The organism is Pseudomonas sp. NPDC077451 (assembly GCF_044543345.1).
Taxonomy (GTDB): Bacteria; Pseudomonadota; Gammaproteobacteria; order Pseudomonadales; family Pseudomonadaceae; genus Stutzerimonas.
This window is the reverse complement of record NZ_JBITVX010000011.1, coordinates 1-56825: the sequence shown is the minus strand read 5'-3', so window position 1 is coordinate 56825 and position 56825 is coordinate 1. Positions and strand designations below refer to the sequence as shown.

At 61.1% G+C, this 56825-nt stretch carries 49 protein-coding genes and 2 riboswitches; of the genes, 28 read left to right on the top strand and 21 right to left on the bottom strand.

Going from position 1 to position 56825, the window contains the following annotated elements:
* The first annotated feature begins 75 nt into the window (after positions 1-75).
* Positions 76-900 carry an alpha/beta fold hydrolase gene (locus tag ACIGHL_RS16960; RefSeq protein ID WP_128120828.1) on the top strand — a complete coding sequence of 275 codons (825 nt, stop codon included), beginning with the start codon at positions 76-78 and terminating at the stop codon, positions 898-900.
* Here ACIGHL_RS16960 and ACIGHL_RS16955 read toward each other — a convergent pair.
* A complete protein-coding gene (locus tag ACIGHL_RS16955; protein WP_446697666.1) occupies positions 886-1764 on the bottom strand; it encodes a DMT family transporter in 879 nt (292 codons plus the stop codon). The two genes, ACIGHL_RS16960 and ACIGHL_RS16955, sit on opposite strands and share 15 nt — an antisense overlap.
* 312 nt (positions 1765-2076) lie before the next feature.
* Between ACIGHL_RS16955 and ACIGHL_RS16950 the strand changes: the two genes are divergently transcribed.
* A complete protein-coding gene (locus tag ACIGHL_RS16950) occupies positions 2077-2481 on the top strand; it encodes a GFA family protein (RefSeq protein WP_446697665.1) in 405 nt (134 codons plus the stop codon).
* A 104-nt stretch (positions 2482-2585) separates the two neighbouring features.
* Here ACIGHL_RS16950 and ACIGHL_RS16945 read toward each other — a convergent pair whose 3' ends face one another.
* From ACIGHL_RS16945 to hppD, 6 genes are all read right to left on the bottom strand, one after another.
* Positions 2586-2942, bottom strand: coding sequence for a copper-binding protein (locus ACIGHL_RS16945; RefSeq protein ID WP_045426752.1), 357 nt, complete (start codon positions 2940-2942; stop codon positions 2586-2588).
* A complete protein-coding gene (locus ACIGHL_RS16940) occupies positions 2939-6103 on the bottom strand; it encodes an efflux RND transporter permease subunit (RefSeq protein WP_446697664.1) in 3165 nt (1054 codons plus the stop codon). The genes ACIGHL_RS16945 and ACIGHL_RS16940 overlap by 4 nt, the downstream gene beginning before the upstream one ends.
* Positions 6100-7545 carry an efflux RND transporter periplasmic adaptor subunit gene (locus ACIGHL_RS16935; RefSeq protein WP_446697663.1) on the bottom strand — a complete coding sequence of 482 codons (1446 nt, stop codon included), beginning with the start codon at positions 7543-7545 and terminating at the stop codon, positions 6100-6102. Before ACIGHL_RS16935 ends, ACIGHL_RS16940 begins: the two co-directional genes overlap by 4 nt.
* Positions 7542-8795, bottom strand: a complete 1254-nt coding sequence (locus ACIGHL_RS16930; RefSeq protein ID WP_446697662.1) for a TolC family protein — start codon at positions 8793-8795, stop codon at positions 7542-7544. Before ACIGHL_RS16930 ends, ACIGHL_RS16935 begins: the two co-directional genes overlap by 4 nt.
* Before the next feature lie 94 nt (positions 8796-8889).
* Entirely contained in the window at positions 8890-9237 is a 348-nt protein-coding gene (locus tag ACIGHL_RS16925; protein WP_446697661.1) for a hypothetical protein, read from the bottom strand.
* 341 nt (positions 9238-9578) lie between these two features.
* Entirely contained in the window at positions 9579-10658 is a 1080-nt protein-coding gene (hppD, locus tag ACIGHL_RS16920; protein ID WP_446697660.1) for a 4-hydroxyphenylpyruvate dioxygenase, read from the bottom strand.
* A gap of 638 nt (positions 10659-11296) precedes the next feature.
* Between hppD and ACIGHL_RS16915 the strand changes: the two genes are divergently transcribed.
* On the top strand, positions 11297-11662 hold the full coding sequence (locus ACIGHL_RS16915; protein ID WP_446697659.1) for a hypothetical protein: 366 nt from the start codon (positions 11297-11299) through the stop codon (positions 11660-11662).
* A gap of 211 nt (positions 11663-11873) precedes the next feature.
* On the top strand, positions 11874-12089 hold the full coding sequence (locus tag ACIGHL_RS16910; RefSeq protein WP_128120836.1) for a hypothetical protein: 216 nt from the start codon (positions 11874-11876) through the stop codon (positions 12087-12089).
* Positions 12090-12297: 208 nt separating this feature from the next.
* Here the strand turns inward: ACIGHL_RS16910 and ACIGHL_RS16905 are convergent, their stop codons facing one another.
* Both ACIGHL_RS16905 and rfbD read right to left on the bottom strand, forming a co-directional pair.
* Positions 12298-13461: an NAD(P)-dependent oxidoreductase gene (locus tag ACIGHL_RS16905; RefSeq protein WP_446697681.1), complete on the bottom strand. Its 1164-nt coding sequence runs from the start codon at positions 13459-13461 to the stop codon at positions 12298-12300.
* A 119-nt stretch (positions 13462-13580) separates the two neighbouring features.
* A complete protein-coding gene (gene rfbD, locus ACIGHL_RS16900) occupies positions 13581-15644 on the bottom strand; it encodes a dTDP-4-dehydrorhamnose reductase (protein WP_446697658.1) in 2064 nt (687 codons plus the stop codon).
* A 392-nt stretch (positions 15645-16036) separates the two neighbouring features.
* On the opposite strand from rfbD, the gene ACIGHL_RS16895 reads away from it, so the two are divergent.
* The 5 genes from ACIGHL_RS16895 to curA all read left to right on the top strand — a co-directional run bounded on the left by ACIGHL_RS16895 (position 16037) and on the right by curA (position 19858).
* A complete protein-coding gene (locus ACIGHL_RS16895) occupies positions 16037-16390 on the top strand; it encodes a hypothetical protein (RefSeq protein WP_045426724.1) in 354 nt (117 codons plus the stop codon).
* Between the two features lie 78 nt (positions 16391-16468).
* Complete coding sequence (locus ACIGHL_RS16890; RefSeq protein WP_446697657.1) at positions 16469-16789, top strand: hypothetical protein; 321 nt, start codon at positions 16469-16471, stop codon at positions 16787-16789.
* A gap of 211 nt (positions 16790-17000) precedes the next feature.
* Positions 17001-18185 carry a hypothetical protein gene (locus ACIGHL_RS16885; protein WP_446697656.1) on the top strand — a complete coding sequence of 395 codons (1185 nt, stop codon included), beginning with the start codon at positions 17001-17003 and terminating at the stop codon, positions 18183-18185.
* Between the two features lie 132 nt (positions 18186-18317).
* On the top strand, positions 18318-18650 hold the full coding sequence (locus ACIGHL_RS16880; protein ID WP_446697655.1) for a penta-EF hand family protein: 333 nt from the start codon (positions 18318-18320) through the stop codon (positions 18648-18650).
* A 173-nt stretch (positions 18651-18823) separates the two neighbouring features.
* A complete protein-coding gene (curA, locus tag ACIGHL_RS16875; RefSeq protein ID WP_446697654.1) occupies positions 18824-19858 on the top strand; it encodes an NADPH-dependent curcumin/dihydrocurcumin reductase in 1035 nt (344 codons plus the stop codon).
* A gap of 279 nt (positions 19859-20137) precedes the next feature.
* On the opposite strand, the gene ACIGHL_RS16870 is transcribed toward curA, so the two are convergent.
* Both ACIGHL_RS16870 and ACIGHL_RS16865 read right to left on the bottom strand, forming a co-directional pair.
* On the bottom strand, positions 20138-21484 hold the full coding sequence (locus ACIGHL_RS16870) for an esterase-like activity of phytase family protein (protein ID WP_446697653.1): 1347 nt from the start codon (positions 21482-21484) through the stop codon (positions 20138-20140).
* A 172-nt stretch (positions 21485-21656) separates the two neighbouring features.
* A complete protein-coding gene (locus tag ACIGHL_RS16865) occupies positions 21657-22481 on the bottom strand; it encodes an aldo/keto reductase (RefSeq protein ID WP_446697680.1) in 825 nt (274 codons plus the stop codon).
* A gap of 607 nt (positions 22482-23088) precedes the next feature.
* On the opposite strand from ACIGHL_RS16865, the gene nirB reads away from it, so the two are divergent.
* From nirB to ACIGHL_RS16845, 4 genes are all read left to right on the top strand, one after another.
* Positions 23089-25647, top strand: coding sequence for a nitrite reductase large subunit NirB (gene nirB / locus ACIGHL_RS16860; protein WP_446697652.1), 2559 nt, complete (start codon positions 23089-23091; stop codon positions 25645-25647).
* Complete coding sequence (nirD, locus tag ACIGHL_RS16855) at positions 25647-26024, top strand: nitrite reductase small subunit NirD (protein WP_446697651.1); 378 nt, start codon at positions 25647-25649, stop codon at positions 26022-26024. The genes nirB and nirD overlap by 1 nt, the downstream gene beginning before the upstream one ends.
* An 80-nt stretch (positions 26025-26104) precedes the next feature.
* Complete coding sequence (locus ACIGHL_RS16850; RefSeq protein ID WP_128120846.1) at positions 26105-26920, top strand: formate/nitrite transporter family protein; 816 nt, start codon at positions 26105-26107, stop codon at positions 26918-26920.
* 297 nt (positions 26921-27217) lie between these two features.
* Complete coding sequence (locus ACIGHL_RS16845; RefSeq protein WP_446697650.1) at positions 27218-28939, top strand: bifunctional protein-serine/threonine kinase/phosphatase; 1722 nt, start codon at positions 27218-27220, stop codon at positions 28937-28939.
* 9 nt (positions 28940-28948) lie between these two features.
* Here the strand turns inward: ACIGHL_RS16845 and ACIGHL_RS16840 are convergent, their stop codons facing one another.
* Complete coding sequence (locus tag ACIGHL_RS16840; protein ID WP_128120848.1) at positions 28949-29275, bottom strand: hypothetical protein; 327 nt, start codon at positions 29273-29275, stop codon at positions 28949-28951.
* Between the two features lie 313 nt (positions 29276-29588).
* On the opposite strand from ACIGHL_RS16840, the gene ACIGHL_RS16835 reads away from it, so the two are divergent.
* Both ACIGHL_RS16835 and ACIGHL_RS16830 read left to right on the top strand, forming a co-directional pair.
* Positions 29589-29897 (top strand): hypothetical protein, encoded by a 309-nt coding sequence (locus ACIGHL_RS16835; RefSeq protein ID WP_446697649.1) that lies wholly within the window; start codon positions 29589-29591, stop codon positions 29895-29897.
* Positions 29898-30250: 353 nt separating this feature from the next.
* Positions 30251-30928, top strand: a complete 678-nt coding sequence (locus ACIGHL_RS16830; protein ID WP_446697648.1) for a TIGR04211 family SH3 domain-containing protein — start codon at positions 30251-30253, stop codon at positions 30926-30928.
* Positions 30929-30946: 18 nt separating this feature from the next.
* On the opposite strand, the gene ACIGHL_RS16825 is transcribed toward ACIGHL_RS16830, so the two are convergent.
* Positions 30947-33061, bottom strand: a complete 2115-nt coding sequence (locus tag ACIGHL_RS16825) for a putative bifunctional diguanylate cyclase/phosphodiesterase (protein WP_446697679.1) — start codon at positions 33059-33061, stop codon at positions 30947-30949.
* A 503-nt stretch (positions 33062-33564) separates the two neighbouring features.
* Here ACIGHL_RS16825 and ACIGHL_RS16820 point away from each other — a divergent pair.
* Genes ACIGHL_RS16820 through ACIGHL_RS16795 form a run of 6 tightly spaced genes read left to right on the top strand, consistent with a single transcriptional unit; the run spans position 33565 to position 38984 of the window.
* On the top strand, positions 33565-34416 hold the full coding sequence (locus tag ACIGHL_RS16820; RefSeq protein WP_128120851.1) for an STAS domain-containing protein: 852 nt from the start codon (positions 33565-33567) through the stop codon (positions 34414-34416).
* Positions 34416-34778 (top strand): STAS domain-containing protein, encoded by a 363-nt coding sequence (locus ACIGHL_RS16815; protein ID WP_128120852.1) that lies wholly within the window; start codon positions 34416-34418, stop codon positions 34776-34778. Before ACIGHL_RS16820 ends, ACIGHL_RS16815 begins: the two co-directional genes overlap by 1 nt.
* The gene (locus tag ACIGHL_RS16810; RefSeq protein ID WP_128120853.1) at positions 34775-35179 is read left to right on the top strand and encodes an anti-sigma regulatory factor; all 405 of its coding nucleotides are present in this window, start codon (positions 34775-34777) and stop codon (positions 35177-35179) included. Before ACIGHL_RS16815 ends, ACIGHL_RS16810 begins: the two co-directional genes overlap by 4 nt.
* On the top strand, positions 35176-36186 hold the full coding sequence (locus ACIGHL_RS16805) for an ATP-binding protein (RefSeq protein WP_446697647.1): 1011 nt from the start codon (positions 35176-35178) through the stop codon (positions 36184-36186). The genes ACIGHL_RS16810 and ACIGHL_RS16805 overlap by 4 nt, the downstream gene beginning before the upstream one ends.
* Positions 36179-37036 (top strand): sensor histidine kinase, encoded by an 858-nt coding sequence (locus ACIGHL_RS16800; RefSeq protein ID WP_446697646.1) that lies wholly within the window; start codon positions 36179-36181, stop codon positions 37034-37036. Before ACIGHL_RS16805 ends, ACIGHL_RS16800 begins: the two co-directional genes overlap by 8 nt.
* Positions 37026-38984 (top strand): PAS domain-containing hybrid sensor histidine kinase/response regulator, encoded by a 1959-nt coding sequence (locus ACIGHL_RS16795; RefSeq protein ID WP_446697645.1) that lies wholly within the window; start codon positions 37026-37028, stop codon positions 38982-38984. The genes ACIGHL_RS16800 and ACIGHL_RS16795 overlap by 11 nt, the downstream gene beginning before the upstream one ends.
* Before the next feature lie 22 nt (positions 38985-39006).
* On the opposite strand, the gene ACIGHL_RS16790 is transcribed toward ACIGHL_RS16795, so the two are convergent.
* Positions 39007-39213: a DUF3079 domain-containing protein gene (locus ACIGHL_RS16790; RefSeq protein WP_045426672.1), complete on the bottom strand. Its 207-nt coding sequence runs from the start codon at positions 39211-39213 to the stop codon at positions 39007-39009.
* A 271-nt stretch (positions 39214-39484) separates the two neighbouring features.
* Here ACIGHL_RS16790 and ACIGHL_RS16785 point away from each other — a divergent pair, with 271 nt between their 5' ends.
* A complete protein-coding gene (locus ACIGHL_RS16785) occupies positions 39485-40498 on the top strand; it encodes a sodium:calcium antiporter (RefSeq protein ID WP_206606868.1) in 1014 nt (337 codons plus the stop codon).
* Between the two features lie 6 nt (positions 40499-40504).
* Here ACIGHL_RS16785 and ACIGHL_RS16780 read toward each other — a convergent pair whose 3' ends face one another.
* Positions 40505-42868, bottom strand: coding sequence for a DNA polymerase II (locus tag ACIGHL_RS16780; RefSeq protein ID WP_128120857.1), 2364 nt, complete (start codon positions 42866-42868; stop codon positions 40505-40507).
* Between the two features lie 384 nt (positions 42869-43252).
* On the opposite strand from ACIGHL_RS16780, the gene ACIGHL_RS16775 reads away from it, so the two are divergent.
* Positions 43253-44362, top strand: coding sequence for an SMP-30/gluconolactonase/LRE family protein (locus ACIGHL_RS16775; protein WP_128120858.1), 1110 nt, complete (start codon positions 43253-43255; stop codon positions 44360-44362).
* 139 nt (positions 44363-44501) lie between these two features.
* On the opposite strand, the gene ACIGHL_RS16770 is transcribed toward ACIGHL_RS16775, so the two are convergent.
* The 3 genes from ACIGHL_RS16770 to ACIGHL_RS16760 form a co-directional block, all read right to left on the bottom strand.
* Positions 44502-45410: a chemotaxis protein CheV gene (locus tag ACIGHL_RS16770; RefSeq protein WP_045426663.1), complete on the bottom strand. Its 909-nt coding sequence runs from the start codon at positions 45408-45410 to the stop codon at positions 44502-44504.
* A 125-nt stretch (positions 45411-45535) separates the two neighbouring features.
* Positions 45536-46723, bottom strand: coding sequence for an acetyl-CoA C-acyltransferase family protein (locus tag ACIGHL_RS16765; RefSeq protein WP_128120859.1), 1188 nt, complete (start codon positions 46721-46723; stop codon positions 45536-45538).
* A 162-nt stretch (positions 46724-46885) separates the two neighbouring features.
* Complete coding sequence (locus ACIGHL_RS16760; RefSeq protein WP_128120860.1) at positions 46886-49024, bottom strand: NosR/NirI family protein; 2139 nt, start codon at positions 49022-49024, stop codon at positions 46886-46888.
* Positions 49025-49251: 227 nt separating this feature from the next.
* On the opposite strand from ACIGHL_RS16760, the gene ACIGHL_RS16755 reads away from it, so the two are divergent.
* The 4 genes from ACIGHL_RS16755 to ACIGHL_RS16740 all read left to right on the top strand — a co-directional run bounded on the left by ACIGHL_RS16755 (position 49252) and on the right by ACIGHL_RS16740 (position 50729).
* Complete coding sequence (locus ACIGHL_RS16755; protein WP_128120861.1) at positions 49252-49563, top strand: hypothetical protein; 312 nt, start codon at positions 49252-49254, stop codon at positions 49561-49563.
* 71 nt (positions 49564-49634) lie between these two features.
* Entirely contained in the window at positions 49635-49928 is a 294-nt protein-coding gene (locus tag ACIGHL_RS16750) for a GNAT family N-acetyltransferase (protein WP_128120862.1), read from the top strand.
* Positions 49929-49999: 71 nt separating this feature from the next.
* Positions 50000-50353, top strand: a complete 354-nt coding sequence (locus ACIGHL_RS16745) for a YkgJ family cysteine cluster protein (RefSeq protein WP_128120863.1) — start codon at positions 50000-50002, stop codon at positions 50351-50353.
* A 34-nt stretch (positions 50354-50387) separates the two neighbouring features.
* Positions 50388-50729 (top strand): FKBP-type peptidyl-prolyl cis-trans isomerase, encoded by a 342-nt coding sequence (locus ACIGHL_RS16740; protein WP_128120864.1) that lies wholly within the window; start codon positions 50388-50390, stop codon positions 50727-50729.
* A gap of 152 nt (positions 50730-50881) precedes the next feature.
* Here the strand turns inward: ACIGHL_RS16740 and ACIGHL_RS16735 are convergent, their stop codons facing one another.
* Together ACIGHL_RS16735 and ACIGHL_RS16730 are read right to left on the bottom strand one after the other, a co-directional pair.
* Positions 50882-52150: a D-amino acid dehydrogenase gene (locus ACIGHL_RS16735; RefSeq protein ID WP_446697644.1), complete on the bottom strand. Its 1269-nt coding sequence runs from the start codon at positions 52148-52150 to the stop codon at positions 50882-50884.
* Between the two features lie 61 nt (positions 52151-52211).
* Positions 52212-52299, bottom strand: a riboswitch (glycine riboswitch).
* 4 nt (positions 52300-52303) lie between these two features.
* Positions 52304-52401: riboswitch (glycine riboswitch) on the bottom strand.
* A 206-nt stretch (positions 52402-52607) separates the two neighbouring features.
* Positions 52608-55727 (bottom strand): hybrid sensor histidine kinase/response regulator, encoded by a 3120-nt coding sequence (locus ACIGHL_RS16730; RefSeq protein ID WP_446697643.1) that lies wholly within the window; start codon positions 55725-55727, stop codon positions 52608-52610.
* A 176-nt stretch (positions 55728-55903) separates the two neighbouring features.
* On the opposite strand from ACIGHL_RS16730, the gene ACIGHL_RS16725 reads away from it, so the two are divergent.
* Positions 55904-56050 carry a DUF1272 domain-containing protein gene (locus tag ACIGHL_RS16725; RefSeq protein ID WP_413818127.1) on the top strand — a complete coding sequence of 49 codons (147 nt, stop codon included), beginning with the start codon at positions 55904-55906 and terminating at the stop codon, positions 56048-56050.
* A gap of 171 nt (positions 56051-56221) precedes the next feature.
* Here ACIGHL_RS16725 and ACIGHL_RS16720 read toward each other — a convergent pair whose 3' ends face one another.
* Entirely contained in the window at positions 56222-56572 is a 351-nt protein-coding gene (locus ACIGHL_RS16720; RefSeq protein WP_128120869.1) for a hypothetical protein, read from the bottom strand.
* Positions 56573-56825: the final 253 nt, after the last annotated feature.

The window sequence follows — 56825 nt, the reverse complement described above, 5'->3', positions numbered from 1 at the left end:
AACTCGCGCCGATACCGGGCCATACAGCTGTCGCGCCGAGGGATACAAACCTGAGCCGGCGATACAAGGATTCTCATGACCATTTCGACCGAAGACCGCGTTCTGCCCACCGAGCACGGCGACGTATTCACGCGGCGCTGGCGCATCCGTCATTCGCGTAGAACGCCCATCGTTCTGATGCACGATTCCCTCGGCTGCGTCGAGCTGTGGCGCGACTTTCCCGAGCGCCTTGCTGTGGCCACCGAGCGCGACGTCATTGCCTACGACCGGCTCGGCTTTGGTCGCTCCGCAGCGCATCCGGGTGGCTGGTCGAACAGCTTCATTCGCGACGAAGCCGAGCGGTACTTTCCGCCAGTGCGGCACGCGCTGGATATCGAGCATTTCATCGCGCTCGGCCACAGCGTAGGCGGCATCATGGCCGCGAGCCTCGCTGCCCATCACCCTGGCAATTGCCGCGCGCTAATCACCATCGCCGCCCTGGCCTTTGTCGAAGATCGAACCTTGCAAGGCATCCGCGCCACTCAAGCAGCATTTGCCGAACCGGGCCAGGTCGAACGCCTACGCAAATACCACGGCGCAAAGGCCGAGTGGATTCTCTGGGCCTGGATCGACACCTGGCTTTCGGACAGTTATGCCAACTGGACAATCGAAGAAAGCGCCCCGGGCTTCGCCTGCCCACTACTGGCCATTCATGGGCGGGACGACGAATACGGCTCGCTGGATCATCTTCACCGTGTCGCTGCGCTGGGGAGCGGCGGCGTGCAAAAACTTCCGCTCGACGGCTGCCAGCACGTTCCCCATCGTGAGCGGCCCGAGACAGTGCTCGACACGGTTGCCTGCTTTCTCCAAGAGCAAGGGGAAGGACGGATGCAATCAATCAACCGTTTATCGCGCGCTTGAATAGAAGGCCAGTGCGGTAGCCGTGATCAGGATCAGCGCCATACCCACGATTTGAAGGCCGGCCAGGCTTTCGTTGAGAACTGCGACGCCGAACAGCGTCGCACTCACCGGCTCAACCATTGCCACCACCGAAGCGACAGATGGCGCGGTATGGTTCAGGCCGATGATATACAGCGTGAAGGACAACCCCGCGCCAAGCACGCCCAGTAGCATGAACAGCGGCCAGCTCGGCGAACGGAAAACAGCCATGACCTGGTTGGCCTCGACAAGCCAGATAAACACCGTGACAAGCGCGGCGAAAGCGATGACAAGAATCGCCTGTGGGGTGCCGTGCGGCGCCGCATATTTGAAGCCGAAAATGAATACCGCGTAGGACAGCCCTGCAAGCAGTCCGGCGCCCGCGCCGATCAACGTGACGCCACCCGCGCCATTCTCGTAGACGCCGGTCAGCAGCACGATGCCAAGCATCACCATCCCGATCGCGACCCACTTCAGTGGAGTCGATCGTTCCAGTTTGCGAACGAATGACACCAGGTAAACGAACACTGGCGCGCAATACATCAGCGTCGCTGCAACGGCTACGCTGCTTTGCCTGATGCTTAGGAAATAGAAAGCGAAGTTGCCGGCTACACCGAGCCCTGCGATCACCGACCAGAACCAGAGCTTGCGGTTTGCCAATCCGCTGGCACTTGGTCGCAACGCCAGCCAGAGGAGAACAAACAACAACCCGATGGCGCCTCGAAAGAACGAAACGACGAACGCATCCCAGCCATCGCTCAAGAGAACACCGGCGATCCCGCCCGATATTCCCCAGCAAAGCGCCGCCATCGCCACAAGCACCGTGCCCTTACGCGCCATTGCCATAGCCTCGTCCGGAGTGGCGACTGCCCTGTCACTTCGATTAACCCTGTCCTCTGTTCGATACTCGCAAGCCAAGGCCGTTCGTATGCCCAACGCAGCCAGACCGTCCGGTAATGCATCGAAGTCGCCTGATCAGTACGGCTTTCGGCAACCAGCAGAAGCAGGTCGTCTGCCTGCGGCAGCCGACGGAGACCTGCGTCCGTAAGGGAAAACACGGTCCCAACCGATTAAGCGACCTTTAGTACGTCGGTCATCTTTTTTTCAGCTATGACTGACGGGACAGGTTCGATCCGACCATTGACCAGAGGAAGCCAGATGGAGCGATTCACCGGTGGTTGCCTGTGCGGCAACTTGCGGATTGTGGCGACGGGCCGCCCGAAGCGCGTTGGCCTATGCCATTGCCTCGACTGCCGAAAGCATCACGGTGCCCTCTTCTACGCCGCCGCGGTGTTTGCGCAGGATGCCGTGACAATCACTGGCGAAGCGCAGGACTATGCCGGGCGACATTTCTGCCCCCGCTGTGGCTCGTCCGTTTTCGCACGCACAGCAGACGAAATCGAAGTGCATCTGGGTTCCCTCGACGCGCCTGATCAACTGATGCCCAGTTACGAAAGTTGGACGGTACGCCGCGAGGCCTGGTTGCCGTTGTTTCCGCTCACGCGGCACGAACGGGACCGTGATACCAGCGCTGACGACCCGCCCCCCGAGTTGCAGACCTAAAGAGACCCTTCGGCCATCCGGATCGCTCGCCGCAGCGCGGGGGATCTTCGAAGCCAAGGCACCGCGCGGTGCAACCACGGTGCCGAGGGGTGTGACCCAGCCTGTTACTGTTTGTCGATTCGCGTGACGACGGCGTTCATCCCTTTCGAAACAAAGTCGAACTCAACCTGGTCACCCTGCTGCAAGGTCCGGAGTTGATCCGGCGTTGCCTTGAAGCCCATGGTCATGGATGGCCAGCCGAGAGCTTCCACCGGGCCGTGAGCGATGATGACCGAGCCCTTTTCCAGGTTCACTTTCTTGACCGTGCCGGTGGCTGTAGCGGCCTGTCCGGCCGCCTGCTGGTCCGTTTGCATGTTCATGCCTTTGTGATCCATCGGCATGCCGTCCATGGGTTGCTTGTCGGCGGCATAGGCAGCAGGTATCAGGAAGAATGTCGCAAGGCAGATGTGCTTGATGTTCATGAGTGTGCTCCTGCGGAGTTGATAGAGTGGTGTGGGATGGTCGGCAATTGACGGCGGCGCATCAGCAAGTACGCCGCCGGCAGCACGAACAGGGAAAGCAAGGGCGCGGTAATCATCCCGCCGACCATGGGCGCGGCGATGCGGCTCATGATTTCGCTGCCGGTTCCGCCCCCCAAAAGGATGGGCAACAGACCGGCGATGATGACCGCCACTGTCATGGCCTTGGGGCGCACGCGCTGTACGGCGCCCTCGCGGATCGCGTCGAGCAGGTCGGCTTCATCTCGCGCACCGGCGTTGAGGCGGTCTCGCCAGGCGTTCGTCAGGTAAAGCAACATGATGACGCCGAACTCAGCGGAAACCCCGGCGAGCGCGATGAAGCCAATACCGGTCGCGACGGACAGGTTGTAGCCCAGTAGATACAGAAACCAGACACCTCCGGTCAGGGCGAATGGCAGCGTGGCCATGATCAACAGCGCCTCGCCGAAGCGGGAAAACGTGAGGTAGAGCAGAACAAAGATGATCAGCAAGGTGGCCGGCACCACCAGTTTCAACTTGGCGTTGGCGCGCTCCATGAACTCGAATTGACCGGAATAGCTGATGCTCATGCCGGACTCGAGCTGAACACTTTCGCTGACCCTTTGCCTCAGATCGCTCACCACAGCAGCCATGTCACGGCCACGAACATCGACGTAAACCCAACCCGACAGCCTGGCGTTCTCGCTTTTAAGCATCGGTGGGCCGTCGGTCACCTTGACCTCGGCAACCGTGCCCAGGGTGATCTGGCTGCCCTGCGGCGTGTAGATAGGCAGGTCGCGCAGATCCGTCAGCGAGTCGCGCCACTCTCGACCGTAGCGAAGGTTGATCGGATACCGCGCAAGCCCTTCGACAGTCTCTCCGATGGTCTGGCCTCCGACGGCACCGGCCACGATCGATTGCACATCCGCTATGTTCAAACCGTAACGTGCCGCCGCGACACGATCGATGTCCACATCGATATAGCGCCCGCCGGTCAGTCGCTCGGCCAACGCCGAGCTGACACCGGGCACGGTTTTGGCGATTTTCTCGATGGCCAAGGTGGCGTTATCGATCTGAGCCAACTCGGTGCCATACACCTTCACCCCGATCGGGCTCTTGATACCGGTCGCCAGCATGTCGATGCGGTTTCGAATGGGCGGGATCCAGAGGTTGGCCAACCCCGGCACTTGCACCGTGCGGTCCAGCTCCTCCACCAGTTTTTCGGACGTCATTCCTTCGCGCCACTGATCCTTCGGCTTGAACTGAATGGTCGTTTCGAACATTTCCAGCGGCGCAGGATCGGTTGCGGTGTCGGCTCGCCCCGCCTTGCCGAACACGCGGGCAACCTCTGGAACCGTTTTGATCAGCCGGTCGGTCTGCTGTAACAGCTCGGACGCCTTTTGCGCCGAGAGGCCCGGGAGTGCAGTGGGCATATAGAGCAGGTCACCTTCGTCCAACGGTGGCAAGAACTCACCACCGAGTCGAGTGGCAGGCCACAAGCCCGTTAAAAAGACCAGAACCGCCACCAGCAACGTTGTCTTGGGCCAACGCAGCACCGCGTCCAAGGCAGGCTTGTAGATCCAGATGAGGCCTCGGTTGAGGGGGTTGCGGTGTTCATCCGGGATTCTGCCCCGTATCCAGTACCCCATGAGCACCGGAACCAGCGTGACGGACAACCCGGCAGCGGCCGCCATTGCGTAGGTTTTGGTGAAGGCCAGCGGACCGAACAGCCGACCCTCCTGCGCCTCAAGGGTGAACACTGGAATGAACGACAGGGTGATGATCAGGAGGCTGAAGAACAGGGCCGGTCCGACCTCGACGGCCGCCTCGGTGATGACCTTCCAGTGCTCCTGGCCTTTAAGGGTGGAATCTGGGTAGCGCTTGTGCCACGCCTCGATGTGCTTGTGAGCGTTTTCGATCATGACGATGGCTGCGTCGACCATCGCTCCGATGGCAATGGCGATGCCGCCCAGGGACATGATGTTGGCGTTGATACCCTGCCGCTGCATGATCACGAACGCGATCAGGATGCCGATTGGCAACGAAACGATTGCCACCAAAGACGAGCGCAAATGCCAGAGAAACAGCGCGCAAACCAATGCAACAACGATGAACTCCTCGATGAGCTTGTGGGTGAGGTTTTCAACAGCGCTGTCGATCAGTTTGCTGCGGTCGTAGGTCGTGACGATTTCAACACCCGGAGGCAAGCTCGCTTTGAGTTCGTCGAGCTTGGTCTGGACCGCGGCGATGGTTTCCCGCGCGTTTTTGCCGCTGCGCAGAATGACCACTCCACCGACCACTTCCCCCTCGCCATCAAGCTCGGCAATGCCGCGGCGCATCTCTGGGCCGAGCTGAACGTGCGCAACGTCTCCGAGGGTTACCGGCACGCCACCATCGAGACGCAGCGGAATGGCTCGAAAATCTCTCAATGTCTGCAAATAGCCGGTCGCACGAACCATGAACTCGGTTTCTGCCAGTTCCAGAACACTCCCGCCGGTTTCACGGTTCGCCTCGTCGATGGCCGTTGCGATCTGCTGCTGTGTCACGCCCCGGCTGGCCATGCGTACCGGGTCGAGTACCACCTGGTACTGCTTGACCATCCCGCCGATGGGTGCGACTTCCGCCACGTTGGGCAGTGTCTTGAGTTCATAGCGCAGGAACCAGTCCTGCAGAGAGCGCAGCTGCGAGAGGTCATGCCTGCCCGTGCGGTCCACCAGCACATATTGGTAGATCCAGCCGACACCCGTGGCATCTGGGCCTAAGGCGGGCTTGGCCGCGGCGGGCAGCCGGCTTTGTACCTGACTCAGGTATTCCAGTACCCGCGAGCGGGCCCAGTAGAGGTCCGTGCCGTCCTCGAACAGGACGTACACGTAGCTGTCTCCGAAAAACGAGTAGCCGCGCACCGTCTTCGCGCCTGGCACCGACAACATCGTTGTGGTCAGTGGATAGGTGACCTGGTTTTCGACGATCTGAGGCGCCTGGCCCGGGTATGGGGTGCGGATGATGACCTGGACATCGGAAAGGTCAGGCAAGGCATCGACCGCTGTGTTCTTGACCGACCAGACGCCCCAGGCCACCGCGAAAACAGTGGCCAGCAGAACCAGAAATCGGTTGGCGACTGACCAGCGAATCATGGCTGCGATCATGGCTGGCCCCCGAGCTTCACGATGCGCTCGATGATCAGGCCCTCGTCAGTTTCACGCACGCCAACGCGGACACGGTCACCCGACTGCAAGCCTGAGGTAAGCGATGGATCGGCAACCGGAAAGGCCATGGTCATCCCAGGCATGTTCAAGGTCTTGAACGGCCCATGCGACAGGCCAACCATGCCGTCTTCCAGCCCCACAATCGTGCCCTCAGCCTCATGCAAAGCGGATTCGAAGGAAGACCTCGGCTGTTCCAGGCTTTGCGCGGTCAGTCCGCGCAGACTCGCCTCGGAATCAAGCAGGAACTGGCCGGATGCGACTACCTTCTGACCTGCTTCGAGCCCTTCAAGTATTTCGGTTCTGTCATCGAATTCCCGACCGATACGCACCTCGACGGGACGGTAACGGCCTTCATCCTCCGCCAGCATGACCAATGCCCGGCGACCGGTCCGAATGACCGCCTCGGAAGGAATGACCAAAGCCTGCTCGACGTCGCGATTCAAGGTCACCTGCGCCGTCATGCCGGGGCGTAGTCGCTGTTGTGGGTTAGGTAGCTCGACCCGGACACGCACCGTACGGCTATCCAGGTTGGCTTGAGGCAGCACGGCCTGAATCGTCCCTTCCAAGGATTCACCGGCAAAGGCCGGCAAGCGCGCGGTTACCTTTTGCCCTTGTGCCAGATGACCGACCTGGGCCTCAGGCACCGCCACCTCCAGCCAAACGGTGTTCAGTCCATTGATGCGTGCAAGTGATGCGCCGGCAGGTACTGTCATGCCCTCGCGAACATCGAGACTGCTCAACACGCCAGCAATCGGGCTGGTTACGGTCCAGACCGCACGTGTCTTGCCGCTCCGTTGCAGTTGCGCAATGACGTCTGCCGGCATACCGGCGAGGCGTAACCGTTGCCGCGCCGCGGCCAACAGCTGGGGTTCACCAACGTCTCGGAGCGCCAGATACTCTTCCTGTGCCGCGGCCCATTCCGGTATGAGCAGATCGGCCAGCGGCGCCCCCTTGTCGATCACATCCTCAGGTGCCCGATCGTAAACGCGCTCGACGAAGCCTCCAGCGCGCGCCTGCACCACCGCCACGTCGCGCTCGTCAAACAACAATGCTCCGGTGGCTTCAAGCGACTGACTGATCGACTCACGCACAGCCGTCGCCAGACGGATGCCGAGGTTCTGCGTGACGCTCGGGTCGATCTTCATCGATGCCCCGTCGCTGCCTTCATCGGCATAACGCGGGACGAGCTCCATATCCATGAAGGGTGACTTGCCCGGTTTGTCGAATTTCTGCTGCGGGACCATCGGGTCGTACCAATAGAGCACTGCCCTGCCCTCATCATCACCTGCTTGTGCCAAGGCTGCGGTGGGCATCACGGCTGCTGCGGTCGCACCAATCATTACGCTGAGTACGAGCGCCAGCTGTTGTGTGTGGAAACTCATGGTTGGGTATCTCCAAAGGCGAAATGCAGGCGGGCGTTGCTCAGCGAAAGGTCACGAGACGTGTCGATGCGACGCAGACGGGTTTCGACGAGCTGGCGGCGCGCATCGATCACAGCGATCAATTCGCCTTTCCCAGCGCGGTAATCGGCCATGGCCAGGTCAACCTTCTGTTCTGCGAGCGGCAGTAGGGTTTGTTCGAGGCGCGTCAGTACCCGAGACAAGCGTTGATACTCAGCCAGGTTGGCGGTCAGCTCCTGGTCATGCATACGTAACGTGGCCTGGCGCTGAGCCTCGATCTGCGCGAGCCGTGCCCGCTCGGCAGCGATCTTCGGGTCCTGTCGCGAGCCGGTGAACATCGGCAGGTCGAAGCTGACGCTGAGGTTCACCATGTCGCCGTACTCCCGCCCCCGACGCAGGTAGTCGACGCCCCAACTCCAGTCCGGTGTTTTTTCGGCGATGGCCTGGCTGACGTTTGCCTCGGCCTCGCGTGTCATCGGACCGAATGCCAGCAGTGCCGGGTGGCGGTCGAGGTTGTGCTGGTAGTGAACAGCGTCGGCGGGCCATTGCGGCCAGACGCCTGTCAGCGGCTGGTCAGCCGGCTCGCCTATCCAGCGGCGTAACTCGGCCCGTGCAACCGCCTGGTTGCGTACCAGCTCATCTTCCTGTTCTGCCAGCAAGGCGGCTTCCTGCTTGGGAAGCACGCTGTCGGCGGTCTGGCCGCGCCCGCCAGCAATACGCGCCTGAACAGCCTGGGAAAACAGCTTGTTTTCGCCGTAAAACTGTTGGAAAAGACTCAGCTTCTGCTCGACCGCGAAGCTAGCGACCCAGGCCTCGGCGGTCGCTTGACGAACACTGAGGCGTTCGATGGACTGCTGCACGCCTGCAAGCGCGACACCTGCCTGCGCAGCCTCGATCCGAGCGCGCCGTTTCGCCCGATTCGGTACCTCTTGCATGACGCCGACCATTTGCATGGTCATGGCCTCTTCATCGAGCCGCCAGCGTGTGTCGCCTTCGATGGGTACGTTTTGCAGCCCAAGCCTGAGCTTCGGATCGGGGAGCTCGCCTGCCGGAATCGCAGCGCTACGAGCAGCGTGGAGGTTGGCAGTTTGCGCGGCTAACGAAGGTGCCTGCTGCTCGGCCAGGCTCAAGGCCTGTTCCAACGTGAGAGCTGACACGAGCCCGGGAAACGAGAGCGCGCCCATGATCAAGGCGGCCACCTGATGGGGCGCCCAGCGAATAAGGGGTTTCATTTAAAGGATTCCTGATCTTCCATGCGGGCCAAAGGGCGCGCGGTAACCGACCCGAATGCTCACATTCGGGCGGGTTTCTAGAATTCGATTGGAATCAGACGCGGGGTGGGTGCCAGACGGCATCCAGAAGACGCGAAGGGATCTGGTCGTTATAGGGTGTAGTCACGGGATTGGCTGCAGGAATCACGTCCGCCTTGGCCGCCGCAATCTGAACGAGGCTGGAGGTTTTGCATTCTTGCCCGTTCTTGCAGACGGTCGTTGGGCCTTGATCCTTTCCTTCACGACAATCTTGATCAGCGCCGTCCATGCCGTTCATGCCTTCCATATCAGCCATCTGGTGATGTACCGACGATGTTGCCGGCATGAGTAGTTGCGCCATCCCATTGATCGGAAGCGTAAGTACCAACAGCAGGATAAGGAAGGAACGCATGTTGACGATCATGGGCTAAGCCTATGCGGCAACGCAGAAGCAATCAATAAGACATTTGGTCGCTCTGCAAGCTGCGTAGTCACTTGCGCCCTGTTCTTGTAAACGCATGCATTGATCGCGGCAGCTATTCATCACAGCCCCGTTCGGAGGTTACGTGGCAGCCTTGGCGTCTCCGCTCGCTTCGGCCGGACCAAGGACGGGATCATCTGGCCTGATCGTTTCGCTAATCACACACATGGCGAAGCCGCACCGGCACCGGCAGCGCCCTTGTGCCGCCGCCGGTGCGCTTGAAAGCGCGGTGAAACAACTGGATCGATTGGAACGGCAACCGGAGTCGGTTGCCGTCTCGGTGGTTACTCAGTGGTGCTGAGCACGCCGCGCTTAATCTGATCACGCTCGATGGATTCGAACAGCGCCTTGAAGTTACCTTCACCGAAGCCGCTGTCGCCCTTGCGCTGGATGAACTCGAAGAACACCGGGCCGAGCACGGTACCGGAGAAGATCTGCAGCAGCAGGCGCTGCTCGCCATCTTCCAGCGCCCCGTCAAGCAGGATGCCGCGGGACTTCAATTCCTCCACCGGCTCGCCGTGGTTGGGCAACCGGCCTTCGAGCATTTCGTAGTAGGTTTCCGGCGGAGCGGTCATGAAGACGGTGCCGCTGGCCTTCAGCTTGTCCCAGGTCTCGATCAGGTTGTCGGTGAGAAAGGCGACGTGCTGGATACCCTCACCGTTGAACTGCATGAGGAATTCCTCGATCTGCCCAGCGCCCTTCGACGACTCCTCGTTGAGCGGGATGCGGATCATGCCGTCCGGTGCGGTCATGGCCTTGGATGTCAGGCCGGTGTACTCACCCTTGATGTCGAAGTAACGGATCTCACGGAAGTTGAACAGCTTCTCGTAGAAGTCCGCCCAGTAAGCCATGCGACCGCGGTAAACGTTGTGGGTCAGATGGTCGATGAGCTTCAGGCCAGCGCCGACCGGATGACGCTCGACGCCCTCCAGGAACACGAAATCGATGTCATAAATCGAGCTGCCCTCACCGAAACGGTCGATCAGATACAGCGGCGCTCCGCCGATCCCCTTGATCGCTGGCAGGCGCAGTTCCATCGGACCGGTAGGCAGTTCGATGGCCTGTGCACCCAGCTCCAGCGCGCGGGTATAGGCTTTTTGCGCGTCCTTCACACGGAACGCCATGCCGCACACTGAAGGCCCATGCTCAGCGGCGAAATAAGCTGGCAGGCCTTTCGCCTCGCGATTGACGATGGCGTTGATCTCACCCTGGCGGTACAGCGCCACATCTTTGGAACGGTGGTTGGCGACATGGGTAAAGCCCATGCTTTCCAGTACCGGCTCGATGACGTTCGGGGTGGGCGAGGCAAATTCGATGAATTCGAAGCCCATAAGGCCCATGGGATTTTCAAACAGGTCGGCCATGATTGGCTCCTTGGAATAACGGTACGTTAGCGAAATTGACGTTATGCGAAGGTCAACTCGGCGGCGCACAGGAAATCCCACGGACGCTGCGACCCAGATGGTCGCCCAGGGTCAATCGAAAGCCCAAGATCTTCATTTCAGCAGCTCATCCGAACGTCAGGCGCGGCCATCGACCTGGCTTCCGGGCTGCGCTTCAGCCTGCTGGACAGACTAGCCGCGCCAGCCCGCAACGACTTCACCGGGCCGGCCACGCTCAACGACCTTGCGGCCACCTGGACGCTCCGAAGTCGAGCGGACGCGGTGAACTGAAAAAAAACGGATGAATCCATATTCGTTGCCATGGCTGCACTGAAGGCGCGCCGTGTCTACGCGGCGCTCTATTATTCTTTTGCGTAATCGAATTACGTTTAGCGAAATCTGCGGGACGCATGTCCAACTGTCAAGCCATGTCGCGTGCCGCTTATCTCCCGCCTCGAACGAATACCGCTGCGACGCTGCCGAATCTATGGCTAACGAAACGAGGCAAACAGGCTCTGCTGTGGCCAGAACATCGCATTTATTCGACGAGCATCACCTGTCCTGCCCGCTACGCCCTCGAGCGGGCGTCATATTCAACGGCTGAACAAAAAGGAACGACCATGAATCGACTTTTCGACAAGAGCGCCCCGCAAAACGTGCACGGCTGGGAACGCAGCGCCTCCGTTGCGGGCGGGCTGGTTATGCTGGGCAGAGGGTTGCGTCGCGGCGGACTGAGCGGCCTGTTGCAGTTGGCGATGGGTGGCATGGCGTTAGCGCGCGGCATCAGTGGACGTTGCGAGGCCAAACGTATCCTGACCGCTACCGAGCCGCAGCCACGCCACGTATCCGTCGACAAGCAGCGCTACAGTCACATGCCAATGGACTCTGAAGTACACAGCCCAGACTTCGCCGAGCCGGATGTGAACCTACCTGATGCCACGCCCATGGGACATGAAACGCATCCGGGGGAGCGCCGTGGCACGTAGTCAAATGCTGCGACGACCGAACGCCCCCAATCAACTGCGCTGTTCCAGTGCACCTAGGCGGTGGGGCTGTGCCGGGACAGAAAAACGGCACGGATGGCCCCTCAACCGGGGCTGATTGGAGTCCCGCCGAACGGCAGTTGTCGGCTTTATGACGCCGTGGTATTTATGCGCCGTATTTTTGTCACACCTCGTGACATTTTGGGAGACGGTCGTGGATATCATCAAGGCAGATAGCGGAAACCCGGATCGGTGGGGAGTCGTTTATTCCTACGGTAGCGTGTTAGCGGTTTTTGACAACGAGCTGGATGCTCAAACAGAAGCCAGCGGCTTCGGCGGCGCCGTGGTGCGCCTTGCCTGCAGCCTCTGGAACACGCTTAATATGGCCGCTGAAGGCAGCATGACCGGGGACCAGTCTCAGCTCGCGTGAGCAGGCAAGTCGGTCGATCATGCCAGCAGGGTGAAGGCAGTGCCGTCACCCGCTGAATCTTCTTCAGTCAACTGTATTGGCGCTGCGATTGGCAGCGTCTCTTGCACAGTGCGAGATTCGTGGTGATACGGGACGAGGCCGATTCCGGTCCGCTGAAACTCCACGAAACCGTATCCGTCGGCCCAGACCTCCGCCTCGTCCTGGGCTCTCACTGCAGAGCCTGGCGCAACAGCGTTGGCTGAACGTCTGTTTCGATCCGCTGCAGCACTTTTTGTTGTTGCTGGAAGATGATGTCCAGCACGCGGCTGGGCTGAACTTCGATGTCGTCGAACGTGATCAGCTGCCCCGGCTCGACAGCTCTCTTGAGAACCGTGTTGCGCAGCAGCCCGATGGGTACGTGATCGAGCTCGTCGGCAAGTTTGACTGCTTCGCCGCGAACGTCGAACCCACCTATTCCACGGCCGATCATCTCTCCAGCCTTCATCTCACGTTTGGCGATTGCCGCAACACCCAAGGTGGGCGAAACAGAATTGTTCAGCAGCACACCGCCACCGGCAAGCACCCGCCGTACGGTCTTGCCGACTTCGAGCGAGCAGAGGTGAAAGGGTCGTGTCAGCACGTAATACGGCCCAGGCCCGAGCTTGAAGTATTCGATTGCCCGCGCCTGCATTTCATCGTGCCGGCACACCAGAAACACGCCGCCCGCCGAATAGCCATTGGGCAATACGTAGTCGACAATTGGTTGTCCGACGCCTTCTGCAATCAGCCCGAGAACGTTGCCGCTGACGTTTAGATCGGTCGACGTCAGTCCTTCCAGACCACGTCTGGTGATAGTCGCGCCAAACCCGTTGCCTACCACGACCTGCTCGATCTGCACCTTGGTGCCATCGGTAAAGGATGTGGTCTGTTCAATGCTGATGCCCTGGCGCTTGGACCAGTAGGCCATGTCTTCAAGGCTGGGGTTGTGGTTCAGGTAGCCCTTCATGTTGCCGTAGACCAGCGGCTGAAAGCCCATCTGCAAGGCTTCTTCGCGCAGCGCGGCGAGCGATCCAGGCTGATCCCCTTCGGCTTCGGTCAGGAATCCCTTGCCGGAAAGGTAAGACCCCGTCGTGACCTGAAGCTCGGCGTTGATGGTAACCACCGGCACCCCGGCTTCGAAGGCGCGCTCGATCACTTCGGTACCGAAAAAGACGTCACCCGTGCACTCGACGATCACATCTGAGTTGGCAATAAGATCGTCAATGGAGTTGGTCAGCGCGTCGGCCAGCGGAAAGCTACTCAGCGTCGCGACGCTTCTACGGGTCAAGACCCGGCTGATTTTAAGATCCTTGTAGTGCTGCATGATCAGACGAACGAAACAGTGCGAGATCATCCCTGTACCCGAAACACCTACTCTCTTGATCGTTGCATCTGTCATGGTGAAATCCCTTCGGAAAAGTCCTGAGCCTCGGACCGTAATATTTAGAAAAGGTTTTTGATCCGCCCGAGTATTTATTCGCCTGTGGCGGACCGCCTGGACGCCGATAGCTGCGCGGGCTGCTCTTGGATACAAAACGGATACGCCTTGAACGGAACGCGGCTGGGCGAAGGCCCGAACGGCACGACCGGCATATCGCTGATTCGCCGAATCACATGCCGCAATTCATCTCGCCAGTGCTTGGGCCGGATACCGAATGTCTCCTCGATGAGCGAACAATCGAGCACAGACCAGGCTGGCCGCAACGCAGCCCGAGGCAGGCTTGAGCTAGGCACCGGCAGCACACGGGGGGCTGTATCAATCAACCCCGCCGATTCGGCTTCCTGGAACACCTCGGTGGCAAACTCGGCCCAGCTGCACGGAGACGCACCGCTGTAGTGATACAGCCCCCACTGCAGATCGCCGTCACGGCAATAGCGCAGAGCCAGTTCGATCAGTACGCGTGCAACGCTGCGGGCTCGGGTCGGGCAACCAATCTGATCGCTGACGACGGAGATTTCCTCCGTCTTGTTGCCCAAATTGAGCATCGTTTTGACGAAGTTGTTTCCGCGCTCACCGTAGATCCAGCTGGTCCGCAGAATGAGGTAGCGGTCAAGCGTCTGGCTGATGACCTGCTCGCCTGCAAGACGTGTGGAGCCGTACACGCTGTTCGGCATCGCCTGGTCGGTTTCACGATAGGGTTTGTCAGCGTCACCGGAAAATACGTATTCACTCGACAGATGGAACAAGGGAATACCGAACTGTCGGGCGGCTGCAGCCAGGTTGGCAGCGCCGTCGCGGTTGACCGCCTGAGCCTGCGCCACTTCCGCTTCGGCGTGATCCAGGTTGGTGTACGCCGCTGCGTTGATGATAAGGGCAGGCTTATGACGCTCGATGGCCTCTCGAATGTGCTCCGCGCGGGTAATGTCCAATGCCTGGCGAGACAAGCCGATGGCATCCAACCCGAAGCTGGCAGCCTGATTGGTCAGGCAATAGCCGACCTGCCCTTCCGCGCCACAGACGAGAACCCGCATGTTGGTGTGCCCCGTAAGGATAGGCGTATCGGACAACGTATCGGTGCGGGTAACCGTAACTGGGGCGGTATCTGGCTGCTGTTGGATGGTTTGCTCAGCTGTCTCGCCTGACCGCTTTGGGACTAGCTCACGCACGCTCACACCCAGCGCCTCAACAGGCGCATCGGCGGCCTCCGGAACCGGTGCGAAGCTGAAGCTCTCCATCAGCCCGGTAAGGATGATGCGTGCCTTGGCAAACTGACCTCGCGCCAGCATCGCAGCAACCAGGCCCAGCCGTGATGTGAACAGGCCTAACACCCGTCGCTTGCGGAAATACCGGCGCGCCACGAACAGTTCGTTGCGTACCAGGTGCCGATGCAGCGCAATCCGACTGGGGTCCGGCTCGCGCAGAATGTCGATGGCACCGCTGACACGCCGCAGGTGCAGGACCTTGCTAGCAACCACGAGGTAACCCGGCGTGTCCTGGCTGATACGCAACGTGAACTCGGTGTCGTCTCCCCACATGAACATCGGGGCCAACGGCACGCCGTGCCGGGCCAATGTTTCTCGCGGTACCAGGATCGATACATAGGTGGCTGGTCGCACCGGCACTACACCGAGGTGCAGCAACGCGGGCCAGTTTTCGTAATCAATGGCGTTGGTCCGCTCATCGATTCGCGGCACGTTGGTGAGCAAACCCGCCTCGGTAAACGCCCTCGACAGCAAGAAGGAGCGTGGCTGTTTGTGCTCGGCGAGTCGCTGATCAGCCTCGAGCAGTTTTTCCAAGGCATCCGGTTCAGGGATGACATCGTCATCCATCATCCAGACAAAATCAGCGCCCTGCTGATAGGCCATACGAAACCCGGCACTGAAACCACCCGAGGCGCCGGTATTGCGGGACAGCACGTACACCTTGAGATTGGCAACTTCTGAATCGAGCAACACCTCTTCGGTCCCATCGTTGCTGGCGTTATCGACCACGATGATGGCGTCACACGGACGGCTCTGGGCACTGATCCCTTCCAGACAACGCTTAAGCAAATCCTTGCGTTTGTACGACAGCACGACAGCGTATATCTGATCCATTAGAGCGCTCGGCATCTGAATAAAGAGATTGGGTCCAAACCCGGCAGGCGACCCGACTGGTTAGCGGTGGGGCGCTGCGGTGCGTGATGGGCTTGAGCCATTACGCTCAGCTCTGACCGAGGAAGATGAACGGGGTTCAGTGAATTGCAACCAAATGTGGCGGACTAGATCGCACCGACGCCGATCCTGGTGAGAAAGCCGAATGGCCACTGGCGCACCGGTTTCCTATCGCCTGGAGCATCCAACTGAACCCACGCCCTGGTTAATCGAGGGCTGAGAGATGCAACCAGCGACGGCCTGCCTCGCCCGTTTGATAGCAGCGTCGAGTCAATCTTCGAACTCAGCGCGCCAGCCCTGTTCAGATGAATAAGCCACCAAAACGGAGAAGCAGAATGAAGAGACCTTTAATAGCGCTTATTAGCTTGGCGTTCGCTCTGCCTGCCCTCGCTCAGGAGCCTCTGGTCGTCAAACGTTTGAACGGTATGAACCTGGAAGTGGAAGAACTGGGAGTACCGCAAGCGTCCTCGGACAAAGTCGACTTGCGCGGCGTCCCCGCCGTCAAGATTACCAACCACAGCCAGGAAATTGCGTCGTGCCAGTTCCACGCCTTACCCGAGGAAACCGTGATGACCGCTGCGCCCGCAATGTCGATCAGCCCAAACGAGCAAGCCGTAGCCAGGGTGCCCGGCAAGTATTCGAGTGGTGGTCCGATTGCCTTGTTGGTGTGCCAGCCGGAGGGCGTATAGCTTCGGTTGGCAATGATCGGAATCAGGTACGGCAACCCGACACGCCGCTTGGTCGGCACACTTCATCAGGAGACCGTCATGAACAGATCCTTTTTTACGTCACTGGCAGTGACCACGCTGCTGGCCGCCGCCGCCCAACCGGCATTGGCCCAGTGGCCAGCCGGCACCCCGCGAGAAGACACCGGTTCGCGCCCAAGCCCTATGGGTGTTCCTACGCCCATGGAAAAGCTTGAAACCCACCGCAATGAAAAAGGTCAGATCGTCACCGAGGACGGCCGGATAGTTCAAGGCATGCCGGAGCGCGACAGCGTCCCGAACCGCAACCTGCACAAGACCGAGCAGGAAACAGTGACAGAGGACGAATCGCACTACTCCGCCACGCCTGGCGAGCTGGAGTAGCCCAACGGCAAATGATGAGAAGCGTTTGCTTAGCCAGTGAGCCCCACGTGTCGACGATACTGAAACGGCGCATGGGGCCGCTCACCGCCCACCACTAGAGCCAGACGCAGCGCCAGCACTGGTCGACCGTATGTCGTTCGGCGATGGCGCGGCCAACTGGCCAATTCCGCTCAACAACCATGGCTCAATGGCCGATTCAGGAAAGCATTCAATGAGCCGCTCGATGCTGGTTGGACGACTGATCACCGCTTTGTCGATCAGCCTTCTCTTGGCTGGCTGCGCCGGGACCGAACGTCTCGACACAGCAATGGCAACGATCAACCGGGACTACAGCCGTCTACAGGACGAAGCCTTGCTGCTCAACATCGTGCGCCGCAGCGTTTCGCTACCCGCCCACTTCACGACCGTGACGACCATCCGTGGCCGCAGCCGCCTTTCGGCTGGCGCCAACCTGACGCTGCCGTTCGGGGGCGACGCGCCATCAGACTTCAGTTTCAACCCCCACATGGCGATTGAACAAGGGCCAGGGTTCGACGTGTCGACCCAGGACAACCAGGAGTTTTACCGCGGCTATGTAGCGCCGATCAGCACCACCTCTCTAGCTTTCATGCTGCGCCAGGACTACGCACCGGAGCTGATTCTGTCCCTGTTCCTTGAAAGCGTGCACTTCCAAGGTCCGAACGGAACGGAGCGCTTCTATAACAATCCTTCGAAGATCGCTGATTTCAAACGATTCCAGCAGGTGGTGAGCCGCCTTGTCGACCAAGGCATCACCATGGAAAGCGCCTTTCTCGTCAGCCGCTACGGGCCGGAACTTGAGCTCAAGCAAGCGCCTTCCATCGACCAGTTGATTTCCGCACGCAAGGAGAACCTGGCCGTCAGTACGCGAGGCAATAATCGCTACCAGCTCACCGAATCGGTTGAAAGCGCCCGGTTCTGCTTCGTCCGTCCTCAGGAGAACCTGTTCAAGCTTGCCCGGTGCAAGCTGGAAAGCCGAAAGGAGTTCCAGCTGGGCGACCCGGACTTCTTCGGCAGCGTCGGTGGCGGTCGTGTGTATTTCGAAGCCGAGGGCATCGGCAAGGTCGAGTTGCACACCCGCTCGCTCGCCGAAGTGTTCGACTACCTGGGCGAGTGCGTGCGGGTGCAGGAAGCCAACGGCACCTTGCTAACCGTCAGAACCCACGCCGGGCAGCAGCCGATCATCCGCGTGGAGCAAGGAATGACGATGAACGCGATGGTCCGCGCCGAATTTGCTGGCGACGAATATTGGATTCCCAAGGGGCCAGACGGCGGACAATCCGGGGCCGTCCTTTCGATGGTTTCGCAATTGCTGGCACAGGCCCAATCGGTCGACGACATGCCAATCAACAACACCATCAATCTGATCGGCCAGTAGCCGTTGCGGCTGTATGACCTCATGTCGGTAACCGAATGTTTTTTAGAACTCTCAAAGCTGACGGGTTACGAAAACTATGTCAGCGCCATCCTCTGGTGATGACTACCCAGTAATTTGCAGAGGAGAAGCAGCATGAACATGAAATGGCAAAAAGCAGTTGGTGGTATCGCCCTGGCAGCGGCCCTTGCAGGCGGCTCGGCCATGACTTACGCGGCGGATATGGACTACAACACTTGGGATGCCGATAAGTCCGGCTCCGTGGACTACAACGAGTGGGACACCGGGTTCGACAATCAAGGCATGTTTTCCCGTTGGGATGCTGATCGAAACGGCACACTCTCCGATGAGGAATATGGCCAAGGCGTCTACAACAGCTATGACCGCGACAAGAGCGGCGACTGGAACGAGGAAGAGTACAACCGCTTCCGTGATGACGCCGACGATGAAGGCTGGCTCGACGTCTGACGTTGCCGCGTTAGCTTCAATCGCAATGTAGCAGCCGCCCCCTCATGGGGGCGGTCGTGTTTTCGGGCTTCGAATTTCTGCAGGGCGAAGCCAGTCACCGCGCCAACGGATGGAACGTCCCGCGCAAGACAGGCTCCCATTTTGGTCTGCTGACCGATCACTGGAGCACCTCGATGACTCAACAATCGCAACACAACCGCAGCATCCACCTCGCCTCGCGTCCGCACGGTGCCCCCACCGCCGATAACTTTCGGTTGGAAACCGGTCCGGTGCCGAGCCCCAGCGACGGACAGCTGTTGCTGCGTACCGTTTACCTCTCGCTGGACCCCTACATGCGTGGCCGCATGAGTGCCGGGCCGTCCTACGCGCCACCCATGGAAGTAGGCGATGTGATGGTCGGCGGTACGGTTTGCCGGGTCGTAGAGTCCCGCCATGCCGACTACAAGGAAGGCGACTGGGTGCTCAGTGGCAACGGCTGGCAGGACTATGCTGTTTCCGATGGGACCGGCCTGCTCAAACTTAGCCAAGACATGCAGCACCCTTCCCATGCCCTGGGTGTGCTGGGCATGCCCGGTTTCACCGCCTACATGGGTTTGCTCGATATCGGCCAACCCAAGGCCGGCGAAACGCTGGTGGTGGCCGCAGCCACCGGCCCCGTTGGTGCGACTGTCGGGCAGATCGGTAAGCTGAAAGGCTGCCGGGTTGTCGGCATCGCCGGTGGTGCTGAAAAATGCAAGCATGCGGTCGAAACGCTTGGTTTCGACGCCTGTATCGACCATCGCGCCGAACATTTTGCGCAGCAATTGGCAGACAACTGCCCAGACGGGATCGATGTGTATTTCGAGAACGTCGGCGGCAAAGTATTCGATGCCGTGCTGCCACTCCTCAACACCAGCGCACGGGTGCCGGTCTGTGGCGTCGTTGCGCAGTACAACAGCACCGACCTGCCAGACGGTCCGGACCGTTTGCCATTGCTGCTCGATACCATCCTTAAGAAGCGCATGCGTATGCAGGGCTTCATCATCTTCAACGACTACGGGCACCGCTACGACGAATTCGCCCGTGACATGAGCGCGTGGTACGCCGAGGGCAAGATCAAGTATCGCGAGCAAGTCGTCCAGGGACTGGAAAATGCGCCCGAGGCGTTTATCGGCCTGCTCGAAGGCAAGAATTTCGGGAAACTGGTCGTGCAGGTCGGCGAGGCCTAACGCCTTCTAGCCGTTCGGCACGTGTAAGCACGGCTCGTTTGGTGGATTGAAGCGGAACGTCGCTCGACCCGCTCAACGGCCGAAGCAGGGGTCGGCGGCGCCCAACTGTCCGTGGGCAGCCGCCGCCTCATTATTTTCGCGAGCAAGGACTCGACGTTCCCCTCGCGCCTAAAGCTGCACCAGCGAAACCGCATGATTTCGTAGGAGCCAGCTTGCTCGCGATCCGTACTCAACTATCAAGCGAACAAGGGAACAAGGGAACAAGCGAATCGGGCCTGCTCAGCCTTGACCCAGCCCAGCCGACAGTTCGCAGCGGCGCGCATCCCTGGCCTGTTGCAGGTGCGGCGGCCGCACGCCAGGGATCGGCTTGGCCAAGCGAATCTTCAGGAACTCGGTAACGTCCGCATTGAGGCCCCGCCCTCCTCCATAAGGAAAGTTGTTGTCGTTGGTGACGAGCAAGGTGCGTGCATCCAGCGGCAGCACGCTTTCGATGGTCACGTAGGGAAAGGTGAACGACCGCTGGCCGTCGCCGTTCAGGTCGTCGGGGTCGGCCAGTTGCATGAGGTCGACCACTTCGGTTTTATGCACGGCACCACCACTGGCGACACCACGGATGTCGATCAGGTAGATCTTCTTGAACGGGGTGCCGTTGGTAGCGGTAGCGCCATTGCGCTCGATGACCAGAAAGCGTGTCTCGTCGATGGCGGTCATGTCACCGATGGCGTGCTCCGGCGCCTGCAGCCGATAGAAGAACACCTTGCCGCTATAGCGCTCCTGATCGATGTCGAACTCGTTGATTCGCAGTGTGCCGGCCGGATCGCCGTTGACGGACTTTTCCAACAGCGCGTACAGCCGATCGCCGCGCGGGTTGATCGCCATGCCTTCGAAGCCACCTGACCCACCCAGATTGGCGGTTGCGCGCCCAGCCACTACGTCCGCATGCTGCGGCGCGTAAACGCCCGGTAGCGAGATGGCGCTACGGGTAACGGTGCCGGAGGCATCGGTCTTCACCAGGTACGGACCGAACTCATCACCAAACCACATGGCGCAGTTCTTATCGCGGCGCACCGACTCGACGTCCAGGTCGGCGCCCGTCAGCAGGCGGCCGAAATCGATGGCACTGTCTACGCGCGGCTTGGAGCCGTCGTTGTAATAGAAGCGGTAGTCGGCCTGGATCGGCAGTTCCAGCTTTTGATTGATGTCGTTGAGCGTCAGGCGCGACGGATGAGTGAAGCGAGCCAGCGGCGCACCGCTGAGATAGTCGCTGGCGCTGACCTTGCCGCTGCCGCCGCTGGCGGTGCGGAAATCCGGCCGCACGCTGTAGAGCCGCAACAGCGTATCGGCAGAGTTCGTTTGCCCACCGAAGCCGTTGTCGGTCATGAATATGAAGCTGTTTTCATCTGCACCCGGCAGCACGGCGGAAAAGCCCTGTACCGGCTGGCGGTTTTCATAGGGTGGCGCGAAGGTGCCGTAGGGGTTCGCGTTGGCCATCTGACCCGACATCGGGCCGTCGGAGAACGTATCGGCAGGCATCATCGCCCAACCCACCAGGGTATTGGTGGCAGCCATGGCGGGGGCAGAGATCGCAGCGGCAAGCGCCACGACCAGCGGCTTCGGGATTCGCATGTTGGGTGTCTCCATCCGTTTGGAGCCTGCGCCGTGCGACATGCGCGGCGCTCTGGCACCGGAGAACCACCTTAGAAAATCACTGTGTCAGGAATATGGCTATAGCTGAATAAGCGTCATTACGCCGGCACCGTTCGGCGAAAAGCACCGTACGGCTTGGCCACAAAGCGCGTCAGTCAACCTCATGCCCTCGCGCCGCCTGAGCGAGATAGAACCAGGTCTGAGTATCAAGTTGCAGCTCGGCGCCCAGTAGCGCTTCCTCGATTCGCTCCCAGCGCAGGCTACCGAGGATCGGGACCGGCTTGCCGGGCAGCTTGCGCAGCCAGGCCAAGGCGACCTGATTGGCTGTGGCATTCAACGCCGCGCCAACTTCGTCGAGCGCACGCAGCAATTCAGGACCGAAACGTCCACCGCCCATCGGCGACCACGCCAGCACATGCACTCCTTCGCTCTCCATGGCGTGCAACCGACCGTCCCACGCGGCGTCCTGCGCCTGCAGTGAAAGCTCGATCTGGTTGCAACGCAGCGGCAGCTCCCGCGCCAGCGTCTGGCATTGCAGCAACTCCGCATTGGAGACCCCGAGCCAGCCGATCTTGCCGCTGCCGACCAGATCATCCAGCGCCCGCGCGACTTCATCGACCCGCAGCAAGGGATCGGGGCGGTGCAGCAGAAAGCCATCGAGGCGCTCCACGCCCAACCGCTTCAACGAGCCCTCCACCGCCTGGGTGAGGTAGTCCGCCCGGGTGTTGTAGTGCTTGACCTGCCAGCGCGAGCTGTCCTGCGCAGCGGGCACGATGTCGGCCTTGCCGATCAGCTGGACCTGCTCTCGCAACGCCGGGCGCAGTTGCAATGCCGCGCCAAAATGCGCCTCGCACTCACCAGCACCATAGATATCGGCGTGATCGAAACCGCTCAGGCCGCGCTCCACACAGCGCTCGATGAAGCCCAGCAGCGCCTGCGGCTGCGCCAGTTCGGGGTATTGCATCAGGCGCATCATGCCCAGCAAAAGAGGTTGTTCGACGACCTTGTTCAAGTGATCTCCAGATTCGTCAGAGGATGAGGCCAGCCGCAAGGATAACGATGCCGCGACCGGAAGGTCGTGTACTGACCGATCCCAGGACGCAATGTTCGGCTTCAGGCCAAAACGTTTGCCATATCGCCCCAAATAGGGGAGCCGGTCTCTTGCACCGCACTCTTCTGGGTCGGTGCCGCGCCTCTCCAAGCGAAACTGGACGCGATGTCTGTGAGCGCCATGGTGGGCTGAAGCCCACCCTACGCAAGCCTCCGTCTACCGAAGGGTGGGCTTCAGCCCACCAGTTCCCCGTAGCGGTTCTCTGGAACCCTGCCATCTGCACCCGACACTGGCATGCAACATGCTAAGTCACCTCAACAGCTGCCGACCGATTCGGCAGCGTCTCCCGCGGTCAACGAAGACCATCAGCCACGAGTGGCACGGGACGGGTGCACCGAGCAACGTCGCTCGCACATCACCCCCACATCCCATGAATACCAGGCAAAGGCGCCTGGAGCTGCCAGACAGCTCCAGGCGCCTTTTTTGTTTTTGTACGACGACGCCGCAATCGGCTTCGACGGAGGAACCGGTCATGAACGCAATCGTCACCCCGATCAAGAGCGAAACGCTGATCGTCATTGGCAACGGGATGGTGGGGCATCACTGCGTCGAGCAGCTGATCGAGCGCGGCGCACTGAGCCAGTACCAAGTGCATGTATACGGTGAAGAGCGTCAGCGCGCCTACGACCGGGTGCACCTGTCCGAATACTTCGGCGGCCGTGATGCCGACTCACTGGCCATGTGCGATGCCGACTACTACGCCGCCCACGGCGTGCATATGCACCTTGGCGTGCAGGTGTTGGAAATCGACCGTGAGCGCAAGGAAGTGGTCACTGCCGAAGGCCGCCAGCCCTACGACAAGCTGATTCTGGCGACCGGTTCCTACCCGTTCGTGCCGCCGATCCCGGGTGCCGAGGGCAATTCGCGACTGGTCTACCGCACCCTGGATGATCTGGACGCCATCCGCGCCGCCGCCAGCAACGCCAAGCGCGGCGTGGTCGTCGGTGGCGGACTGCTCGGGCTGGAAGCGGCCAACGCGCTCAAATCGCTCGGCCTCGAAGCCCATGTGGTCGAGTTCGCCCCACGTCTGATGCCAGTACAACTCGACGAGGAAGGCGGCGCCGCACTCAAGTCTCGCATCGAGGCACTGGGCGTCGGCGTGCACCTGTCCCGCGCCACGCAGGAAATCGTCATCGGTGAGGAATACGCCTACCGGATGAACTTCAATGACGGCGAGTATCTTGAAACTGACCTGATCGTCTTCTCTGCCGGTATCCGCCCGCAGGATGCGCTGGCCCGCAGCGCCGAGCTTGAAATTGCTCCACGCGGTGGCGTCGTGATCGACGCTGACTACCGCACCAACGACCCGTCAATCTTCGCCATCGGCGAGTGCGCCTCCTGGAATGCCATGGTCTATGGGCTGGTCGCGCCGGGGTACACCATGGCTCGCAACCTGGCCGCCCTGCTCTGCGGCGAGCCGCACCAGCCCTTCAGCGGTGCGGACATGTCGACCAAGCTCAAGCTGCTCGGCGTTGACGTCGGCTCCATCGGCGATGCCCATGCCGCCACACCCGGCGCCAAGAGCTATCGCTTCATCGATGAAGCCAACGCCAGCTACCGCCGTCTGGTGCTGTCCGAAGACGGCAAGCGCGTCATCGGTGCGGTGCTCATCGGCGACAACAGTTACTACGACACCCTGCTGCAGTACGCGCAGAACGGCATCAAGCTGCCGGCTGATCCGTCCAGCCTGATCCTGCCGCTGTCCGATGGCGCACCGACCCTGGGCGCCGATGCCCTGCCGGACACCGCAACCCTCTGTTCCTGCCACAACGTCACCAAGGGCGCGGTGTGCTGCCAGGTCGATGCCGGCATCACCGATCTCGGCGAGCTGAAAGCCGCAACCAAGGCCGGCACCGGCTGCGGTGGGTGCAGCGCGCTGCTCAAGCAGGTCTTCGAGCATGAACTGACAGCCCGTGGCGTCGAAGTCGACAAGAGCCTCTGCGAGCACTTTGCTCTCACTCGCCAGGAGCTCTACGGCATCGTGCGCGTCGAAGGCATCATCAGTTTCGCTGAGCTGTTGGCCAAGCATGGTCGAGGTCATACCGGCTGCGACATCTGCAAGCCGGCAGTGGGCTCTATCCTCGCGTCTTGCTGGAACCAGCCGATCACCGATCCGGGGCTGATCCCGCTGCAGGACACCAACGACACCTTCATGGCGAACATGCAGAAGAACGGCACCTATTCGGTGGTGCCGCGCATCGCCGGCGGTGAGATCACCCCGGACAAGCTGATCGCCCTCGGTGCCGTCGCGAAGAAATATGACCTCTACACCAAGATCACCGGTGGCCAGCGCATCGACCTGTTCGGTGCCCAGCTGCATGAGCTGCCGGAGATCTGGAGCGAGCTGATCGAGGCCGGTTTCGAGACCGGACATGCTTACGGCAAATCCCTGCGCACGGTGAAATCCTGTGTCGGCAGCACCTGGTGCCGCTACGGTGTGCAAGACAGCGTCGGCATGGCGCTGCGCCTGGAGGATCGCTACAAGGGCCTGCGCTCGCCACACAAGATCAAGTTCGGCGTCTCCGGCTGCACCCGCGAATGCGCCGAGGCACAGAGCAAGGACATCGGCGTCATCGCCACCGAGAACGGCTGGAACCTCTACGTCGCAGGCAATGGCGGCATGCGTCCGCGTCACGCCGAGCTGTTCGCCACTGATCTCGATGACGAGACGCTGATCCGCTACATCGACCGCTTCCTGATGTTCTACATCCGTACCGCGGACAAGCTGCAACGCACCTCCGTGTGGCGTGAATCCCTCGAAGGCGGCCTCGACTATCTCAAGGAAGTCGTCATCGACGACAGCCTGAATCTCGCCGCTGAGCTGGAAGCGCAGATGCAGCTGGTCGTCGACCGCTACGAATGCGAATGGGCCAACGCCATCAAGGACCCAGAAAAACTCAAGCGCTTCCGCACCTTCGTCAACGACCAGCGCGGCGACCCGGACGTTCACTTCGTCAGGGAACGCGGCCAGCGCCGTCCAGCACATGCACACGAACTTCACCTGATCCCCGTCACCGAGGAGGTGCTCTGATGAGCCAGTCCAACGCCGTACGCCTGCAACCGAGTGAAAACGTCAGCTGGCGGGCGCTCTGCAGCCGTCGCGATCTGGTCGCCAATTCAGGCGTGGTCGCCTGGCTCGATGACGAGCAGGTCGCACTGTTTCACCTGCCCGAAACCGAGACGGGTGAGCAGGTCTTCGCCATCGCCAACAAGGACCCGAAATCGGGCGCCAATGTCATCGGCCGCGGCATTCTGGGACAGCTCAAGGGCGACCTGGTGATCGCCTCGCCGCTCTACAAACAGCACTTTCGCTTGGCTGACGGCTGCTGTCTGGAATATCCGGAACAGCAATTGCAGGTCTGGCCAGTACGCCTCAATGGCGATGCGGTGGAGATCGCCGCGGCCTGACCGCGGCCCGGCACAACGAGTAGCGATACGCCAACGGCAGGGATGCCCCTGCTTTGCCAACACAACCAGAGAACCGAAAAATGTCCTACATCGCTCCTTCGGAATTCGTCACCAAAATGGTCGACGCCGGTGAATCAAAGGTTTTCATGTCCACGCGGGACACGCTGATCCGTGCCTTCATGGCGGGCGCCATCCTGGCACTGGCTGCGGTGTTCGCCGTGACCATCACCGTGCAGACCGGGTCGCCGCTGGTGGGCGCAATGTTGTTCCCGGTCGGTTTCGTCATGCTTTACCTGATGGGGTTCGACCTGCTCACCGGCGTGTTCGTCCTCACGCCGCTGGCCTTGCTGGACAAGCGACCGGGCGTAACCGTCAACGGCGTGCTGCGCAACTGGGGGCTGGTGTTTCTGGGTAACTTCGGCGGAGCGCTCACCGTCGCCTTCATGATGGCCTTCGTCTTCACCATGGGCTTCTCCACCGATCCGGGCCCGGTGGGCGAAAAGATCTCGCACGTCGGTGAAGCGCGGACGCTGGGCTATGCCGAGTTCGGCGCCGCTGGCTGGTTCACCATCTTCCTGCGCGGCATGCTGTGCAACTGGATGGTCTCGATGGGCGTGGTCGGCGCGATGATTTCTACCTCGGTCAGCGGCAAGGTGATCGCCATGTGGATGCCGATCATGCTGTTCTTCTTCATGGGCTTCGAGCATTCGGTGGTGAACATGTTCCTGTTCCCCTCGGCGATGATCATGGGCGGCAACTTCTCGATCATGGATTACATGGTCTGGAACGAAATCCCCACGGCGCTGGGCAACCTGGTCGGCGGCCTGGCCTTCACCGGCCTGACGCTCTACACCACTCACGTACGGACCGCACCGAAGCGCGCGTTGGTGCGTTGAAGCGGCAATCGAGCGACTGCTAGCTTCGCCAGCAAGCTGGCTCCTACAAAAGCGAGCCTGCGGCGAGGCCAGTCTGGAACAGGTGCAGGTGCTGTAGGAGCGAGCTCGCTGGCGAATAGCTGGGCCGATACCATAGGGCAAGCACGACGCTGAAACAGCTTCGCCAGCAAGCTGGCTCCCACAAAAGGCAGCGGTGACCTAACTCGGGATCAGACATACGCATTGTAGGAGCGAGCTTGCTCGCGATCAGGTTGTCAGGCCGTTACGCAAGGATGGGTTGGGTTAGATGTCGAGCAAATGAGCAGTCAACTCAAGGTCTCGGTGGGCCAACACACCGACAAGGGCGCCAAGGAAACCAACCAGGATTTCCACGGCATCTACATTCCGAAAGAGCCACAACTGAGCAGCAAGGGCATCGCCATTGCCTTGGCGGATGGCATCAGCAGCAGCGCCGTCAGTCACATTGCCAGCGAGTCAGCCGTCAGCGGCTTTTTCGCTGACTACTACTGCACGTCCGACGCCTGGTCAGTGAAAACCTCGGCGCAACGGGTGCTGATGGCGACCAATTCCTGGCTGCATGCCCAGGGCCAGCAAAGCCCCTATCGCTTCGATCCGGATCGTGGCTACGTTTGCACCTTCAGCGCGATGGTCATCAAGTCGACCACGGCACACCTCTTTCATGCGGGCGACTCGCGTATCTACCGCGTCCAGGGCGCTGCGCTGGAGCAACTGACCAATGACCACCGCATGTGGGTCTCGGAAGACAAGAGTTACCTGAGCCGCGCATTGGGCATCCACCCGCAGCTGGACCTGGATTACCGCGCCGAACCTGTAGAAGTGGGCGACACCTTCATCCTGGCCACCGATGGCGTCTATGAGTACATCAGCGCGTCGTCGATGCTCGGCGCCATCGCCCACAACATGGATGATCTCGATGCAGCCGCTCGGGCGATCGTCGCGCAGGCACTGGAACAGGGCAGCGACGACAACCTCACCGTGCAGATTCTGCGTATCGACACGCTTCCCTTGCAGCAGCCAGACGAGCTGCTGCAGCAACTGACCGAACGGCCCTTCCCGCCCATTCTCGAAGCGCGCGCGGCATTCGACGGCTACACCATCGTGCGCGAGGTGCACGCCAGCAGCCGCAGCCATGTGTATCTCGCCACTGATGATGACACCCAAGCGCCGGTGATCATCAAGACGCCCTCGATGGAGCTGCAACGAGACGTGCAGTACCTGGAGCGGTTTCTCACGGAAGACTGGGTGGCGCGACGCATCAACAGCGCGCATGTAGCCAAGCCATGCTTGCAGACCCGCAAACGCAACTACCTGTACAGCGTCAGCGAATACATTGAAGGCCAAACGCTGGCGCAGTGGATGATCGACAATCCCCGCCCGGATCTGGAAACCGTGCGCGGCATCGTCGAGCAAATCGCCAAGGGCGTTCGCGCCTTCCACCGGCTGGAAATGCTGCATCAGGATCTGCGCCCGGCCAACATCATGATCGACGCCACCGGCACGGTGAAAATCATCGACTTCGGCTCCACTCGCGTTGCCGGCATTATGGAAGTGGCTTCGCCCATCGAGCGCAACGAGCTGTTGGGCACTGCCCAGTACACGGCGCCGGAATACTTTTTGGGTGAAGGTGGCAGCACCCGATCCGACCTGTTTTCGCTGGCGGTGATCACTTACCAGATGCTGACCGGTGCACTGCCCTACGGTACTCAAGTTGCCAGCTGCCGCACCCGTGCGGCGCAGAACAAGCTGCGCTATCAACCGATCCGCGAACGCGATCGCGGCGTACCGGCCTGGATCGATGACGTACTGCGCAAGGCGCTGCATCCGGACCCTTACAAACGCTATGAAGACCTGTCGGAGTTCGTCTTCGAGCTGCGCCAGCCGAACCAGGCTTTTCTGAACAAGGCGCGTCCGCCACTTCTGGAGCGCAACCCGGTGCTGTTCTGGAAAGGCGTGTCTCTGGTGTTGGCACTCACCGTGATCGTGCTGCTGGTTCGTTAAGCAACCGCCTCACTCGGAGCGATGTGGCGCGTACACGTTAAGCGCGGGATCGGTGACGCCGTCCTTCGACGGATCGAGAATCCAGCGCAGCTGGGTCACCAGCTCCTCGCAATTCTCGCCACGCTGTTGCCAATCCTGAAAGGCGATACGCGCCGCCGCCAGCGATGATTCGGCGACCTGCTCGGCCTCGGTCGTGGCATCAGCGGGCTGCCAGTGATCGAAGACCGATTTGAGCGCATGTTGTGCCTCTTCGGCGCCCAGCTCGCCGTCGGCCCAGCGTGACGTGATGTCCTGAGCTTTTTGCAGCGCGGTCACCGAGGGGTTGGACGATTCCATTTTCGGGTTACCTCTAGCCAATGCTTGTGTTGCTTGGAGTCCGGCCGCGTTTGCAAATTCGCCCCGCCGATCAGCCGACGCGCGATCCTGCAGCGTTGCCCACGGAAAAACCTCGCGAACAGCAGTGATTGTGCCGCCGCCGCCCAGCGCGTTGCATGCTCGGAAATCATCTCGTCCACCGTTGCCCTGACTCACGGCCTTGCATTGGTTGGTCCTCAGTCGACAGCGCTGAGATGCCGTCGATCTGCGCCATCGCATCGCGCGCGCGCCCAGTGGTCATATCAGAACGAACACTTTTGCTTGGGCCCTAAGCATGCACCTGATCCAACTCTTTCTGCCGCTGTACGACAACGACCAGCAGCCATTACCGAAGTCGTTGTTTTCCGAGGTCCGGGACGGCCTCATTCATAAGTTTGGTGGCCTGACCGCCCACAGCCGCGCCCCTGTCGACGGGCTATGGCAAGAAGACGGCAGCCATGCCGTGCGCGACGATCTGGTTATTTATGAGGTGATAACGCCAGAGCTGGACCGTGCCTGGTGGACGGAATATCGCGCGTCACTGGAGACCCGCTTTCGCCAGGAACATATCTTGATCCGCGCCCAGCAGGTCGAACTGCTGTAAAGCGGCGCTCGTCCTTTACTGACCCGCTCAGTGAGAAGCACGGCGGCCTGTCCGCAGCTGCCTTCGCAGCAGGAGGTCGGATCCGAGCCTCAATCCACACAACCCAGGCCCGCACAAAATCATGAACTTTTAATGAACCCTGACTGCTGCGCGCTGTCAGTCCAGTCTGCAGGACTACAGGGGTCATTGGCCCAACCCTGGGAGAAAGCATCCTCCCGCTTACGATCGGCACATCCGGCGCCTACTGTTCGACTTGTCGAAACGCTCTGCTGGCGTACCTCGCCAGCCCGGAACTCCGCTTATGTCCGGCCCGTTCATCAGGGCCTCCATTTTTGCCAGCGCGAACACTATTCATGTCCCTATCACGTCATCTCGTTGCACTTTTATCCCGTATATCCTGGTCCGCTACTCAACGCCGCGCCTTTAGCGTCGGCCTGGTGGGTACGCTGCTGGCGGTCATCACGCCAGCCCACGCTCAAGAGTCAGGCAACGACCGCTGGGTCAGCGACACCTTGAGCACCTATGTTCGCAGCGGGCCCACCGACGGCTATCGCATCGTTGGCAGCCTCACCTCCGGTCAAAAGGTCGAGCTGCTGGGTACCAGCGGAGACTACAGCCAGGTTCGCGGTGAGAACGGCGACCGCGTCTGGATCCGCAGCAGCGACCTGCAGGAAGTCCCTGGCCAGGCCGAGCGCCTGCCGCAACTCGAACAACAGGTTGCCGAGCTAAGCGAAGAACTGAAAACCATCGATGATTCCTGGAAGACGCGTGTGCAGGGCATGCAGGAGACGCTGGATTCGCGCAAGGAGTTGATCGATGAACTGGAGGCACGCCGCCTGGCCCTGGATGAAGCCCTCACCGCCACCGAATCTGAATTGCGTGACGCCCAGGCGCGGTTAGGCGACGAAAACAATCAGGTGTTGATGCGCTACATGGTCTACGGCGGCAGTATCGCCGGCGCAGGGCTGCTGGTAGGGCTGATCCTTCCAGCTATGACCCGTGGCCGAAAGCGCAACGATCGCTGGTTCTGAGCCTGAGTCCAGGGCAAATCAGGCCGGCTCAGTCAGCAACTGACACCCCGTGGCGAAGACCGACTCTCCCGGCAGTGCATGCTTGATGCGCGCACAGATTTGGCCCGGCGTCATCGGCCGGTCGAGCAGGAAGCCTTGCAGGGTCTCGCAGCCCAGGCGGGTGAGGAACATCTGCTGATCGGCGGTCTCCACACCTTCGGCCACGACTTCAAGCCCCAGCGCCTTGGCCAGCGCGATGATCGCCGAGACGATCACCGAGTCCTCGTTGCCGACGCTCATTTCGCGGACAAAAGCCCGGTCGATCTTCAGCTCGCTGGCGGGCAGTCGCTTGAGGTAAAGCAGGCTCGAATAGCCGGTACCGAAGTCATCGATGGAGGCCTTTACACCCATATCGGTGAGCTTCTGCAGCGTCTCGATGGTGCTTTCCGGGCTGCGCATGGCAACGCTTTCAGTAATTTCGACTGTGAGCATTGCAGGCGGGATGCCGTGACGTCCGATGGCATCGACCACCACCTCAAGCAGATCCGGCTGTTCGAACTGCACGGCTGACAGATTGACCGCGACCGACCAGTGAGTCAGACCTTGACCATGCCACTCGCTCAGCTGCCGACAGGCCTCGTTTAGTACCCATTTGCCGATCGGCACGATCAGCCCGGTTTTTTCCGCCAGCGGCAGGAAAACGTCTGGCGAGAGCATGCCACGCTGCGAATGCTGCCAGCGCAGCAACGCCTCGAAGCCGCGTACCGGACCGGCAGGCGCCTCGAACTTGGGCTGGTAATGCAGCCGTAGCTCACCGCGCGCCACCGCCAGACGCAAATCATTGAGCAGTTGCAGATGCTCCACCGCGTTGGCGTTCATCGAGGCTTCAAAAAAGCTGTAGCCGTTCCGCCCTGCACTCTTGGTGTGATACATGGCCGCATCGGCGTGCAACAGCAGATCCCGTTCGACCTCCCCGTCGCCCGGGAATACCGCGATACCGACGCTCATCGATACGCTGAGCTGGTGGCGCGACACCACGAAGGGCTCGGCAATGCTATGCACCAGCTTGGCGGCGACGGTCGCGGCATCGTCCGGGTTGGAAATACTCGTAAGTAGCACGAATTCGTCCCCACCGAGACGAGCCAGGGTGTCCTGCTCCCTTATGCAGCCGCGCAGACGATCAGTGACACCGACCAGCAGCTGATCGCCGAGGTGGTGGCCGTAGGCATCGTTCACTGCCTTGAAGCCGTCAAGGTCCATGAACATGACGGCAAAGCGGGTCTGTTCGCGCTGCGCCATTTTGAGCGCCTGGCTCAGGCGATCCTCCAATAGAAGACGGTTCGGTAGACGGGTTAGGTTGTCATGCAGCGCCAGCTGCATGAGCTCGCCATTGGCTTTCTCCAGCGAATTGGCCAGTACCGAGGTGCGCGCCTGCATGCGCGCGTCGAGCACCGAAACGATCAGCGTGATCGCCAGGACAGCGAGCGTCACGACGATGACCAGCAATGCCAGCCAGTTGGTATCCACCCCGTTCGCAGCGCCGCAGAAACTGCCCTCCGGAAAGCTTGCCGCCGCCATTCCCGTGTAATGCATGCCCGTGATCGCCAAGCCCATGACCAGCGCCGCGGCACCGCGCCAGATCCGTACATGCTGCAGGTTGGCGCGTAACCGAAAGGCCAGCCACAGCGCGGCGCCGGAAGCCATCACCGCTATTGCGACCGAAACGATCAGCCAGACGGGGTCGTATACGATCCCTGGCTGAATGCGCATGGCCGCCATGCCGCTGTAGTGCATCGCCGCGATGCCGGCGCCGATCAACAGCGAGCCATGTACCAGGTGGGTCCAGCGCAACTCATGCTGGCACACCAGCCACAGGGCCAGTGCCGACGCGACAATGGCGAGCACCAGCGAGCCGGCGGTAGTCAGCGGGTCGTAGCCCAGAGCAAACGGCAGGCTAAAAGCCAGCATGCCGATGAAATGCATGGACCAGATACCCAGTCCCATGGCAAACGTGCCGCCGATCCACCACAGCTGCGCCGCTCGGCCCGACGAAGTAGCCACCCTGCCGGCCATGTCGAGGGCGGTATAGGAAGCCAGAACCGCCACAACGAACGAGAAGAACACGAGGATGTTGTTGTAACTACCGACCAGCATGGGCCCGACTACCTTGAGCGAAGAGCGCGAATCTTGACGGAAAAGCCAATAAAGGCGAAGTGCCATCAGTCCGATGCCGTAAGAAAACACCACCACGCGGTCGCATTTGACGCTGTTTCGGCTCATGCCCTGTTTCTTTAAGCTGACGTAGATCAATCTCTGCCGAGCGGCGTTCTGATTGCTTTCCTGCCCATCATGCGGTGTGAAGCGGTCGCCTACGGCTTGACCGGACCGTCGACTTGAGGCGAAATGCGAAATCTTCGTCATACACAGGTCCCTGCGCGTCTAGCCTGGCGGACAGCACCCTCCAAACCGAGCGGACAAAACTCATAGCTGCGGCCACCAAACAGACCGTGGACATTGCTCCGCTTTTTCTCCCAGCCCGATTCAACTGCCGCACCGAAGATGTGCAGCGCGCAACAGTAGTTTTGCGCTACCGGAACACCTGCGGGCAATGTGGATCAAACTCGACTACTGCGGCACCCCCATAAGGAACAGCGCTAATGGCAGCATTACAACAACGCACATTCAACGTAATTGCCAAGAAAGAGCATGAGCTGCTCGACAGCTGGACCGGTGAACTCGAAGCCAGCGGCATGTACCGCAACGTCAGGATTGAAGAGCTACGCCAGCAGACAGGCGACTTCATTCGTTTGCTAGTAGCCGGTGCAGCTCAGGCCGATTCAACCGACCTCAGGGCGTCGAATTGGGAAGACATGCGCCAGTTTCTTGAGCAGCTGTCGCACAGCCGCGTGCTGCTGGGTTTCGATTCGCAGCAAACCGCCGGCTTCATCTTTTCGTTCAAACGCCCGCTAATGCCTGTATTGCAGGCCGAATATGCGGACGAGCCGGCGATGCTGGCCGAGCAACTTTGGGCGCTTTCCGAATTAATCGACCAACTTGGCCTGCACACGGTGCGCACCTTCCAAAAATCCCGAGAAGCCGTCATCAAGCGCCAGCAAGAAGAGCTGCTCGAGCTCTCCACGCCTGTGGTCAAGCTGTGGGATGGCGTCCTGGCGCTGCCGATGATCGGCACCCTTGACTCGCAACGCACCCAGGTGGTGATGGAGTCGCTGCTGCAGCGCATCGTCGATACCGGTTCGGAAATCGCCATCATCGACATCACAGGCGTGCCGACCGTCGACACCCTGGTGGCTCAGCATCTGCTGAAGACCGTCACTGCGATTCGCCTGATGGGCGCTGATGCGATCATCAGCGGTGTTCGTCCACAAATTGCCCAAACCATCGTGCACCTGGGCCTGGATCTGCAAGGCATCGTCACCAAGGCGACCCTCGCCGACGCCCTGGCGCTGGCGTTGCGGCGGTCCGGGCTGACCGTCAGCAAGGCGGTGTAATGGAACGTATCCCGATACTCCGGATGGGCGATTTTCTTCTCGTCACCATTCAAGTCGACATGCACGACCAACTGGCCATGACCCTGCAGGATGACCTGGCCGAGCGCATCAGCAGCACATCTGCCAAGGCCGTTCTGATCGATATATCTGCGTTGGACATGGTCGATTCGTTCATCGGTCGCATGATCAGTTCGATCTCTGGCCTGTCCAGCATCATGGACGCTGAGACAGTGGTCGTCGGCATGCAGCCTGCCGTCGCGATTACGCTGGTCGAGCTGGGTCTGACATTGCAAGGCGTCAGTACGGCGCTCAACGTAGAACGAGGGATGCAGCTGCTGCACAAACGGATGGCCGACAAATGATCGCGCGCTCCAGCGGCAGCGTGGCAGTCCGCATCGAACAGGATGTGGTACTGGCACGGCAGGCTGTCCGCAAGCTCGCGCAGGACTGCGGTATGCGCTTGATCGACCAAACCAAGCTGGTCACCGCAGTCAGTGAGTTGGCCCGTAACACCGTCGTTTACGGTGGCGGCGGCGATATGGACTGGGAGGTCCTGGATGAAGCCCCACGAACTGGCATCCGGTTGACCTTCCGCGACGAGGGGCCGGGCATTGCTGATATCAAACTGGCGTTGACCGATGGCTGGACTTCCGGCGGCGGCCTCGGGCTCGGGCTGACCGGCGCCAAGCGCTTGGTGGACGACTTCGAGCTCGACAGTACGCCCGGTGTTGGCACCCGCATCAGCATCACCAAATGGTCATGAATATCAGCGGTTCCACCACTACCGCTCTGCTGGTCGAAGACGAAAGCCAAGTGGGGCATGCGCGTCGCGTAGCACAAGCGCTGGCCCAGCAATTGGATTTCGCCGATGGCGATGCTGGCCGGGTGGCGCTGGTTACCACCGAGCTGGCCACCAATCTACTCAAGCATGCGGGCCATGGCGTCTTGCATCTACGTGCGACTCCTGGGCAAACCGGGATTGGCATCGAACTGATCGCTGTAGACCGAGGACCGGGATTTGACCCCAGCGAGTGCATCGCCGATGGCTATTCCACTGGCGGCACGCAGGGCACTGGGCTCGGTGCGTTGATGCGCCAGTCTCAGGTATTCGACATTCACTCCGACAACCGAGGCTCGGTCGTACTGGCGCAACTGTACCCTCGCCATGTCTCGCCTCCACCGCTTCTTTTCGGCGTCAGTCAGCATTCACTGAACGACGACCCTTCCTGTGGCGACGTCTGGCATCTCGCGTTCGACGGCTCACGGATCAGCGCCCTCGTGATCGACGGAATTGGCCATGGCGAAGATGCCGAGCGGGCTGGCCTTGCTGGCGCCGCAGTCTTCGCAACAGCCCCTTTCATCGAGCCGGCCACCAGCCTGGTTGAAATGCACCAGGCAATGAACGGCACCCGTGGCGGTGCAGCAGCCGTTTCCTTGTATGACACCAGCGTCGGCAAGTTACGCTTTGCTGGTGTCGGCAACATCGGCGGTGCCTTGATAAACGCCGAGAAAAGCCGCGGCCTCGCGTCGCATCCCGGTATCGTCGGCTCGCAGTTCCGCAAGGCTGTTGCTTTCGATTATCCGGTCGACGGTCGACAACTGTTGATTATGTACAGTGACGGCTTGCAGTCGCGTTGGGACCTGCGCGACTACCCCGGCCTGGTGCACCGTCACCCGGCGATTATTGCAGCGCTGTTGCACCGCGACTTCTGCCGTGGTCGAGATGACGTGACCGTTATGGTGATCGCGCTGGAGGAAATCGGTGACTGACTCGAACACGAACGACCTCGTCGAACAGCTGCGCAGCGAGAACGATCTGCTACGCGCCGAACTCGAGGAAACCAACCAGGGCGTCCTCGCGCTCTATGCCGAACTCGATACCCAGGCCGGGCAGCTCAGACAGGCGTCGGACTTGAAAAGCCGCTTTCTGTCTTACATGAGCCACGAGTTCCGTACGCCTTTGGGTTCTATTCGCAGCATTACCCGTCTGCTCAGCGATGAGCTGGACGGCCCGCTCAGCCCGGAACAGCACAAGCAGGTGTCGTTCATCAATGGCGCTGCTGGCGAACTCAGCGACATGGTCGACGACCTGCTCGATCTCGCCAAGATCGAAGCTGGCCGCATCACCATATCGCCCGCCTGGTTCGACATGCTGGATCTGTTCGCCGCCTTGCGTGGGATGTTTCGCCCGATCGTCGATGCCAACGCGGTGGACCTGATTTTCGAGGAGCCGCGCGACATGCCGAGGCTTTACACGGATGATAAGAAGCTCGCCCAGATTCTTCGCAACTTCATCTCCAATGCGCTCAAGTTCACCCAGAATGGCGAGGTACGCATTTCCGCCTGTGCCGAGGGCGAAGGCGAGGTTCGCTTCGCCGTGACAGACACAGGCATTGGCATTCCGGAAGACTTGCACGGCAATCTGTTCGAAGACTTCGTGCAGATCGATACGCCGTTGCAGAAGCGTCTGCGCGGCACCGGCCTGGGACTGTCGCTGTGCAAGCGCTTCGCCGAACTGCTGGGTGGCCGCGTTGGCGTCGACAGCAAGCCGGGAGTGGGGTCGACGTTCTACGTAGTCATTCCCGTCTCGGTTTCCACGGAGCGCGCTGATGGAGCATAAGAGTCAACTGCTGGTCGTCGACGACAACGCGGCCACGCGCTACGCAATACGCCGGGTACTCGAGCGCCACGGTTATGCCGTGCTCGAAGCCGGAACGGGCACCGAAGGACTGGGCCTGATTGCCGCCGAAGCGATCGACGCGCTGATTCTCGATGTGAATCTGCCGGATATGAGCGGCTTCGACATCGTACGGCAGCTGAGAACTGATGACCGCACGCAGCTGTTGCCGGTCATTCACGTTTCAGCAGCCTCGATCCAGACCGGCGATATCATCACCGGCCTGGATGCGGGGGCCGACGCATACCTCATTCACCCCGTCGATCCGGACGTGCTCCTGGCTACGCTGCGCACACTGTTGCGGGTGCGAGACACCGAGCATGCGTTGCGTGAAAGCGAGGCACGCTTTCGTGAAATCTTTTCCCAGGTAGCGGCGCCCATCGCGGTGATCGACCCGCAGCTGCAAATCCATGAAAGCAACCGTGCGCTGTCCCTGCTGTTGGGCAATCAGCCGGAACCCTCTGCGCTTACGGCAAGCCTTGCCGGGGGACAGGAAGCCAAGCTGCTGTCGCTGCGGGCAAGCCTCGCGAGTGGTGCTCGCTGGCATGACACGTTATTCATTCAGGTGGCTGGGGAGCGTCGCGAAACCAAATGGCAGGTTTCGCCATACCGGGCCTCTGAACTCGGGCTGGTCGTTATCGAAGACATTACCGAGCAGCGTCAACGCGAGCGTTCACAACGGCAGCAACTCGACAACGCCAACAACGAGCTTGCCCGGGAGGTCGCCGAGCGCGTCCGCACCGAAGGGCAGCTGATGCAGGCGCAGAAAATGGACGCGCTGGGCAAACTGACCGGCGGCATTGCGCATGATTTCAATAATCTGCTGACCGGAATCATCACCGGCATCGAGCTGCTGAAGAAACGCTTGCACGAAGGCCGCACCGATGCCGTCCTGCGTTTTGCCGACACAGCGCTGAATTCGGCTCGCAGTGCCGCTTCGATGACTAACCGCCTGCTGGCCTTTGCGCGCCAGCAACCGCTGGACGCTCGCCCGGCAGACCTGAATGACCAGATACGCTCGCTCGAAGAGCTTTTGCAACGGACCATCGGAGAGCAGATTGCGCTAGTACTCGAACTGAGCGATCAGCCCACGGTTGCCCAGGTTGATGCCAACCAGCTCGAAAGCGCGATTTTGAATCTGGTGATCAATGCACGGGATGCGCTGCCCCGTGGCGGCACCATTACCATCAGAACCGCTACCTTGCAGATCCAGGACGAGGCGGACCTGGCCGATGGCGACTATGTGGTGCTGACGGTCAAAGACAACGGCACCGGGATCCCACCAGAGATCCTCGGCAAAGTATTCGATCCGTTTTTCACCACCAAACCGCTCGGCCAAGGCACCGGTCTGGGGCTGTCGTCGATTTACGGTTTTGCTCGCCAATCAGGCGGCGAAGCCCGGCTGAGCAGCTTATTAGGCGAAGGTACCGAGGTGTCGCTAGTACTGCCCGCCGCCCTTGCTATGTGCATAGCTGCGGTCGCAGTGGGCGACCTGTCGCAGGGTAACGGCGAACACGTGTTGATCGTCGAGGACATGCCGGCCGTGCGCATGCTGGTCGCTGAAATGCTAGGCGAAGCCGGCTATCGCTGCAGTGAAGCCGGCGATGTGGCAACGGCACTGACGGTGCTGCAAAACGACCCTAGTGTCGATCTGCTCCTGACTGATGTCGGGTTGCCACAATTATCCGGCCGAGAGCTGGCCGACACGGCGCGCACTCACCGGCCAACTCTGCCGGTGCTGTTCATGACCGGCTACGCCGAAAACGCGGTTCGCCGTGATCGTTTTTTGGCTGAGGGCATGGACATGGTGGTTAAGCCATTCCAGATCGACGAGTTGCTCGGCAAAGTGCGGCAGCTGCTTGATCAGTCAGCAACTCTCGCTGCGGACTGACCGGGCAGAAGCACCAGCGACGCTATTTCTGGTTCTTGCCAGCCTTGTCAGCCGCGATCAGGTCTCCCCAGTCGCCGAACTCGTACCAGTCGTCGCCCATCATTTCAGCCGGATGCTGAGTCCTGCCGGCGCCATTGCCGCAGGCCAGGGAGTCGGCGGGGCAATAGCGATCGCAACCCCAGCAGATGCGCTCGGGATGCGGCGGGTTGAGTGGGAATTTCTTGGCCATGCAGGCCTCGGGATTCGCTTGATAGAAGCCCTCAGGCTAAACAGACCTCTGCTGGCTGAACTTGACCAGGCTCAAGATCGGCCATTCCCGACCAGTTCGTAGCGGCTTGGTAGCGCGCCCAATCGCATCCCTTGGCCATCCGAGTTGCCCTTCTTCGCACCTCGCGAGCTGAACCCAGGCCAATCGAGCCGCTCTACTTAGTCATCACCGCAATCAAGCGGCCATAACTGAGGGCCTGTTTTTGCCACAACTTCAGGCAATGGGATTGTCGATGAGCGTGGGCCTGCTATTGGTCTGCGCAGTCGTAATCGGCGTCGTAGGCACCCGCCTGACACGGGTGGTTGATGAGCTCGCCGACCGCACCGGCATGGGCGAAGCGATGGCTGGCGCGATCCTGCTAGGAATGGCGACCTCCCTGTCCGGAATCGTCCTGTCCGTTACAGCTGCCTGGCAGGGGCAGCCAGAATTGGCGATGAGCAACGCACTGGGTGGCATCGCGGTGCAAACGTTATTTCTGACGGTGGCCGACCTTGCCTTGCGGCGGGTCAACCTCGAGCACGCAGCTGCTTCCATCGGCAACCTCATGCAAGGCACGCTGGTGTTGTGTCTGCTGTCCCTGATCCTCGTCGGCAGTTTTTCACCAAACGTCACCGTGTGGGCGATCCACCCGGTTACTCCACTACTGCTGCTCGGCTACCTCTATGGCTTGCGCGTAATAGCAAAGGGCCAAAACGAAGCCATGTGGTTGCCAGCGCGAACCCGCGAGACCCGCGAGGACACCCCCGACGAACAGTCAACGAACCGCTCGCTGACTTCGCTCTGGGTTCGCTTCGTGATCATGGCTGCGATACTCGGCATCAGCGGCTGGCTGCTGGAAGCGTCGGCCAGCGAGATCGCATTGCATACCTGGCTCAGCGAAGCGGCAGTGGGCGTCCTATTGACCGCCGTGGTGACGTCCCTGCCAGAACTGGTCACCTCGGTCGCGGCTGTCAGGCGTGGCGCCCTGACGCTGGCCGTCGGCGGCATCATCGGTGGCAACGCGTTCGACACGCTGTTCGTCGCTGCCTCGGATATCGCCTATCGCGACGGCTCGATCTACCACCATATTTCCAGCAATGTTCTGCTCTGGGTGGCCCTGTCGATATTGATGACCGGCGTGTTACTCATGGGCCTGCTGCGCCGAGAGAAGCACGGGCTGGGCAAGATAGGCTTCGAAAGCGTCACCTTGATCGGCTTGTATTTCGCCGGCGTGGCCATGGTGCTCGGCAAAAGCCAGCTCGGCTGAGAGCGGTCAAAACAACCCGAGTTGTTCGTCGATCAACGCGCTGAAGCTGTCGTTGACGAACGGCAGGATGGCATCGGCAATGGGTTGCAGCTGGCGGCTGACGTAATGGTCATAGTCGATCGGTGCGCGTCGCACTTCCAGTGGTTCCGGGCCGGCCACAGTAATCAAGTAGCTGATCCAGCCGCCATTCTGGTACTGCCGCTGGCGACCCTGCTGCAGGTTGTATTCATCGGCGATACGGGCGGCGCGCACATGCGGCGGCACGTTGCGCTCGTAGTCATCCAGGCGCCGACGCAGGCGCTTGCGGAAGATCAGCAGCTCGTCCAGCTCGCCGGCCAGCGTCCGCTGGACGTAACTGCGCACGTAGTCTCGGTAGGGCTCGCGGTTGAAGATCAGTCGATACAGCTCCTGTTGGAACTGCTGTGCCAGCGGCGACCAGTCGGTGCGCACCGTTTCCAGCCCTTTGAAGACCAGGCCATCACTGCCGTCAGCGCGGGTGACCAGCCCGGCATAGCGCTTCTTGCTACCCTCCTCCGCGCCGCGAATGGTCGGCATCAGAAAGCGCTTGAAGTGGCTCTCGAACTGCAACTCCAAGGCGCTATGCAGACCGAACTCGCGCTGCAGACGTTCGCGCCACCACTGGTTGATCTGCTGCACCAACCCCTTGCCGATGCGCGCCGCGTCCTCGTCGCTGTGGGCGCGCTTTAGCCAGACGAAGGTGGAATCGGTGTCGCCATAGATCACGCTGTAGCCCTCGGCTTCGATCAGCTCGCGGGTGCGCCGCATGATCTCGTGGCCACGCAGGGTAATCGACGAGGCCAGCCGTGGATCGAAGAATCGGCAGCCGCTGGAACCGAGCACGCCGTAGAAGGCGTTCATGATGATTTTCAGCGCCTGGGACAGCGGTTTGTTGCCGTCGCGCTTGGCCGATTCACGGCCCTCCCAGACGCGCTCGACGATGGCCGGCAGGCAATGCCGCGTACGCGAGAAGCGTGCACCACGGAAGCCCGGCACCGAGTCGCTGTCTTCCGGTTGGCGCATGCCTTCGACCAGCCCCACCGGATCGATGAGAAAGGTACGGATGATCGAGGGGTAGAGGCTCTTGTAGTCCAACACCAGTACCGATTCGTACAGGCCCGGCTGAGAATTCATGACGAAGCCGCCAGGGCTGGCCTCGGGCGGCCGCTCGCCGAGATTCGGCGCGACGAAGCCCTGGCGGTGCATCAGCGGGACGTAGAGGTGTTCGAAGGCAGCCACCGACCCGCCGCTACGGTCGGCTGGCAACCCGGTGACGGTGGCTCGTTCGAGCAGAAAAATCAGCAGTTCGGTCTTGGCGAAAATGCGCGTGACCAGTTCGCAGTCCTTGAGGTTGTAGCGCGCCAAGGCCGGCTTGTCCTCGGCGAACATGCGGTTGATTTCGTCCATCCGCTGATACGGCGTGTCGATCGCCTTGCCCTCACCGAGCAGGGTCTGGGCGACATTTTCCAGGCTGAACGAGGGGAAGCTCCAAGTGGCCGAACGCAGGGCCTCGATGCCATCGATGATCAGCCGCCCCGCCGCCGCCGCGAAGAAGTGATTGCCGCGGCTGCCGTGCTCACGCCAGGCCATTTCTTCTCCGCCGCGGCCCAGGAGCAGCGGCACCTGATAGCGCTGGGCCTGATCACGCAATACCCGCAGATCGAACTGCACCAGGTTCCAGCCGATGATGCCGTCAGGGTCATGCCGTGCCATCCAGCCGTTCAACCGTTCGATCAGCTGTTTGCGGCTGTCGCAATATTCCAGTTCGAAATCTACGCCGGAGCCGTCGCCGTTGGCCGGGCCGAGCATGTAGACCTGCCGCTGGCCGCAGCCCTCCAACGCAATGGAATACAGCTCGCCTCGCATCGTGGTTTCGATATCCAGCGAGACGAGCCGGAGTTGTGGACGATAGCCCGGTGCCGGTTTGATCTGCGCCTCCAGCAGCACACCGTCGGCATCGGGCTGGCCGGTAAAACTCACCGGTGCGGTGATGAAGCGCTCCATCAGGTAGCGCTCCGGCGGGCGGATGTCGCCCTCGTACACCTCCAGTCCTGCGCCGCGCAGGCGCTTCTCGAGATTCATCAACTGACGGTGCTGCTTGCAATACAGGCCGACTACCGGGCGATGGCGGAAATCGATCAGGTTCAGCGGCCGCAGTTCGACGTCGCGCTCGCCTTTGAGCAGCAATTCGACCTTGCGCTGCTGCGTCGCCGGAATGAAGGCAACCGAAGGCTGGTACGGCACGCGCAAGCGACGTGGGCCGGTATCAGTCGCCAGCCAGAACTCCACTTCGGTGCCGGCCGCCGTATCTCGCCAATGCCGGGTCAGGACGAAGCCCTGCTGCAGATCCACCGTTCGCGTACCTCACCCATTCGAAGCCGCCCATTCTACGTGGCATCAGCGCGTCGAGGGCGCCAGCGCGACGGGGCAACTCGTACGATGTCTTGTCTGGCAAAGACTCTTCTTGGCCCTCCTCAATGGCGTGTTTATGGCCTTATCGCTTTGACAGGCTGCAAATCACTGTCGATACTCGACGATGTTGTACGATGACTGACCTAACAATAACAATGGAATCACCATGCCTTACTCCAGTACGCCGCCCCCGGCCCGTCTCTCGCTGCCGCCCTTTTCTGTTCACAGCCCGCCACTAGCGACCCCGAACGCCTCCCCGTGGGCAGTCGCGCCTGCATCCGCTCGATATCACGCCTCCCCTGATAAAGCCTGAAGGACTCCGCCATGACAGCACGTAACAATGACTCCACCACCAACGGTGCACGGCGCGCTTTTCTGAAGTCTTCCTTGATGGTATCGGCCGGTGTCGCCTCCATGGGCAGCCTGGGCCTGTCCCGGCTCGCCGTCGCCGAACCCTTGACCCAGCGCTATCCAGACGAGCTGGTGGAGATTCTCGACGAGAGCTTCGCCAAGTACAGGCTGTTCAACGCCAGCGTCGAGAAGATCGCCAGCGGTATGCGCTGGGCTGAAGGTCCGGTCTGGGTGGGCGATGGCCGCTACCTGCTGGTCAGCGATATCCCGGAAAACCGCATCATGCGCTGGGATGAGATCACTGGCTCGTTCGATGTCTATCGCCAGCCCTCGAACCACTCCAACGGTTTGGCGCGTGACCTACAGGGCCGGCTGCTGACGTGCGAAGGCTCAACCACCACCGATATCGGTCGCCGTGTGACCCGCACCGAGCCCGACGGCAGCATCACGGTGCTGGCCGATCGGTTCGAGGGCAAACGCTTCAATTCGCCCAATGATCTGGCGGTGCGTCAGGACGGCTCGGTGTGGTTCACCGACCCACCCTTTCAGACCGGCAACTATTACGAAGGGCACAAGATCGAAACCGAGCTGCCAGACGCGGTCTATCGCATCGACGGTGCAAGCGGCGCCGTGACCCGAGTGATCGACTCGATTTCCGGTCCCAACGGGCTGTGCTTCTCACCCGACCAGAACACGCTCTATGTAGTCGAAGGGCGCGCTAAACCGAACCGGCTGATCTGGGCCTACCCGGTCAATGAGGATGGGACACTGGGCGAGCGCCGCAAGCACATCGAAGCATCGGCGTATGGCGCACTGGATGGTATCAAGTGCGACGAAGACGGTAATTTGTGGTGCGGTTGGGGGAGCTCCGGCGCCCCGGAAGCGGTGACCGCCGACCTCGATGGCGTGATGATTTTCAACCCAGCGGGCAAGGCCATCGGCAAGATCCGCCTGCCGGAACGCTGCGCCAATCTGTGCTTCGGGGGCGCCAAGGGCAACCGCCTGTTCATGGCCAGCAGCCATTCGCTGTATGCGCTCTACGTCAACACGCGCGACGCGAGCTTCGGCAAGTACGGCAGCTGAGCAGGCGCCGGTTCTTTCTACCGACTTAGCTATTAACTAGGAGCGAGCGCGCATGCGAAGAGCTGCCACACCAGGCTCAACGCATTCGCGCGCACCCTCGCGCCTACAGGTTGGCGTGCGACCCGAACCCTCTACTCGCTCAGGCGACCGACGCATCCTCGCCCAAATGGATCACCCGCGCCGCGCGCAGCATGCACTTGGTCATTTCGGGCGGTGAAAACTTGGTCAGGATGTCATTGGCACCGGCGGCCTTGGCCTTGTCGGTGCTGATGGTGCTGTCCAGCGAGGTGTGCAGCAGCACATAAATAGAGGCGTAGTCGGGATGCTTGCGCAGTGCCTGGGTGAAGGAATACCCGTCCATTTCAGGCATCTCGATATCTGAGACCACGCAGTTGATCGCCTCGTAACTATCCTTGAGGCTGTCGAGTTTTTCGAAGGCTTCGCGGGCGCTGCGCACCGCATGGCACGTGATACCCATCTTGGTCAGCGCCGATACCGACATGTGAATGGCCACCTGGCTGTCATCGACGATCAGCGCGCGGGTTTCGGTGAGCAGTTGCGCGTCCTGGTCGTCCAGATGAGAAATGTCGGCCTCTCCCGGAACCGGGGCGATGTTGTGAATGACCTTTTCCACGTCAAGGATCTGGATCAGTTCGCCATCCACTTCCGCCGTCCCGGTAATGAACGAGTTGGCGCGCGCGCCGTAGGGCGGCGGCAGGATTTTCGACGTCTGGATATGCACGATCTTGACCACTGCCTGGACGTGCAGGCCCTGTTTGGAACGGCTGATCTCGGTAACGATCAGGCAGCCGCCTTTGGGGTCTTGCAACGGCGCCATGCCGATTGCCAGGCTGAGGTCGATCACCGACAACGGCTGGCCCCGCAGCGTAGCGACGCCTCGGACATGGGGATGCGATTCGGGCAACCGAGTGAGCGACGGCGTCGGAATGATTTCGCTGACCTTCAACAGGTTGATCGCCATCTGCTTGCCGCTGCGCAGCGTGAACAGCAAAAGCGATAAGGCGTCGGTAGCGGATGCGTTGTTCATGAATGGTCCTGTGGAAAGCCGGTCTCGTGCCGAGATGTAACCTCGCTACAGCCTTGTCGGCAGCCGCGCGCAAATCTTCAGTGGAATCGGCGCACGCCCGACGAGTTGCAACCGCTCCCCGTGACTCAACAGCGCTCGAAAACCGCCGCAATGCCCTGCCCACCGCCAATGCACATGGTCACCAGCGCGTAGCGCCCCTGAATGCGCTGCAGTTCGTGGATCGCCTTGACTGCAATGATTGCGCCGGTCGCGCCAACCGGATGACCGAGGGAGATACCGGAACCGTTGGGATTGACCCGCGTCGGGTCCATGCCCAGCTCTTGTATCACCGCACAGGCCTGAGCGGCGAAGGCTTCGTTGGCTTCGATCACGTCGATCTGCTCGAGGCTGATCCCGGTGCGCTCCAGCACCTTGCGCACGGCCGGCACCGGGCCGATGCCCATGTAGGCCGGGTCCACGCCCGCATGGGCATACCCGACCAGCCTCGCCATGGGCTTGAGCCCCAGCGCCTGCGCACGCCCGGCCTCGGCCAGCACCAACGCCGCAGCTCCATCGTTGAGCCCGGAGGCGTTGCCCGCGGTCACGGTGCCGTTGTCCTTCTTGAACACCGGTTTCAGCGCCGCGAGGCGCTCGGCAGTCAGGTCCCCACGGATGTGCTCATCGGTCTCGAAGTAGACGGTCCCCTTACGGGTCGCAACGGCGACCGGGACGATTTGCTCACGAAAGCGGCCCTGCTCCACCGCGCGAACGGCCCGCTGTTGGCTTTCCAGTGCCAGCGCATCCTGCTGTTCACGGCTGATGCCATAGCGCTCGGCGACATTTTCCGCGGTCACGCCCATGTGGAACTTGCCCCAGGGGTCATGCAGCAGGGTATTCATGTAGTCGATCGCCTGGCTGTCACCGAGGCGCGCGCCCCAGCGCATGTTCGGCAGGATGAACGGACCGCGACTCATGCTCTCTGCGCCGCCACCAATGGCTACGTCGGTATCGCCCAGCAGGATCGACTGCGCCGCGGAAATCACGGCCTGCAACCCCGAGCCGCACAAGCGGTTGACGTTGAAGGCCGGGGTTTCCAACGGAATACCGGCATCCACCGCTGCCACGCGCGCCAGGTAACCATCGCGCGGTTCGGTGGGAATCACGTTGCCCATCACCACGTGGCCCACAGCGTCAGCGGGCGTACCGGAGCGTTCCAGCACGCCGCGGCAGGCCGTGGTGGCAAGGGCGATCAGGTCGACATCCTTCAGCGCACCGCCAAAGGAGCCGATCGGGGTGCGCACGGCACCGACAACGACGATTTCACGTTTAGCCATGAGGGCCTCTTCGAAGCAGGGAATCAGGCGCGCCGCCAGGAACCGGCGCACGGAATCGCCCGATCCTAGCGAAGTCCGGCTGCGGAACAATAACCATCGGCGCACAACTGCTGTGCAGCATTGCAGAACCGGGCGGTCAGCCTGCGTCGCTGGGTGTCCAGCTTATGGCGCCGGCAGCGGTTGCGGCGCCATGGCATCGGTGGCGATCAATTCGCCATGGGCGTGGCGACCGGCCTTATCTGCCCGTTTGCGCGCACTGATGGAGGCCACGCACTGGTCGTCGTTGTTGAGGATAACGATGCACTCCAGACACTGAATGCACTCGTCATAGTCGATGCGCCCGTCACGCTTAATCGCGCCGATCTCGCAGTGGTTCTTGCAGTGCTGGCAAGGTTGGCCGCACGCATCGATACGCTTGAGCCAGGAGAACAGGTGGAACTTGCCGAGCATCGCCAACCCAGCGCCCAGCGGGCAGACGTAGCGGCAATAGAACTTGTGCACGAACAGACCCAGCCCGAGCAGAACCACCGCATAGAGCACGAACGGCCAGGAGCGCACAAATAACAGTGTGATGCTGGTTTTGAACGGCTCCACTTCGGCGAGCCGCTCGGCCAGCGTCAGCGAATAGAAGGCGGTCGGCACCAGACCGATGAGAATCAGGTACTTCAACCACTGCAAGCGCTGATGGCGCCGATCAGAGATTTTCCACTGGCGGATGCGCAGGCGCTTGGCCAGCCAGCCGAGCATTTCCTGCAGCGCACCAAACGGACAGAGCCAGCCACAGAACACGCCACGACCCCAGATGAACAGGCTGACAAAGGTGAAGCTCCAGAGGATGAATATCACCGGGTCCATCAGGAACACCCGGATATCGAAGTTCTCCCCCAGCGCCAATAACAGGGTGAAGATGTTCACTACCGAGAGCTGGCCCTGGGCATACAGGCCTATGAACACCAGCGTGAACAACAAAAAACCGGCACGGAACAGATGGAAGCCACGGCTGTGCTGGCTGATGCGATGCTGCCAGATGAACACTGCGCTCAGCAGGATCAGCGATACGACAAGCACGCCGATCTGCCACATGCGTTCCTGCCACATGCGCAGCCAGATAGGCGCCGGCTCGGCAGCAATCTGCGCCTCTTCAATGTTGAACAGCTGCTGGTCGAGCTGAAAGTCACGGGTGAACTGCGTGCTGCTTTGCACCAGATGGTTGCGCTGCAGATTAACGTTCAATCGCAATCCAGCAGGCTCGGCAGGGTTGAACGCGCTATGTGTCTTGATGCGGAAGATCTGCGCCTCGACCTCATCGAGCGGCGCGTCGAGCAGGTCCATCACCGCGCCGTTATTGAAATTCATGTCATACAGGTCAATGGCGTGGCCGTTCTGCATCAGTACCAACCGGCTGGGCGATGTGGCTGGCACGAAGTCGTCCGGCACATGGCGATACATACCCGAGGAGAGCACCAGCACCGCTTGCTCGCCGGCTTTCAATTCCTCGTTGAGCTTGGCGAAGCCGACGTCGCCCAACAGATTGCGGCCAATGCTTGGCGCGTTCAGGTAGGCGAAGTAGAGGTCGGTGAAGGGCTGCGTATCGCTCTCCGGCTCGATACCCAGGTACCCCTCAATGGAATGTCCCAAGCCGCGTTCGACCTCCTCGCGGCTGATTGTCCAATGCTGGAGATAGCCGCGCTGCAGCATCTGTGACCAGTCCAGCGGCTCATAGAGGTCGGGCTTTGCCGTGGCCAAGGGTCCGCTGGCAAATCCTTCGAGCAGCTTGCGGGCCACGCTCAGGGCCGACAGCAACACGGTTTCGTTGAGAATCACTACCGACACCGTGGCCTTGCTCACCCCATCGATGCGGGCAATCGACTCACTTCCGCTCGCCCCGCCCTGTGCACCGCCCACCACAATGGGTATGCCAATCGATTTCTGTTGGTACTGGTCGACGAAGTCGAACAGCGGCTGTTCCCCGAGCCCGTGCAGGAAAACCGGCTCGTGATGTTCCAGAACCTTCACCCCGGCCAGCACACCCTGGGTGTCCATGCCGATCAGCAGACGGATCGGTTTGCCGGAAAAGCCCTGCAGGTTTGAATAATCGGTGGACTCGAAGGCATAGCCGAGCAATTCGTCCAGCTGATAGACGCTGTGCACAGGCGGATTGTCCTGCTTCGGCTCGATGCGCGTGGCTTTAGGAAAAAGCTGCTGGATCTGCCCGTCCAGCCCCTGTGCGAACAGCGTCGGGCTGGCCAGCACGCTCAGCAGCACAAGCAGGCGGAAAAGAAGGCTGGCGCGGCGAGTCATGGATGCCTCTTGGCTGTTGTTATACAGCCATGCTATCCACCGCTCGCGCCCCCGCCATGCGACTTGCTGGCTGGAACGCCGGTACTTCAGTCTTAGATTCTGATCGTCAGCCGTGAACGATCGATTTCACCCGGTCCGATGTGCGCCCGTCGCGCAACGCCTTCGGCACGGAACGATGCTCGCCGTCACCGGGCCCAAGCTAGACAACCCAAACGGGAGGCCCAGCGATGACCAAGGCAGTCAAACCGGACGCCGAACAACCCTACTTCGACGCCCCTGCCCATATTCCTGGCGGTAGCGATCACCAGATTCCGCACAGCCACCGGCTCGTCTACCGCGACTACGATGTGATCGTCCACCTCACCGGCTACGAGTACGAGACCTTCGGCGAGACCCTCTGGGCCGTGGGTGCCGAGGTGGTCAAAGAATTGGAAATTGTCGTCCCGGTGAGCCTCGACCAGACGCAGCATTACCGCAGCTACGACGAAGCCTTGGCGCATGGCACGGCGCTGGGCAAGCGGCTGGTCGACGGGCTCTGACCGGCGTTCGCCAATCCTCTGAACAGTAACTGGCTGCAGCATGCGGCCAGACCAACGGGAGAATCCATTCCATGAACGACAACAACGCGGTCGTGCGACACGACGAGTCCCAGCAGCGCTATGTCCTTGAAGTCGACGGCAAGGAACTGGGCGTCGCCAGTTATCAGGACGAGAACGACCGTCAGGTCTTCACCCACACGGAGGTCGATCCGAGCCTGGAGGGCCAGGGCATGGGCAGCAAACTGGTTCGCGAGGCACTCGATGACGCCCGTCGTCGCGGCAAGCGCATCGTGCCGATGTGTGAGTTCGTTGCGGCCTATGTGAAGAAGCATCACGATTGGGACGACATCATCGCCGCGCAATAAAAGCACGCGGAGGGGCAAGCATTTACCGCCCAGGCGAGTACCATGCCGGCCCCTGAACCGAAGCGCTTCGCATGACCTGTACCAACCGAAAGATCGATCACCTCCGCCGGCAAATTCCGGGTTTCGCCTGCGAACCCGGCTGCCAAGATTGCTGTGGCCCGGTCACCGCCTCCTCGGAAGAAATGGCCCGTTTGCCGAACAGGAGTGTTGCCGCGCACGACGCGGCGATGGCGCACTGGAACTGCGTTCACCTCGGGCCGAACGGCTGCGAGGCTTACGAACAGCGCCCGTTGATCTGTCGGCTGTTCGGTACCACGGCCAGCCTGCCCTGCCCACGCGGGCGCGGTCCGGAAATCCCCACGACACCTGAGGTGGAAAAGCAGGTGCACCACCTTATCGCCAGCACCCGTCAATTGCTGGTTTAAAGGCGAAGCCAGAAAAGACATCACGAGAGAGACGATGAGCAACGAACTGCGGGTTGAAGACATCCAGCTCGGCGACGGCAAGGCCGTAGTCAAAGGCGCCCTGATCACCACGCAGTACCGTGGCCAACTCGAAGACGGCCGTACCTTTGACTCGTCCTATGATCGCGGCAAGCCGTTTCAGTGCGTGATCGGCACCGGTCGCGTTATCAAGGGTTGGGACCTGGGGCTGATGGGCATGAAGGTTGGCGGCAAACGCAGGCTTTTCGTCCCCGCCCACCTTGCCTATGGCGACCGGCAGATAGGTGAGCACATCGCGCCGAACTCGAACCTGCTGTTCGAGATCGAGCTGTTGGAAGTGCTGACCCGTGACGACTGAATTTGAGAGTGATCTCTGACCAGGCACGCCAAACGCGGCAGCCGCCCGCTTGCGGGATTGAATAGAGAGAGCGGCCAGTCCCGCGGCCGCTCACAAACAGACGCGATTGGCACCGATGACGGCTGCAGCCCGAGCGGCAGCCGTCAAGCTCCTCAGGCATGGGCCGGTTGATCACTAGCGACAGTAGTCGACGACCGGGCACTGCCCATGGACTCGCTCACCACGTCACCCAGCATGTCGGCAGTAATCGCGCAGAGCGTCCAGCCGAGATGGCCGTGGCCGGTGTTGTAGAACACACAGGGTGAGCTGCCGCGTCCGACCTTGGGCATCATGTTCGGCATCATCGGCCGCAGGCCAGCCCAAGGCACCACGCTCTGAGTACTGACGCCAGGGAAACATTCGGCCACCCAGTCCACCAGCGGGCGGATCCGATCAGCGCGGATGTCGCGGTTATAGCCGTTGAACTCGGCGGTGCCGGCTACCCGAAGGCGGCTGTCACCCAGGCGGCTGGTGACCAGCTTGGTTTCATCGTCCAGCAAGCTGACGGTAGGCGCTGCTGCGCGGCTGGTCTCGTCGTTGAGGTTGACCGTGATCGAGTAGCCCTTCACCGGATAGATGTTCACCCGATCGCCAAGTTGGGCGGCCAACGCGCGGCTGGCGGTGCCGGCGCAGACAACGATGCCATCGAACTGCAGGCGCTCTTCGCCACCCGAAGCCGCGACGGTCACGCTGGCACCCTTGCCATCGGTGGCGACGGCTTTCACGTTCTGGTCGTAACGGCAGTCGACGCCTAAGCGTATGGCGGCTGCCGCGAGGCCGTTGGTGAACATGTGGATGTCGCCCGTGGAATCGCACTCGGTGTAGTAGCCGCCATAGTATTGCCCTGCCAGCGTCGGCTCGATGGCACGCATTTCGTCTGGTGTCACGCTGCGCCGGGGTAAACCGCCCTGAGCCAGCAATGTCGAGACCTTACCCGCATGCTCGAAACCAGCCTTGTCGCGGTAGATGTGCAAGATACCGGCCTTTTTCAGGTCGAAATCGACGCCCTCGTCCTCGGCCCAGGCGAACAGGTGCTCCCGAGCGGCAATAGCCATGCGAGCCGTTTCGATGGTGTTTTGGCGATATTGCGGGATGGAGCCGATGAACTCGGCGAACCAGGACAGCTTGTGCCAGCTGGGCTTGGGATTGACCAGCAGTGGTGCATCGCTTTTGAGCATCCACTTGATGCCCTTGAGGATGGTCGACCAGTGATTCCAAACTTCAGCGTTGGAGGCGGACAGCTGACCGCCATTGGCAAACGAGGTTTCCATCGCTGCGTAGCGGTGCTTCTCCAAAAGAGTGACGGCGAAACCACGCTTGGCCAGCGCGTAGGCCGTGGTGATGCCGGTGATACCGCCACCAATGACAGCTATTTTTTTCATGCGTGCAGCTCCAGAACGTCAAGGGTCAGAGCCCATCCGCGACATGCAGATCAGGCGCCCCCTCTGTTCTGGACCTGAGAGTTTCACGAGCGGCGCTCGCTTGCTCCTTCGGTGCGACGGGCGACGACGGGCCCGGCGGCTCTTCAGAGTTCACCTGTGATAACGGTCCTTTTGCCTGAGAGTTTCCGGGGCGGTTGCTCCTTCGGCGCTGCACACGACCAAGCCGCTGCAGTCTCTCCCGATATCACTTCTTTGCCATGAGCGGCTGCTCACAGCAGTTACAGCTTTTGCACAATGCGCGCCAAGCGACACTCGCTCGCCGCGGCTGACTGCAGCCGCTCTACCGAACCTGAAATTGCACAGCTACGGTGCAACAGTCAGCGCGCGTTGCAGCTACATGGGTGTTTCTACCGCAGTTCCGGGACAGAAGATAGCCCCGCCCCATCGTTGCTTGGCCTCAGCCGCCGACCACCGCAATCAGTTGGCTCAGGTCGACCGGCTTAGTCATATGAACATCGAAGCCTGCCGCCAAGGCCTGCTCTCGATCACTCGGCTGGCCCCAGCCGGTGATGGCAATCAACCGAACATTGGCGCCGGTGGGATGGGCGCGGATCATCCGCGCCACTTCGTCACCCCGTTGGCCGGGCATGCCGATGTCCAGCACCACAATCTCTGGCTTGAGCTGCAGATAACGCTCGAACGCTTCGATGCCGTCAAACGCCAAGTGCACCTCGTGGCCCTCCAGCCGAAGGATCTCGGCCATGGTTTCGGCAATGTCCTGGTTGTCGTCGGCAACCAGAACGAGCCGCTTGTTCAGCGTGACGCTTTCGCTGAGATCACGGCTTGCGCCCGCGGTGCTGGCAGACAGAACCGGCAGGGTCAGGCTGAACTCCGCGCCGTGGCCTAGCCCTTCGCTGCGTACCCGAAGGTCCGCTCCGTGTAGCTTCGCCAGGCCTTTGGCCAGTGCCAGGCCGATCCCCAGGCCGGAATTGATGTGAGTCCCGGCGACGGGCACCTGCGCAAACCGTTCGAAGATCAATCTGAGGTGTTCCCGCGCGATACCCAGGCCGTTATCGATCACCGAAACCTTGGCGGTGTCACCATCCCGTGTCGCCGTGATGCGAATGCAGCCACCGTTGGGGGTGAATTTCGCGGCGTTGTTGAGCAGGTTAGTCAGAATCTGCTCGAGGCGAAGCGGATCGGCGTCCAACACAATGGGACTGGCCGGCAGCGCCACGACCAACTCATGTTGCTTTGCCTCGATTTTCTCTCGGGCAGTCTCGATGGCTGCCTCGATGATGGTTCGCAGATCCACCTGCTCCTTGCGCAGAACCAACTTGCCAAGCGTGATGCGGGAGATGTCGAACAGATCGTCGAGTAGCAGCGCCATATGCCGCACCTGCCGCTCGATAATTTGCTGGCTACGGAGTTTTTGCGCATCGCTGGCCGCCGCAGAACCAAAAATCCCAGCAGCCAGGCGAATCGGTGCCAGCGGGTTGCGCAGCTCATGGGCCAGGGTCGCGAGAAATTCATCCTTGCGCCGTGCAGATTCACGAATTTCCTGTTCGTGATGCTTGGCCTGGGATACGTCAGCGAACCATACGGCCAAGCTTTGATCGAACGGCGTCGCGATCAAACGCACCCAGCGCTCGCTGTCAAACGCTGTGCTGCGCAGTTCCAGATCACGCGGTTGCTGAAACCGGGACACCTCCAGCAAGGTCTGCAATGCTTGCGGATTGGCGGCCTCGCCAAGCACCTCGCGCAGCCGCCGCCCAGTCAGCTCGTCGACTGTTCCGCGCAGGCTGGATGCGCCGGTGAGGTTGATGAAATCGAAGCAGAAGTCGTCCACCTCGCCCGCCGGGTTCCGATGGGGAGACAGGACTGCAAAGGGCACGGTGGACGAGTTCAGCGCCACCTGCAGGCGCTGCTCGAACATGCCCGCCTTGGTCTGCGCCCGCGCGCGGTCGATGAATACCGCTGCCAGGCCCGCTACGACATCGGCCAGCCGAATCTCTCGTTCCGTTGGGGATCGCGCCTCTTTGAGCTGTACCGTAAGCGTCCCGAGTACGCTGTTGTCGCTGTGCCGAATGGGGGTGCTGTGAACCGAACGAAATCCCTCGCTGCGCGCAACGGAGACAAACTCACTGAAGCAGGGGTCGGCTTCGGTATCGGTCACCACCACGCGCTCCCCTTTTTGCACCGCAATACCACAGGCACCCAGGCCGGGCTGCACGTCATCCATGAGCGCCAACGAAGCAACCGAAAAGCCCCTCGAAGCATGAATGCGCAGGGCGGCCGCACCGTCGCTGAGCGCCAGCAGCCCATGAGCGGCACCGTGCAGCGTGCACAGGGCATCGATGATCGCTTGCAGCTGGTCGCCCAATGCAGGCATCTGTAGCAGGCGATTGCTCAGGTCCTGGACCAACTCCAGATCGCTGACCTGCTGGGTCAGATCCTGCTGCGCCAGCTCCAGCCGCGAAAGCATGTTGTCACGCTCGGCCTCGCTCGACAGACGCGCCTGCGCGGCGCTTTCGAGCGCTCGCCCGACTTCACGGATTTCTTCAATCTCGCTTTCAGGCGCCTGAAACGCCTGCCCCTGCCCAATAGCCTGCGCCGCCCGTCGCAGATGCCGCATCGGGACGTTAATCCGACGTGTTGCGAACAGCGCCGCCGTCACCGCAAACACCAGCGACAGCAGCAACCCGCCACCGTAAAGCGTATAGACACGCGTCGCCCCGGCTTCGACAACTTCGGTGGGCACGCCGGTCGCCACCACCCAGCCGGACGGCTGCAATCTCACAAAAGAGGTGTAGACCGAATGGCCTTCCATGGTTTTGGACAGGCCGATCCCTTCCTCGCCTGAGTTCTCCTGCAGGATGGCCGCCAACGTGGGCGAAGCCGGCATCCCCAGCGTCTCCTCGTGATTCAACGAACGAGCGATACGCAAACCATTGGAGTCCAGCACCGTGTTGACCCAGCCGGCCGGCAGCCTCCGGTTGGCGATCACATCAGCGACACCCTGGGGCCGGAGCACTGCAGTCAATACGTAGTGAACTGCGTCGCCCTGATGTACTGGCACACGCAAAGGGACGCCCCAGACGCCGCCGGGTCCTTTGCTCATGCTTCCCACTTGAGGTTCGCCTGTTCGGATCACCTCAGCGAAGCTACGCGGCTCGGCGATGGTTCTGGAAGCTGGGGGATTGTGCAGCGAAACCCGCCTCAGCACCTCACCTTCAGAGCTGACGATCAGCAAGGCATACCAGCTGGGCACCGAGGGCAACACGCGGCGAACCATATCGGCGAATCCATCGATATCGCCATTATCGAGCAGTGGCGACTGCGACAACGCCTGGAGCACATTGAGCGACCGGCTCAGCTCGAGTTCCACAGCCGTCGCGGCGAGGCGCGTAGCTTCAAGGCTGCGCTGCTTGGCTAACTCCGTCTGTTCGGCGACGATTGAGAGCATGCCCAGCCCTGCCACCAGGGCCAGCGGCAGAATCCCTGCCAGCGCAATGGTCAATAGGCGACTGCGCAACGGTACCGACCGTACTGACTTGGCTCCCGTTGCGTGATTCAAAATATGACTTCCTTTGACGCCCGGACGGATCAGCCGCGAAATATTTCTGCCGAAACGAGTACAGCGCGGCGCGCTAGCTTAAGCGATCGTTTGACGGCGCGCATTGACTTGGAAACCCGGGCGCCAAACAGGTTCCATTTGAGCCTTGGGCGGTGCCGTGCCATACCCGAGCGGGAATGCATCAACATCAAAATCAGGCAGGAGCAGCCCCATGCTCGAACTTCGCCCGAGCTGTATGTTGCGACGCTGATCTACCGCCCGAATCGGGGCAGGCGCTTATTTGCTGTTTCGAATGCGCCTTTTGCGCGAACTGCGGAGGCTAGCTGGTTGCCCGGCCGCGCCGCCCCGTCTCCAAACTCGCCAACCATCCGCCCTCGGATCGCCGCGTATACAAGCCGCAGGGCTGTCGCGACCCGGCGGATTGAACCGATCGAGCCGCACGCTCTTGAGCATCAGCCCAAACAGCTAGGCTCGATTCCCCTGGCTATTGGACGTCACTCGTCCCGTATGCACGTCAACAGCGCATTCAGCGTTGAGTCACCGTACTCGCCGCTCATGGTGAGCGCACGGCGACCCTCCGGCGCGATGATGGTGATGGGCGTGCTATCCAGGCCGGGCGAGGCCTCGGTTTCGCCCGGATGGAGCTGGCAGGCCACCTTGAAGCGTTCGTGATTGGTGATCAGGACCTGCACCAGCCCGGACTCGATACCGGGCTGGGTGTCGGTTTCGAGCTCACTGACCTCCACATCGACACGCAGATCATTCAGCTCACGTTCAAGGTGCAGCGGCTCGGCCATGGCCACCGCCGGTAGCAGCAATAATCCCAGCGTCAGAGACGGATTCATGGAAACCTCCAGAGCTTTACTCAAACCATATGGAGCCACTGCCGCGCCGAGGAGTTCGCGTGCAGTGCCGCCGAGCCGGGCGCCTACGGCCCGATACCACCCTCAAGATGCAAGAAGGCCCGCACATGGCGTAATGCTGTTCACTTAAGCGGAGCAGTCTTACGATCCACCGGATACCGGGTTTTGGAAATCTTCACCGTCCTTGGCCTCCCTGGCCTTGGACGGTGATCCAGAAACAGCCCTGCGACACCTC

What these genes read in the sequence shown, in the direction of transcription:
- ACIGHL_RS16960 (WP_128120828.1), top strand. Translation starts at nt 76, where the DNA reads ATGACCATTTCGACCGAAGACCGCGTTCTGCCCACCGAGCACGGCGAC.
- ACIGHL_RS16955 (WP_446697666.1), bottom strand. Translation starts at nt 1,764, where the DNA reads ATGGCAATGGCGCGTAAGGGCACGGTGCTTGTGGCGATGGCGGCGCTT.
- ACIGHL_RS16950 (WP_446697665.1), top strand. Translation starts at nt 2,077, where the DNA reads ATGGAGCGATTCACCGGTGGTTGCCTGTGCGGCAACTTGCGGATTGTG.
- ACIGHL_RS16945 (WP_045426752.1), bottom strand. Translation starts at nt 2,942, where the DNA reads ATGAACATCAAGCACATCTGCCTTGCGACATTCTTCCTGATACCTGCT.
- ACIGHL_RS16940 (WP_446697664.1), bottom strand. Translation starts at nt 6,103, where the DNA reads ATGATCGCAGCCATGATTCGCTGGTCAGTCGCCAACCGATTTCTGGTT.
- ACIGHL_RS16935 (WP_446697663.1), bottom strand. Translation starts at nt 7,545, where the DNA reads ATGAGTTTCCACACACAACAGCTGGCGCTCGTACTCAGCGTAATGATT.
- ACIGHL_RS16930 (WP_446697662.1), bottom strand. Translation starts at nt 8,795, where the DNA reads ATGAAACCCCTTATTCGCTGGGCGCCCCATCAGGTGGCCGCCTTGATC.
- ACIGHL_RS16925 (WP_446697661.1), bottom strand. Translation starts at nt 9,237, where the DNA reads ATGATCGTCAACATGCGTTCCTTCCTTATCCTGCTGTTGGTACTTACG.
- hppD (WP_446697660.1), bottom strand. Translation starts at nt 10,658, where the DNA reads ATGGCCGACCTGTTTGAAAATCCCATGGGCCTTATGGGCTTCGAATTC.
- ACIGHL_RS16915 (WP_446697659.1), top strand. Translation starts at nt 11,297, where the DNA reads ATGAATCGACTTTTCGACAAGAGCGCCCCGCAAAACGTGCACGGCTGG.
- ACIGHL_RS16905 (WP_446697681.1), bottom strand. Translation starts at nt 13,461, where the DNA reads ATGATCTCGCACTGTTTCGTTCGTCTGATCATGCAGCACTACAAGGAT.
- rfbD (WP_446697658.1), bottom strand. Translation starts at nt 15,644, where the DNA reads ATGGATCAGATATACGCTGTCGTGCTGTCGTACAAACGCAAGGATTTG.
- ACIGHL_RS16895 (WP_045426724.1), top strand. Translation starts at nt 16,037, where the DNA reads ATGAAGAGACCTTTAATAGCGCTTATTAGCTTGGCGTTCGCTCTGCCT.
- ACIGHL_RS16890 (WP_446697657.1), top strand. Translation starts at nt 16,469, where the DNA reads ATGAACAGATCCTTTTTTACGTCACTGGCAGTGACCACGCTGCTGGCC.
- ACIGHL_RS16885 (WP_446697656.1), top strand. Translation starts at nt 17,001, where the DNA reads ATGAGCCGCTCGATGCTGGTTGGACGACTGATCACCGCTTTGTCGATC.
- ACIGHL_RS16880 (WP_446697655.1), top strand. Translation starts at nt 18,318, where the DNA reads ATGAACATGAAATGGCAAAAAGCAGTTGGTGGTATCGCCCTGGCAGCG.
- curA (WP_446697654.1), top strand. Translation starts at nt 18,824, where the DNA reads ATGACTCAACAATCGCAACACAACCGCAGCATCCACCTCGCCTCGCGT.
- ACIGHL_RS16870 (WP_446697653.1), bottom strand. Translation starts at nt 21,484, where the DNA reads ATGCGAATCCCGAAGCCGCTGGTCGTGGCGCTTGCCGCTGCGATCTCT.
- ACIGHL_RS16865 (WP_446697680.1), bottom strand. Translation starts at nt 22,481, where the DNA reads ATGATGCGCCTGATGCAATACCCCGAACTGGCGCAGCCGCAGGCGCTG.
- nirB (WP_446697652.1), top strand. Translation starts at nt 23,089, where the DNA reads ATGAACGCAATCGTCACCCCGATCAAGAGCGAAACGCTGATCGTCATT.
- nirD (WP_446697651.1), top strand. Translation starts at nt 25,647, where the DNA reads ATGAGCCAGTCCAACGCCGTACGCCTGCAACCGAGTGAAAACGTCAGC.
- ACIGHL_RS16850 (WP_128120846.1), top strand. Translation starts at nt 26,105, where the DNA reads ATGTCCTACATCGCTCCTTCGGAATTCGTCACCAAAATGGTCGACGCC.
- ACIGHL_RS16845 (WP_446697650.1), top strand. Translation starts at nt 27,218, where the DNA reads ATGAGCAGTCAACTCAAGGTCTCGGTGGGCCAACACACCGACAAGGGC.
- ACIGHL_RS16840 (WP_128120848.1), bottom strand. Translation starts at nt 29,275, where the DNA reads ATGGAATCGTCCAACCCCTCGGTGACCGCGCTGCAAAAAGCTCAGGAC.
- ACIGHL_RS16835 (WP_446697649.1), top strand. Translation starts at nt 29,589, where the DNA reads ATGCACCTGATCCAACTCTTTCTGCCGCTGTACGACAACGACCAGCAG.
- ACIGHL_RS16830 (WP_446697648.1), top strand. Translation starts at nt 30,251, where the DNA reads ATGTCCCTATCACGTCATCTCGTTGCACTTTTATCCCGTATATCCTGG.
- ACIGHL_RS16825 (WP_446697679.1), bottom strand. Translation starts at nt 33,061, where the DNA reads ATGCTGGTCGGTAGTTACAACAACATCCTCGTGTTCTTCTCGTTCGTT.
- ACIGHL_RS16820 (WP_128120851.1), top strand. Translation starts at nt 33,565, where the DNA reads ATGGCAGCATTACAACAACGCACATTCAACGTAATTGCCAAGAAAGAG.
- ACIGHL_RS16815 (WP_128120852.1), top strand. Translation starts at nt 34,416, where the DNA reads ATGGAACGTATCCCGATACTCCGGATGGGCGATTTTCTTCTCGTCACC.
- ACIGHL_RS16810 (WP_128120853.1), top strand. Translation starts at nt 34,775, where the DNA reads ATGATCGCGCGCTCCAGCGGCAGCGTGGCAGTCCGCATCGAACAGGAT.
- ACIGHL_RS16805 (WP_446697647.1), top strand. Translation starts at nt 35,176, where the DNA reads ATGAATATCAGCGGTTCCACCACTACCGCTCTGCTGGTCGAAGACGAA.
- ACIGHL_RS16795 (WP_446697645.1), top strand. Translation starts at nt 37,026, where the DNA reads ATGGAGCATAAGAGTCAACTGCTGGTCGTCGACGACAACGCGGCCACG.
- ACIGHL_RS16790 (WP_045426672.1), bottom strand. Translation starts at nt 39,213, where the DNA reads ATGGCCAAGAAATTCCCACTCAACCCGCCGCATCCCGAGCGCATCTGC.
- ACIGHL_RS16785 (WP_206606868.1), top strand. Translation starts at nt 39,485, where the DNA reads ATGAGCGTGGGCCTGCTATTGGTCTGCGCAGTCGTAATCGGCGTCGTA.
- ACIGHL_RS16775 (WP_128120858.1), top strand. Translation starts at nt 43,253, where the DNA reads ATGACAGCACGTAACAATGACTCCACCACCAACGGTGCACGGCGCGCT.
- ACIGHL_RS16770 (WP_045426663.1), bottom strand. Translation starts at nt 45,410, where the DNA reads ATGAACAACGCATCCGCTACCGACGCCTTATCGCTTTTGCTGTTCACG.
- ACIGHL_RS16765 (WP_128120859.1), bottom strand. Translation starts at nt 46,723, where the DNA reads ATGGCTAAACGTGAAATCGTCGTTGTCGGTGCCGTGCGCACCCCGATC.
- ACIGHL_RS16760 (WP_128120860.1), bottom strand. Translation starts at nt 49,024, where the DNA reads ATGACTCGCCGCGCCAGCCTTCTTTTCCGCCTGCTTGTGCTGCTGAGC.
- ACIGHL_RS16755 (WP_128120861.1), top strand. Translation starts at nt 49,252, where the DNA reads ATGACCAAGGCAGTCAAACCGGACGCCGAACAACCCTACTTCGACGCC.
- ACIGHL_RS16750 (WP_128120862.1), top strand. Translation starts at nt 49,635, where the DNA reads ATGAACGACAACAACGCGGTCGTGCGACACGACGAGTCCCAGCAGCGC.
- ACIGHL_RS16745 (WP_128120863.1), top strand. Translation starts at nt 50,000, where the DNA reads ATGACCTGTACCAACCGAAAGATCGATCACCTCCGCCGGCAAATTCCG.
- ACIGHL_RS16740 (WP_128120864.1), top strand. Translation starts at nt 50,388, where the DNA reads ATGAGCAACGAACTGCGGGTTGAAGACATCCAGCTCGGCGACGGCAAG.
- ACIGHL_RS16735 (WP_446697644.1), bottom strand. Translation starts at nt 52,150, where the DNA reads ATGAAAAAAATAGCTGTCATTGGTGGCGGTATCACCGGCATCACCACG.
- ACIGHL_RS16725 (WP_413818127.1), top strand. Translation starts at nt 55,904, where the DNA reads ATGCATCAACATCAAAATCAGGCAGGAGCAGCCCCATGCTCGAACTTC.
- ACIGHL_RS16720 (WP_128120869.1), bottom strand. Translation starts at nt 56,572, where the DNA reads ATGAATCCGTCTCTGACGCTGGGATTATTGCTGCTACCGGCGGTGGCC.